Annotated in this window: 42 protein-coding genes and 1 tRNA gene; 29 read left to right on the top strand and 14 right to left on the bottom strand. The window is 55.9% G+C overall.

Translation table 11 applies throughout. The features are described 5' to 3' along the window. Together H7A81_RS05020 and H7A81_RS05015 are read right to left on the bottom strand one after the other, a co-directional pair. Window positions 1-432 (bottom strand): TRAP transporter small permease (locus H7A81_RS05020; protein ID WP_182056917.1); only part of this gene is annotated, 432 nt, incomplete at its 3' end. Between the two features lie 49 nt (window positions 433-481). Beyond that, window positions 482-1,456 carry a TRAP transporter substrate-binding protein gene (locus tag H7A81_RS05015; RefSeq protein ID WP_097118131.1) on the bottom strand — a complete coding sequence of 325 codons (975 nt, stop codon included), beginning with the start codon at window positions 1,454-1,456 and terminating at the stop codon, window positions 482-484. Window positions 1,457-1,809: 353 nt separating this feature from the next. Here H7A81_RS05015 and exbB point away from each other — a divergent pair, with 353 nt between their 5' ends. From exbB to H7A81_RS05000, 3 genes are all read left to right on the top strand, one after another. Continuing rightward, window positions 1,810-2,538: a tol-pal system-associated acyl-CoA thioesterase gene (gene exbB, locus H7A81_RS05010; protein ID WP_182056919.1), complete on the top strand. Its 729-nt coding sequence runs from the start codon at window positions 1,810-1,812 to the stop codon at window positions 2,536-2,538. A 5-nt stretch (window positions 2,539-2,543) separates the two neighbouring features. Then, window positions 2,544-2,966 carry a TonB system transport protein ExbD gene (gene exbD / locus H7A81_RS05005; RefSeq protein ID WP_034828432.1) on the top strand — a complete coding sequence of 141 codons (423 nt, stop codon included), beginning with the start codon at window positions 2,544-2,546 and terminating at the stop codon, window positions 2,964-2,966. Window positions 2,967-3,148: 182 nt separating this feature from the next. Beyond that, window positions 3,149-4,471: an MFS transporter gene (locus tag H7A81_RS05000; RefSeq protein WP_034828434.1), complete on the top strand. Its 1,323-nt coding sequence runs from the start codon at window positions 3,149-3,151 to the stop codon at window positions 4,469-4,471. A gap of 163 nt (window positions 4,472-4,634) precedes the next feature. Here the strand turns inward: H7A81_RS05000 and H7A81_RS04995 are convergent, their stop codons facing one another. From H7A81_RS04995 to H7A81_RS04975, 5 genes are read right to left on the bottom strand one after another with little or no spacing between them, the layout of a single operon-like run. After that, entirely contained in the window at window positions 4,635-5,600 is a 966-nt protein-coding gene (locus H7A81_RS04995) for a spore coat protein U domain-containing protein (protein ID WP_182056916.1), read from the bottom strand. Beyond that, window positions 5,597-8,035, bottom strand: a complete 2,439-nt coding sequence (locus H7A81_RS04990; RefSeq protein WP_182056915.1) for a fimbria/pilus outer membrane usher protein — start codon at window positions 8,033-8,035, stop codon at window positions 5,597-5,599. The genes H7A81_RS04995 and H7A81_RS04990 overlap by 4 nt, the downstream gene beginning before the upstream one ends. Next, on the bottom strand, window positions 8,032-8,730 hold the full coding sequence (locus tag H7A81_RS04985) for a molecular chaperone (protein ID WP_182056918.1): 699 nt from the start codon (window positions 8,728-8,730) through the stop codon (window positions 8,032-8,034). The genes H7A81_RS04990 and H7A81_RS04985 overlap by 4 nt, the downstream gene beginning before the upstream one ends. 25 nt (window positions 8,731-8,755) lie before the next feature. After that, window positions 8,756-9,271 carry a spore coat U domain-containing protein gene (locus H7A81_RS04980; RefSeq protein ID WP_182056914.1) on the bottom strand — a complete coding sequence of 172 codons (516 nt, stop codon included), beginning with the start codon at window positions 9,269-9,271 and terminating at the stop codon, window positions 8,756-8,758. A 22-nt stretch (window positions 9,272-9,293) separates the two neighbouring features. After that, a complete protein-coding gene (locus tag H7A81_RS04975) occupies window positions 9,294-9,863 on the bottom strand; it encodes a spore coat protein U domain-containing protein (RefSeq protein WP_045814784.1) in 570 nt (189 codons plus the stop codon). A gap of 546 nt (window positions 9,864-10,409) precedes the next feature. Between H7A81_RS04975 and H7A81_RS04970 the strand changes: the two genes are divergently transcribed. From H7A81_RS04970 to H7A81_RS04960, 3 genes are all read left to right on the top strand, one after another. Continuing rightward, window positions 10,410-12,512, top strand: a complete 2,103-nt coding sequence (locus H7A81_RS04970; RefSeq protein WP_182056913.1) for a bifunctional diguanylate cyclase/phosphodiesterase — start codon at window positions 10,410-10,412, stop codon at window positions 12,510-12,512. 159 nt (window positions 12,513-12,671) lie between these two features. Then, window positions 12,672-14,762, top strand: a complete 2,091-nt coding sequence (locus tag H7A81_RS04965; protein WP_182056912.1) for a bifunctional diguanylate cyclase/phosphodiesterase — start codon at window positions 12,672-12,674, stop codon at window positions 14,760-14,762. A gap of 108 nt (window positions 14,763-14,870) precedes the next feature. Continuing rightward, the gene (locus H7A81_RS04960; protein WP_182056911.1) at window positions 14,871-16,286 is read left to right on the top strand and encodes a PLP-dependent aminotransferase family protein; all 1,416 of its coding nucleotides are present in this window, start codon (window positions 14,871-14,873) and stop codon (window positions 16,284-16,286) included. A 166-nt stretch (window positions 16,287-16,452) separates the two neighbouring features. On the opposite strand, the gene H7A81_RS04955 is transcribed toward H7A81_RS04960, so the two are convergent. Further along, on the bottom strand, window positions 16,453-16,935 hold the full coding sequence (locus H7A81_RS04955) for a YlaC family protein (protein ID WP_034828452.1): 483 nt from the start codon (window positions 16,933-16,935) through the stop codon (window positions 16,453-16,455). A 253-nt stretch (window positions 16,936-17,188) separates the two neighbouring features. Between H7A81_RS04955 and H7A81_RS04950 the strand changes: the two genes are divergently transcribed. The 11 genes from H7A81_RS04950 (at window position 17,189) to H7A81_RS04900 (ending at window position 31,837) form a co-directional block, all read left to right on the top strand. After that, window positions 17,189-17,803: a cupin domain-containing protein gene (locus H7A81_RS04950; protein ID WP_182056910.1), complete on the top strand. Its 615-nt coding sequence runs from the start codon at window positions 17,189-17,191 to the stop codon at window positions 17,801-17,803. A 125-nt stretch (window positions 17,804-17,928) separates the two neighbouring features. Then, a complete protein-coding gene (locus H7A81_RS04945; protein ID WP_166933480.1) occupies window positions 17,929-19,368 on the top strand; it encodes a circularly permuted type 2 ATP-grasp protein in 1,440 nt (479 codons plus the stop codon). After that, complete coding sequence (locus H7A81_RS04940; RefSeq protein ID WP_038644735.1) at window positions 19,362-20,291, top strand: alpha-E domain-containing protein; 930 nt, start codon at window positions 19,362-19,364, stop codon at window positions 20,289-20,291. The genes H7A81_RS04945 and H7A81_RS04940 overlap by 7 nt, the downstream gene beginning before the upstream one ends. Beyond that, window positions 20,288-21,088: a transglutaminase family protein gene (locus H7A81_RS04935; RefSeq protein WP_182056909.1), complete on the top strand. Its 801-nt coding sequence runs from the start codon at window positions 20,288-20,290 to the stop codon at window positions 21,086-21,088. The genes H7A81_RS04940 and H7A81_RS04935 overlap by 4 nt, the downstream gene beginning before the upstream one ends. A 21-nt stretch (window positions 21,089-21,109) precedes the next feature. After that, window positions 21,110-21,814, top strand: a complete 705-nt coding sequence (locus tag H7A81_RS04930; RefSeq protein WP_038644739.1) for a proteasome-type protease — start codon at window positions 21,110-21,112, stop codon at window positions 21,812-21,814. Between the two features lie 239 nt (window positions 21,815-22,053). Next, window positions 22,054-23,772: a lysophospholipid acyltransferase family protein gene (locus H7A81_RS04925; protein WP_034828463.1), complete on the top strand. Its 1,719-nt coding sequence runs from the start codon at window positions 22,054-22,056 to the stop codon at window positions 23,770-23,772. 122 nt (window positions 23,773-23,894) lie between these two features. Then, complete coding sequence (locus H7A81_RS04920) at window positions 23,895-24,962, top strand: ABC transporter ATP-binding protein (protein ID WP_182056908.1); 1,068 nt, start codon at window positions 23,895-23,897, stop codon at window positions 24,960-24,962. 48 nt (window positions 24,963-25,010) lie between these two features. Next, window positions 25,011-25,976, top strand: coding sequence for an ABC transporter substrate-binding protein (locus H7A81_RS04915; RefSeq protein WP_370529936.1), 966 nt, complete (start codon window positions 25,011-25,013; stop codon window positions 25,974-25,976). Between the two features lie 2 nt (window positions 25,977-25,978). After that, window positions 25,979-27,721, top strand: a complete 1,743-nt coding sequence (locus tag H7A81_RS04910; protein WP_182056906.1) for an iron ABC transporter permease — start codon at window positions 25,979-25,981, stop codon at window positions 27,719-27,721. After that, window positions 27,709-28,827 carry an MBL fold metallo-hydrolase gene (locus tag H7A81_RS04905; protein ID WP_182056905.1) on the top strand — a complete coding sequence of 373 codons (1,119 nt, stop codon included), beginning with the start codon at window positions 27,709-27,711 and terminating at the stop codon, window positions 28,825-28,827. Before H7A81_RS04910 ends, H7A81_RS04905 begins: the two co-directional genes overlap by 13 nt. 166 nt (window positions 28,828-28,993) lie before the next feature. Next, entirely contained in the window at window positions 28,994-31,837 is a 2,844-nt protein-coding gene (locus H7A81_RS04900; protein WP_182056904.1) for a bifunctional diguanylate cyclase/phosphodiesterase, read from the top strand. 170 nt (window positions 31,838-32,007) lie between these two features. Here H7A81_RS04900 and ftnA read toward each other — a convergent pair whose 3' ends face one another. Further along, entirely contained in the window at window positions 32,008-32,517 is a 510-nt protein-coding gene (ftnA, locus tag H7A81_RS04895) for a non-heme ferritin (RefSeq protein ID WP_166933494.1), read from the bottom strand. A 238-nt stretch (window positions 32,518-32,755) separates the two neighbouring features. Between ftnA and H7A81_RS04890 the strand changes: the two genes are divergently transcribed. From H7A81_RS04890 to mrdA, 11 genes are all read left to right on the top strand, one after another. After that, on the top strand, window positions 32,756-33,859 hold the full coding sequence (locus H7A81_RS04890; protein WP_034828476.1) for a M20 peptidase aminoacylase family protein: 1,104 nt from the start codon (window positions 32,756-32,758) through the stop codon (window positions 33,857-33,859). A gap of 344 nt (window positions 33,860-34,203) precedes the next feature. Then, a complete protein-coding gene (gene prfC, locus H7A81_RS04885; RefSeq protein WP_182056903.1) occupies window positions 34,204-35,793 on the top strand; it encodes a peptide chain release factor 3 in 1,590 nt (529 codons plus the stop codon). 259 nt (window positions 35,794-36,052) lie between these two features. Further along, complete coding sequence (osmY, locus tag H7A81_RS04880) at window positions 36,053-36,640, top strand: molecular chaperone OsmY (RefSeq protein WP_182056902.1); 588 nt, start codon at window positions 36,053-36,055, stop codon at window positions 36,638-36,640. A gap of 94 nt (window positions 36,641-36,734) precedes the next feature. Beyond that, window positions 36,735-36,896, top strand: coding sequence for a DUF1328 domain-containing protein (locus tag H7A81_RS04875; RefSeq protein WP_007893192.1), 162 nt, complete (start codon window positions 36,735-36,737; stop codon window positions 36,894-36,896). Window positions 36,897-37,074: 178 nt separating this feature from the next. Beyond that, entirely contained in the window at window positions 37,075-38,127 is a 1,053-nt protein-coding gene (locus H7A81_RS04870) for a patatin family protein (RefSeq protein ID WP_182056901.1), read from the top strand. Next, window positions 38,124-38,900, top strand: a complete 777-nt coding sequence (locus H7A81_RS04865) for a TatD family hydrolase (protein WP_182056900.1) — start codon at window positions 38,124-38,126, stop codon at window positions 38,898-38,900. Before H7A81_RS04870 ends, H7A81_RS04865 begins: the two co-directional genes overlap by 4 nt. 292 nt (window positions 38,901-39,192) lie before the next feature. Continuing rightward, window positions 39,193-39,972: a deoxyribose-phosphate aldolase gene (gene deoC, locus H7A81_RS04860; protein WP_038644761.1), complete on the top strand. Its 780-nt coding sequence runs from the start codon at window positions 39,193-39,195 to the stop codon at window positions 39,970-39,972. Between the two features lie 79 nt (window positions 39,973-40,051). Then, window positions 40,052-41,374, top strand: coding sequence for a thymidine phosphorylase (gene deoA, locus H7A81_RS04855; protein ID WP_182056899.1), 1,323 nt, complete (start codon window positions 40,052-40,054; stop codon window positions 41,372-41,374). A gap of 91 nt (window positions 41,375-41,465) precedes the next feature. Continuing rightward, window positions 41,466-42,689 carry a phosphopentomutase gene (gene deoB / locus H7A81_RS04850; protein WP_182056898.1) on the top strand — a complete coding sequence of 408 codons (1,224 nt, stop codon included), beginning with the start codon at window positions 41,466-41,468 and terminating at the stop codon, window positions 42,687-42,689. A 33-nt stretch (window positions 42,690-42,722) separates the two neighbouring features. After that, entirely contained in the window at window positions 42,723-43,436 is a 714-nt protein-coding gene (gene deoD / locus H7A81_RS04845; protein WP_034828492.1) for a purine-nucleoside phosphorylase, read from the top strand. 286 nt (window positions 43,437-43,722) lie between these two features. Then, window positions 43,723-45,600, top strand: coding sequence for a penicillin-binding protein 2 (gene mrdA / locus H7A81_RS04840; RefSeq protein WP_166933504.1), 1,878 nt, complete (start codon window positions 43,723-43,725; stop codon window positions 45,598-45,600). A gap of 101 nt (window positions 45,601-45,701) precedes the next feature. On the opposite strand, the gene H7A81_RS04835 is transcribed toward mrdA, so the two are convergent. From H7A81_RS04835 to H7A81_RS04815, 5 genes are all read right to left on the bottom strand, one after another. Further along, window positions 45,702-46,412 (bottom strand): GGDEF domain-containing protein, encoded by a 711-nt coding sequence (locus H7A81_RS04835; RefSeq protein WP_080748190.1) that lies wholly within the window; start codon window positions 46,410-46,412, stop codon window positions 45,702-45,704. Continuing rightward, entirely contained in the window at window positions 46,409-46,795 is a 387-nt protein-coding gene (locus H7A81_RS04830; RefSeq protein ID WP_034828496.1) for a DUF1987 domain-containing protein, read from the bottom strand. The genes H7A81_RS04835 and H7A81_RS04830 overlap by 4 nt, the downstream gene beginning before the upstream one ends. A 7-nt stretch (window positions 46,796-46,802) precedes the next feature. Beyond that, entirely contained in the window at window positions 46,803-47,354 is a 552-nt protein-coding gene (locus tag H7A81_RS04825; RefSeq protein WP_097118104.1) for a SiaB family protein kinase, read from the bottom strand. 10 nt (window positions 47,355-47,364) lie between these two features. Continuing rightward, complete coding sequence (locus tag H7A81_RS04820) at window positions 47,365-48,588, bottom strand: SpoIIE family protein phosphatase (protein ID WP_182056897.1); 1,224 nt, start codon at window positions 48,586-48,588, stop codon at window positions 47,365-47,367. Between the two features lie 102 nt (window positions 48,589-48,690). Next, window positions 48,691-50,013, bottom strand: a complete 1,323-nt coding sequence (locus H7A81_RS04815; RefSeq protein WP_166933506.1) for a PAS domain-containing methyl-accepting chemotaxis protein — start codon at window positions 50,011-50,013, stop codon at window positions 48,691-48,693. Window positions 50,014-50,207: 194 nt separating this feature from the next. Here H7A81_RS04815 and H7A81_RS04810 point away from each other — a divergent pair. Beyond that, window positions 50,208-50,283: transfer RNA gene (locus H7A81_RS04810), tRNA-Phe, on the top strand. The last annotated feature ends 24 nt before the right edge of the window (window positions 50,284-50,307 follow it).

The raw sequence follows: 50,307 nt of genomic DNA, 5'->3' as shown, positions 1-50,307 counted from the left end.
CAGCGTAAACAGCGCGCCGATGGGAATGGGCAGATACATCTCTCCATACGTCACGGCAGGCAAGGCCGCCAGCGGTTGAATCCACATGGCCTCACACAAGCTGTAGCTGGCCTGCAGCAGGATGAGACACACCACGATCAGCAGTAGGTTACACAGCCGTTGCGCCCATTTTTGCCCGGTTTCGGAAAGGCGATCGGTCACCATCGACACACAAATGTGTGTGCCTGCCCGCAATCCCACGGGCGCACCAATAAAGGTAAAGATGATCATGCAGACGATAGCGACCGGCTCCGGCCATGAGAGGGCACCATTAAGCACATAGCGCGCGAAAATACCGATGGGTATCACCGTGACCATGATCAACAGGGCTACCGCCGCGATGCCCATGCACAACAGATAGAGCCCATCCATCAAACGGGAATATGCATTCATGCTTCGTTACCTGAGCAAGGCGCCACGCGGTCGCGCGGCGCTGAGAGGGTTATTTCACATCCGCAATCTGTTTCATCAGATCCTGATAATTGCCGCCAAACTGGTCGCGCACCGGTTGCGTGGCTTTCATAAAGTAATCGCGGTTGGTGTCCTGGAATGTCACGCCGCCGGCTTTCATTTTCTCCACTGACTGGGCGGTGTAAGTGGCCCACAACTGGCGCTCTTCATCCTGCGCTTCCTTGCCGAGTTTCTTCAGCAGCGCCTGATCTTCTGCGGAAAGCCGTCCCCACGAGGCTTTAGAGAACAGGATCATCTCCGGCTGAATAAAGTGGCCGCTCAGGGTGTAGTACTTCGCCACGGGCAGATAGTTGTGGGCGACAAACGTCGGTGGATTGTTCTCTGTGCCATCGACCACGCCAGTTTGCATGGCGCTAAACACTTCGCTGACGCCCATTGCCACAGGATTGGCACCCATCGCTTTCAGCGTGGCCAGTGAAATGGCACTGTTCTGCACGCGAATTTTCATCCCCTGCAAATCTTCGGGTTTGGTGATGGGTTTTTTGGTGATCATGTTGCGTGTGCCCGCGTCGGTCCAGCCGAGGAACACCATGCGCGTGCGGGGATCGTTATCGAATTTCTCGACAATCTGTTTGCCGACATCGCCATCCAGCACCTTGTGCATGTGGTCTTCATCGCGGAACACATAGGGCAGGGTTAGCACACTGGTTTCAGGGGCGATAGTGGTCACCGGGGCCAGCGAGACGCGAATCATGTCAATCGCGCCGAGCTGAACCTGCTGCAGCGTTTGATCCTCATCGCCCAGCACGCCGCCAGCGTAGACCTTCAACTCTAATCGTCCTTGTGTCGCTTCTTTTAACTTATCGCCCATATGCTGCAGCGCGACCACGGTGGGATAACCTGCGGGCTGTACTTCCGCGACTTTTAGCACTTTGGCGTGAGCACCACTCGCCAGCAGCATAACCAGAGAAGAGATTGCAATCGTGAGTCGTTTTTTAGATGTCATTATTATTGCTCCAGCTTGATGATCATTAGCGGTGTCAGGCACACCACAATCGGGAAGGGCTGGCTCAGAATAGTGAAATTGCGCTGGCGAAAAAGTGGTCAAATGTTGATTGGATGAAATACATCACATTTTAAAACGATGTTTTAATAAATTTTCAGTTTAGGTCACATTTGTAAAACATCAGCCAGCGCATCCATAAAAACCACATAGATTGTTGGAAATTGAAGCATTAATCGTTTGTAAATAGTAATGAGAACTACTATCACTTCGGTCAATTTTTTTGCTATGATCCGCGCTTCAATCGTGAACTGTGCAACAGAAGTTGGAGACGCAGCGTGGTAGCCAGTGATTTGATGCAAACGGACCTCTCCGTTTGGGGCATGTATCAGCATGCCGATATCGTGGTAAAAGTGGTGATGATTGGCCTGTTACTGGCCTCGGTTGTCACCTGGGCGATTTTCTTCGGCAAGTTTGCTGAGCTGAGCGGGGCGAAACGTCGCCTGAAACGCGAACAGCAGGCGCTGGGCGAAGCGCGTTCGCTTAATGATGCTTACCGCGCCGCTGAAAGCTTTAAAAGTCACAGCCACAGTGCAGTGTTGCTGAATGATGCGCAGAACGAGCTGGAACTCTCTGCAGGTACCGAAGACCTTGATGGTATTAAGGAACGTACCAGCTTCCGCCTTGATCGTCGCGTTGCGGCATTCAGCCGTCATGCCGGTCGCGGTAACGGCTTCCTCGCTACCATCGGTTCTGTTGCACCCTTCATCGGTCTGTTTGGTACCGTTTGGGGCATCATGAACAGCTTTATCGGTATCGCTAAAACCCAGACCACCAACCTCGCTGTTGTGGCGCCGGGCATCGCAGAAGCGTTGCTGGCGACCGCGATTGGTCTGGTTGCTGCTATTCCTGCTGTGGTTATCTACAACGTCTTCGCGCGCATGATTGCCAGCTACAAAGCCTCATTGGGTGATGTTGCGGCGCAGGTGATGCTGCTGCAGAGCCGCGATCTGGATCTCGGCAATGTGGACACCGCGAAAGAAGCGACCCGTCCGACGGCGGCACAGAAACTGCGCGTAGGATAAGTATTATGGCGATGCGTTTAAACGATGACTCGGTAGGCGATGGCGAAATGCATGAAATCAACGTGACGCCGTTTATCGACGTTATGCTGGTTCTGCTGATCATCTTTATGGTCGCCGCGCCATTAGCCACGGTGGATGTGCGCGTTAATCTGCCTGCGTCCACCAGCGCACCGCAACCGCGTCCGGAAAAACCGGTTTATCTTTCTATTAAGGAAGATAAGCAGATCTATATCGGCAACGATGCGGTCACCAAAGAGACGCTGGTGAATGCGCTGACGGCGCAGACCGAAGGCAAGAAAGACACCACCATCTTCTTCCAGGCGGATAAGTCTGTGGATTATGAAACCCTGATGAGCGTGATGGATCAGTTACGCGAAGCGGGTTATCTGAAGATTGGTTTGATGGGCATGGAGACGGTGAAGAAATAAATCACCCCATCTTATCGCTCACAAGGGCCGCTATCGATAGCGGCCCTTTTTATTTGCTCCCGCCGTCAATGTTAATTTCTTGTTACTTTTGGTCTCACTTTTGTAAACTGCAATGGTGAAGCCGATCACATCTATTCCTGGCGCAACCCGCTACAACGGAAGAAAAACCCAGGAAGGACAATATGAGCGCGAGTCAATCTTTACAAAAGCCATCGCAAGGCGGGGCCAAAACCATCTTTAGCGTTACCAGCGGTAACTTTCTTGAGATGTACGATTTTATGGTGTTTGGCTATTACGCTACGGCGATCGCCAAAACCTTTTTCCCCGGAGATGATCCCTTTGCTTCATTGATGCTCACGCTGATGACCTTTGGTGCGGGCTTCCTGATGCGTCCACTTGGCGCGATTATTCTCGGTGCCTACATCGACCATCACGGACGCCGTAAAGGACTGTTGCTGACGTTGGGCTTGATGGCGTTGGGTACGCTTACCATCGCCCTGGTGCCGGGCTATGCCACCCTGGGTGCCGCCGCACCGATTCTGATTCTGCTGGGTCGTTTGCTGCAGGGCTTCTCTGCGGGCGTGGAGTTGGGCGGTGTTTCGGTTTATTTGTCTGAAGTGGCGCCAAAAGGACGCAAAGGATTCTATGTCAGCTGGCAGTCCGGTAGTCAGCAGGTCGCGGTGATCTTCGCTGCGCTGCTTGGCCTCGGTCTTAATCATCTGCTGGCGAAGGAAGCGGTCACCGAGTGGGGCTGGCGTATTCCGTTCGTTGTCGGTTGTATGATTGTGCCGTTCCTGTTCTGGATCCGTCGCATGCTGGAAGAAACCGAAGCGTTCAGCAAACGTAAACAACATCCTTCCATGGGACAGATCATGCGCTCGGTCGGTGAGAACTGGGCATTGGTGCTGGCGGGTATGCTGATGGTGGTGACCACCACGGTGATGTTCTACATGATCACCGCCTTCACCCCGACCTTCGGTAAAACCGTGCTGATGATGAGCGATGAGCAGAGTTTTATGGTGACGCTTTTTGTCGGCATCTCTAACCTGATCTGGCTGCCGGTGATGGGTTCGCTGTCGGATCGCATAGGACGTCGTCCGCTGCTGATCACCTTTACTATCCTGATGATTCTCACCACCTGGCCGGTGCTGCACTGGCTGGTGGGATCGCCCACCTTTGCGCATCTGGTGGAAGCGGAATTGTGGTTATCGTTCCTGTATGCCAGCTATAACGGTGCGATGGTGGTCTATCTGGCGGAAATTATGCCGGCTGAAGTGCGCGCCACCGGCTTCTCACTGGCGTATAGCCTGGCGACCGCGCTGTTTGGTGGCTTCACGCCAGCGGTTTCAAGCTACCTGATCCATGCCACGGGTGATAAAGCGATGCCCGGCGTGTGGTTGTCATTCGCGGCGGTGTGCGGATTGATCGGCACGCTGCTGATTGGCCGCATGGTGAAACAGTATCAGGCGCGCCATGGCGGCACGCCGGTGGGAGCTTCACTGTAACGCCCTGGCTGACAGCGGGCCTCATGTCAGCCTGTTAAGAAACTATTCGAATAAAGCAGCCCCTTGTTGAAGGGGCTGCTTTTTTGTTTATACAGATGTGTGGGTATGGTGCAGTGAAACGCAATCATCGGGCCTACAAACGACATCGTCGACCATGCCCTGCCTAAAACGACAGATCCACCACCACACTATCCGTATAACTTCCCGCCGCTGGCGTATTCTGCGTCGTCAGAATCTGCGCTGTATAGGTGAAGTTGCGCGTCACCAGATCCGCGTTCAGGGAGGTGGCGCTGGCGCTACTCCAGCGGTCGGTGCCAGTGGGTCCCCAGCGTGTCGTGGTGGTGGTGCCTTTATAAATGTCATAAGCCAGCCGGTTGGTACCGCTCGCCATCTGGCGCGTGGTGCCGCTGTAGTAGCTGCCATTGCTCAACCCCACAGTGAAGGTGCTGCCTTTAGAACACACCACGTTGATGGTCTGCTGCACCGTGGAGAAACTCCCCACCAGCGGTGCGCTGCCAAAACTCACATTAGGCGCGGTGATGGTGGTGCAGTCGTTGGTCACAACCAGGTTAACGGTAATCGGCATCGCGGTGCCGGTACTGGTTTGCACTGTTCCTACGCATAAACCTGCAACGTTCAAACCCGCGCACACCGTATAACTCACCGTTATGGTTATCGTTGTGGTGTAAGTGCCGGCTGCAATCACCTGTCCCGTCAGGGTGCGGAAATAGAGCGGAATATTAAAGTTAAGGCTGTTCCCCAGCCCAAGCAGTAAAGCCGAGCTCCAGCGATAGCTGCCGCCCTGCTGCAATTCCGTGGCGCAGGCGCTGTCGATGCACATTTGAATGGGAATGCTGTCGGTACCGGTGCTGGAACTCTTCAACACCGCCCGCGTGCCGCTGAGATAGGTCGCAGTGGTGAAGGCGTATGTGACGTTATCGGTGCCCAATAGCGAAAGCGTGCCGGAACCGCAGTTGACGTTGGTGGTGCTGGAAGTGTTCTGCACGGTAGAGCCAACCGCGAAGGTGGTCACGGAGCCGAAGGTCGCCGTTGGGGCCGATAACCCACAAAGCGCATAGCTGGTGCCCGGTAAGATAAACAGCGCCAGCAGCAAAAAAATCTTTCTCATGGTGAAATTCCTGACTGTGAATTATTGGCCGTGCTGACCGCCGAACCCGGCGACGGCGGCGGCAGATCGCACGTCAGCGGACCGTAGGTCTCCAGCGCTTTTGGCTGGCCGTCCGCAATGGTCAGCGTGGTATCACAACTGCGCCCATCAGGCGTCACGACATGAATCGGGTTTTCTGCGCTCAGATTCTCCATCCAGACAATGCCATCCCATCCGATATATTCCGTACCCTGATTCGGGCGCAACACCTGGCTGGAGATCGGCAACGGTTGCCCCTGTTTATCCTGTAGCACCACGCTGGCGGCACGCAGGCGCTCCACCGGGAAGTTCAGCAGGTAACCGCTTTTCCGTTTCACCGCGAAACGCTGTTCCACCTTCGGTGCGGTACGATCGGCAGGTAAATCCAGGGTATCGATATCGTATTTTGCGCCGTAGTAACTGCTGATCGATGGCACCAGCAAATAGCCCTGATTATCGGTGCGTCCCATTGCCTGGTTTTCATAGCGCACCGTGACATCCGGGTAATCGGTTTTCACCACCACAAATGCATCATTGATGTCGTTGGCGGCAAACACGCGGTTATCCATCAGCACCAGCGAACCGGTGAAATCGGCCCACTGCGTGGTGTTATCGTTATCGCCGTAGAACCCGGCAGAGGTGTCGATTTTGTTATTGCGATAGCGCAGGCTTGCCTGGCGGTAATCACCGCTGTCGCCACCCTGATTGGCCCAGGCCGCATCATACGCAAAGCCACCATCGGTCGGCATGGCGCGTGACACGTAGAGGCGCTGATTGTTGTTGCCCTGCTGATCGCGCTCGTAGCTCACCGAAGCACTGCTCTGCTCGCCGAATGGGATCACCAAAGAGATGGCACCGCTCCAGTCGCCCTGTTCCTGATCGCGGCTGGCGGAGATATACAGGCTGCTGTTACCCCACAGGTTTTTACTCCAGGACAGGTTCCATAAACGGGTGCGATCGCCCGATCCGCCGGCAATATCAAAGTAGGCCAGGCCCAGACTGCCGTATTGATTGAGTGACACGCTGGCGGTGTACTGCGCACTGCGTCGCGCCAGTGAGTAGCTGGTGTTGGCGCTGTCGCCCCGGCTGCCGACCAGCGCCAGATTGCCGTAATCGGCGGTGCGTAATACATGCTGGGTGCCGAGGCTAAACCAGCTGTTGTTATATTGATAACCCCAGCTGTATTGCGTGCCGGGTTTACCTTCCATCTGACTTTGTGCCAGCGCACCATTGACCACGCCCCAGCTGCCGAGCTTCACCAATCCCCCAGCGCCGCCGGTGGCCACGCTGTCACTGCCTTCCGCATGGCTCTCCAGCGTCAGCCAGTCGGTTAACCCATAACGATAAGAACCGCTGGCTGCTGCTGCGCCATAGTCAAAGTTCTCCAGTCCGTAGTTTTCACGAATAGCACCGGCCGAGAAGGAGTAATCCGACAAACCCTGTCGCAGCAGGCTGCTGGAGACATAAAACGGCAGCGTGGTAGTGACCTGGCGCCCCACGGCATCGGTGGTGGTGATCACCGCATCGCCCGCGCCATTGACGAACGGCACATTGGTCAGCGACCACGGACCCGGCTGCACATTGGCTTGCGTGCTGCGATAACCGTTAATAAACAGATCGACGGAAGAGGGCACTGCGGCCTGGCCGGAAAACGCCGGTAGCGGGTAAGTGACCAAATCCGGCCGCACGCTGAAATCACGCGCAATCTGCACGCCACCCAGACGCACGCTGTTACTCCAGCTCAGCGCATCGGTGACCAGATCCCCGGCGCGCCAGCTAATTGCATCGTTCTCATCTTCATTGCTGAACCAGGTATCGTAGCGAATGTATCCCTCTTGCTGACCGCTGACACCGCCTTCCAGTTGTTGGGTATACACGCCATTAGTGGAGAATTGCCCGACCGGACCAAATACGCGCAGCTCATTCCAGCTCGACAGGCGGGAACCGGCATTATCGGTACGCGTGGCGTAAAAGTCGTAATTGAGCAGCGCACCGTTACTGGCTCGCCCCGGATAGCGAGGGCCGCGCTGATCTTTACCGATCACCTGGCCGGGCAGCCAGGCGGGCGGAACGGTGAGCAACAGGCGCTGACGGCGCTCGTCATATTCTGCTTTCACCTCCGCAAGTTGATTCACATCGATTTGCTCGCCCTGGAGTTTCTCCGCAGGGATACCGGCACGCTGTAAATCGCCACTGAGCAGCCAAAAGTCGCCGTTTTTACGCTCCACCGGCACGATATCGCCGCGCGCGTTCTGATTCACCACCAGCTCCAGCATGTACTGCTGACCGCTGGCGTTGTTCTCCAGCGCAGGGGGCGGTGGTAGCTCGGAAAAGGTCTCCGCGCTACTGATTTGAGGTAACAGGCATAGCACGCTAGCCACTGCCAACGTGCAGGGATGCAGCGAAAACGTCATCAACGCGCGGCCGCGCTGCTCCAGTGCCCTTTATTCACTTCTGCGGACAGCTCACCGCTCACGCTGCTGGTTAATGGCCAGCGGTTACTGCTGTTTGCCAGTACGTAGCCAAACAGGCCATTGCCCAGGCGGCGACCACCGATGGTGACGTTACTCAGCCGCGCATGGCCATTGCCACGGTTGGTGAGTTCCAGCCAGCGTTTGCCACCACTGTCCACCTGTTGCCAGCTGAGTTGCGGCTTCGCACTGTCGCTGGTGACGCCGTTACCATAAACAAACAGCGGAACCGAATAGCGCATCTGGAAGGTTAATCCCGCCTGATTTTCGCCGGGCGTGCGTGGCGTAGGGATTTCATCCAGCACCACGCGGTAGGACATTTCGCGTCCCGCTTCCGGCACGCCCTGCTTAATGAGTCGCACCAGTTGTTTCTGACCCGGTTCGAGGCGCACCATCGGCGGGCTGGCGACCACTTGCTGCTGAGTTTGATACTGTTCCTGACCGCCCACTTGCAGCCAGCTAAAGATGCGCACCTGCATCATGGTGGTGGCATTCCCACGGTTTTCCAGCCAAAGCTCACTGGCTTTATCATCGGGATTGATGGTGGGATCGATGGGCCAAATCATCAGCGAATTGGCAGCGTGGGCAGCAGGCATTAGTGCCATGATAAACAACAGTAACAGGGCGCGCAGGTTCATGATTATTCATCCTTCTTTATCACTTCCGTCACCAGCTAAGCGTAACGGTTAAGGTGTCGGTATAAGTGCCGGCGCGCGTGGGGCCGGGCAGCGTTAACAGGCCATAAATCGGCAAAGTAATGTTATTGGCGTTGCTGTAACTCAGCGCCACGGCACTGTTCACCGGAATCGCCGTGGTGTGCGCCGCATTGGTATAGAGGTAATAGGGCACGGTATTGGTATTGCCCGAGACCTTAAGATTGCGGGTGGAGGTGTAGTTGGAGCCGCCATTAATGCTCATGCTGACGGCAGTGCCTGGCGTGCAGGCAAGGGTGATGGTGGTGCTTTGCACATAGCTGGCGCTCACGCTGCTGGACGATACGCCAGATTGCGTACCGAAATTAAGCGTGCCAAAGACCCCGGTATTGGTACCGGAGACAACACAGCCTGCCACTACTGATGCAGAGACCTGAAAGGCTGCGGTTGGCAACCCCCAGGCAGAGACGCTCCCTATCAGCAGGGCGAGGCCGCCTGCACTGTGCACCCAACGCTGCACTACGGCCACCCTGATTACCCTACAACTGACCTCAGTAGTTCACCGCAACGTTAATGGTGTCGGTATAAGTCCCTGCCGGAATCAGTGGGTTAAACCCGCCGCCCACCACACGACCATAAATGGCGTAGTTAGTGCCTAAGGTCGGGTCCGTGGTGCCGCTGGCGGCAATGTTGGTGTTATTGGCGATGGCGGTGGTGAATGCCGCATCGCTATACAGGGTATAGGCAATGCCTTGGGTGTTATTGGAACCGAGGATCAGATAGCGAGGCTGTCCGCTGACGGTGCCGTAAATGGTCGCCGGTGCAGCATTACTGCTGGTGACCTGCACGTTGAAAGTCTGGCCGGTGGTGCAGCGAACATAAATACCGTTGCCCGATGCGCCGACCAGCGTGGCATTCAGGGTATCGAAGGTTGCGGCGCTGCTACCAAAGTTCAGGGTACCGAAGTTGACGCCTGTGGTGGCAGACTGACCATTCACCAGACAACCGGTGGTCAGGGTCAGGGTCGCATTAATGGTTCCCGTTGTGGTGGCGGCAAAAGCCGCATGAGGGGCGAGCACTACGCTCAGGCTGGACGCCAAAAGAAAAAGCTTGAGTTTCATAATCATTCCTTACTGATTATCCAAGGTCAGTGCTTTTTCACCTGGTGATTTATTTATGTAACGAATCCGAAGTCAAACAAGAGCCACGATCGGCTTTACTGCGTAAGTGCCCGACATCTAGGAATATTCTTAGGTGGTGGGTTTATGATTTATATCAGTTTTCTTTACTATAGATCAGCAAATCAACACTGGGAGCGTTGCGCTTAGATTTTTCATTAATCAATTCACACTTATCGCCGATAACGTAGTAATCGCAAGGGGTGACAACCGGTTAAAAAAACTAAACAGCGAGTGATTTAACCCTCTACCGCGATTAACCGTTCAATGCTATGTTCGTGCATTAATCAGATATTATTAATTTTTCTGACTGCGACTGAAGATGAAAAACCAAAAACATAGCGCGGTGTTTCCAGAATTGTCTGGATCGGCTCCCCCCTCTGCCTCACTGCGTGCGGTCATTACTCACCCTTAATCAATGTTTCGACCTTTTGATCATTTTTGACGATACAGCTCCTGCTCAGCAGCGGGCTGAGTTTAGGAGCGCACATGCTGCTAGTTACCTGGGATAGCGTTCTGGTCACGGTTTCATTGATCGTGGCCTTCATTGCTGCGTTTACCGCACTGGATACGGCTGGACGCGTCGCGGTTTCACGCGGCTGCCTGGCGAAAATGTGGCTGATTGGCGGTGGCACCGCGATGGGCATTGGCATCTGGGCGATGCACTTCATTGGCATGCTGGCGATGATGATGCCGATGACCATGCGTTATGACATTACCCTCACCACGGTTTCCCTGCTGGTGGCGATCCTCTCTGCCATCTTCGCCTTCGCCCAGGGTGTTCAGGGCAGCCATCTGACCCCGCGTCGGCTGATAAGTGGCACCCTGATACTCGGCAGCGGCGTGGTGGCGATGCATTACATCGGCATGAATGCCCTGATGATTGAACCGGCGATTCGCTGGGACATGCCATTGGTCGCGCTCTCCGTGGTGATTGCCTATGCCGCCTCGGGGGCGGCACTGTGGCTGGCGTTTCATCTGCGCCAGGGCGAGAGCGTGTGGATTATGCGTGTCTGTGCCGCGCTGGTGATGGGTATTGCCATCGCCGGGATGCACTACACCGGCATGGCGGCGGCGGAGTACAGCATGCCGAGCACCATGCAGCAGCATCATGGCATCAGTGAGGATGGACTGGCGGTGTGGGTGACCATTATCACGCTGTCCATTCTTGGCCTCACGCTGTTAGTTTCCATGCTGGATGCCCAGCTGCGCGCCGCGCGTCTGGCGGCCAAGCTCAAGCGTGCCAATAGCGAACTGCGCCAGCTGGCGATGCATGACAATCTCACCTCGCTCCCTAACCGCGTGTTATTGGAGCAGCAGCTGACGGCACAGATCAAGCAAGCCACCTTACAGGATGAAAGCTTTGCACTGATGTTTATGGATCTCGACGGCTTCAAAGCCGTCAACGATACCTGGGGCCATCACGTGGGCGATCGCCTGCTTATTGCGGTCGCCGAACGTCTGCGCGTGCAGTTGGGCGAGGGCGTGCTGCTGGCGCGACTGGGTGGCGATGAGTTTGTGCTGCTGTGTCCACAATACAATGATTTGCAAGCCTCGGCGCTGGCGCAGCAGCTGGTAAATGCGATTGATGCGCCGTTTGAACTGGATCGTTATTCACTGCGGGTGTCGTTGAGTATTGGCATCGTGGTGTTCCCGCATCACGGTCGTAGTCAGCAGGAAATGATGTTCAACGCCGACTCCGCCATGTATCACACCAAACACAGCGGCCGAAACGGCTGGTGTCTGTTTGAACCGATGATGAGCGCCGTGGCACAGCATCAGCTGGCGCTGGCGAATGACCTGTGGAATGCGCTGGAATACCAGGAAATGTGCCTGTTTTATCAGCCAAAATTCCGCGCAGGCGGCACGGTGCTCATGGGCTTCGAAGCGCTGCTGCGCTGGCAACATCCGCGTCGCGGATTACTGATGCCGGATATGTTCCTGCCGCGTGCGGAGAAAACCGGGCAAATCGTGGCGCTGGGCAATTGGGTGATCAACGAAGCGTGCCGTCAGTTAAAACAGTGGCACGATGAAGGCAACCGCGACTGGAGCGTGTCAGTTAACCTTTCGGCGTTGCAATTCCATCAGCGCGATCTCATCGACAGCTTGCGTCATGCACTGTTGCGCTATCAGCTGCCGGAGGGGGCGCTGATGCTGGAGATTACCGAGAATATCGCGATGCGCGACCCGCAGTTCAGCCAGCAGCGCATTGCAGAATTGCATCAGCTCGGCGTGAAAGTGGCGATCGATAACTTCGGTATCGGCTATGCCAATTTACTGCATCTGAAACATCTGGAAGCCACCGAACTGAAAATCGACCGCGCCTTTATTAACAGCCTGCGTGCCGACAGCGAGGACGCCACCGTTGTGAGCGCGATGCTGACACTGGCACAAAGTCTCAATCTGCGCATGGTGGCCGAAGGGGTAGAAACCGAGGAACAGCAGCGTCTGCTGACCGGGCTCGGTTTTGACACGCTGCAGGGCTATCTGCTGGGCAAGCCAACACCGGCGGAGCGTATCGGTGAATTTACCGCTGTGTTTAATGCACCGCCGCTGTTTGCTGAGCACCCGCTGCCCTTAACCAGCGCCTGATAAATCATTTTTATTTTCTTCCGCATCGGAAGGTTTCATCGTTCAAAGACTCAAATCGGCAGTGTTCCTGCCGATAAAACACACAATAAAACCTATAGCCTTGACTTTTTTTCATAACACCACAGCTGATTGATAACGGCTTTAACTTGGGAAATCACTATGTTAGTGACTTCGTACGATTCGTTTACTGTCATCGTTTCCATTCTGGTGGCGATGCTGGCCTCGTTTACCGCGCTGGATATGGCGGGACGTGTGGCTTCTTCAACTGGCAAGGTGGCGCTGGTTTGGTTATTAGGCGGTGGATTCGCCATGGGCGTGGGCATCTGGGCGATGCATTTCATCGGCATGCTGTCGATGAGCCTGGATATGGTTATGAGCTACGATCCGCTGCTGACGGCGACGTCGATGGCAGTGGCAATCCTGGCATCAATTTTTGCCTTGTGGCTGGTGTGCTCATCGCATGATTTATCCTGGCGGCGCTTAACGGGCGGGGCCTTGGTGCTCGGTTCCGGCGTGGTCGCCATGCACTACATGGGCATGGCCGCGCTGATGTTTGCGCCGGGCATCGTCTGGAATTGGGGCTGGGTTGCCGCTTCAGTGGTGATTGCGCTGGTGGCATCGGGCGCGGCACTGTGGCTCGCCTTTAACCTGCGCGAAGGACATGGTCGTGTGACCATTCTGCGTCTCGGTGCTTCGGTGGTGATGGGCTGCGCCATCGCTGGCATGCACTACACCGGTATGGCCGCTGCCAGCTTCCCGATGATGAGTCATGCCACGCACATGGGCGTTAACAGCAACTGGCTGGCGATTGTGGTCACCGTGGTGACGCTGGCGATCCTCGGCATTACGTTGCTGGTTTCGATGCTGGATGCACGCCTGCAAGCGCGCACCTCCATCCTTGCGCACTCGCTGGCGGAAGCCAATCGCGAGCTGGCGCAACTGGCCCTGCACGATAACCTGACACGCCTGCCAAACCGTATTTTGCTGGAAGATCGTCTGGAGCAATCCATCAACAAAGCCAATCGCGAGAAGTCGCAGTTTGCGCTGATGTTTATGGATCTGGATGGCTTCAAAGCGGTCAATGACGCCTTTGGTCACCATGTGGGTGACAACCTGCTGATTGCCGTGGCCGAGCGCATGATCAGTCAGATGAAAGGGCACTACACCCTGGCACGCATGGGTGGCGACGAGTTCGTGCTGCTGATCGAAATCGATGAGCCCAATGACGCCGCAGCGGTAGCGGATGCGTTGGTAAAAGCGGTCGATCGTCCGTTTGATATTTCACGCTATGAGCTGGTGGTGTCACTGAGTATTGGCATCGCGGTCTATCCAGGCGACGGCAAAGATGAGCGTGAATTGATGTTTAACGCCGATGCCGCGATGTATCACACCAAGAACAACGGCCGTAACGGTTACAACTTCTTCCAGCCGTCGATGAACACTCTGGCGCAGTCGCAGTTACAGCTCAATAACGACCTGTGGCAAGCGCTGGATAATGAAGAGTTACGTCTGTTCTACCAGCCAAAATATTGTGCGCCGAGCGGCCCGATTATTGGATTTGAAGCGTTGCTACGCTGGGAACATCCGACACGCGGTTTGCTGGCACCGGACAAATTCCTGCCGATTGCCGAGAAGACCGGCATGATCATCAACATCGGCAACTGGGTGATCAACGAAGCCTGCCGTCAATTGCACTGCTGGCATCTGCAGGGCCATCCACACTGGTCGGTGGCGGTGAATCTCTCCGCGCTGCAGTTTGAGCAGAGCAACCTGGTGGAAACCGTGACGCAGGCGCTGGCGAAGCATCAGATCCCTGCCGAGTTGCTGACGCTGGAAGTGACGGAAACCACCGCGATGCGCGATCCGGAAGAGAGTGTACGTATTCTGACGCAACTGACAGATATGGGCGTGAAAGCCTCGATCGATGATTTCGGCACGGGTTACTCCAGCCTGCTGTATCTCAAACGTTTGCCCGCCAGTGAGTTGAAGATCGACCGCGCCTTCGTCAATGAACTGCAGGCGAAATCTGAAGATGCCACCATTGTCTCTGCCATTGTGGCACTGGCGCAGTCGCTGGATCTCAAAGTGGTGGCGGAAGGAGTGGAAACGCAGGATCAACAAGCGTTCCTCACCGGCCTGGGTTGCGATACCTTGCAGGGTTATTTGCTGGGCAAACCGGTGCCGCCAGAACGCATCCACGAACTGCCGAATTTTGTCGAAAACGAGCAGCAGCTGGTGCAGTTGCCGTAAGGGTATTTGTGCGGTGATGGCCTCATCCCAACCATCCCCTCTCGCGCTTGCGGGAAGGGGCCAGGGTGAGGGAAAATAGCCGAACTCATTTCCCATATCGGAGCCAGGGTGGCGAAATATCAGCAGTTGGTGGATCAACTTCGGACGCAGATCGAAGCGCGCATCTGGCCGCCGGGCGAAAAGCTGCCGTCATTACGTCAGCAGGCGGAGCAGAGCGGCCTTAGCCTGATGACGGTGATGCACGCCTATGAAGTGCTGGAAAGCCAGGGCTGGATCCTGTCAAAACCGCAATCCGGATACTACGTTGCGCCACGAGCTGCCGAAAGCCGCCCACGTTTGCCGACACAGGCGATTGCCAAAACCGAGCAGGCGGACACCAACAGTTTCGTGTTTGATGTGCTGCAAGCCACGCGTGACCCTGGCATCATGCCGTTTGGCTCTGCCTTTCCCGATCCCGAACTCTTTCCGCAGCGTCAGCTGATGCGCTCGCTGGTTAAGGTCTCACACAATCTGAAACCCAGCGATGCCCTGAATAACCTGCCGCCCGGCAACGAAGCGCTGCGGAAAATTCTGGCGCAACGTTATGCCCAGCAGGGCATCACCTTGTCGCCGGACGATATCGTCATCACCAACGGCGCGATGGAAGCGCTCAACCTCAGCCTGCAAGCGGTGACCGAACCCGGTGATTGGGTGGTGATTGAAAATCCTTCTTTCTACGGTGCCTTGCAGGTGATTGAGCGGCTGAAACTGAATGCGATTGCCATCGCCAGCGATGTTGAGCAGGGCATCGATCTCGACGAGCTGGAGCAGGCATTGCAACGCTGGCCGGTCAAAGCCTGCTGGCTGATGACTAACCGACAAAACCCGCTGGGCTTTACCCTGAGCGCTGAACGAAAACAACAGTTGGTCACTCTGCTGGCACGCTACCAGGTCGCGATGATTGAGGATGACGTTTACAGCGATCTCTACAGCGGCCACGACAAGCCCTTGCCCGCCAAAGCTTTTGATCGCGAGGGGAATGTGCTGCACTGCGGCAGTTTTTCCAAGAATCTGGTAGCGGGATTTCGCGTGGGTTGGGTGGCTGCCGGGCGCTATGCTCAGCACGTACAGCGTATTCAGCTCATGAGCACGCTCTCTACCAGCGCGCCGATGCAGCTGGCATTAGCCGACTTCCTCAGCACCCGTAGTTACGACACGCACTTAAAGAAGTTGCGCCAGACGCTGGCAAAACGTAAGCAGCTGGCGCAGCAGGCTTTACGTCGTGTGCTGCCTGTTGACGCGCAGATCAGTGATACGCCAGGCGGCTATTTCTTGTGGATTGCGCTGCCGCAGCAGATCAACACCACGCAGCTGTATCATCTGGCGTTAAAAGAGGGCATCAGTATCGCGCCCGGTCAGCTGTTCTCGGGCAGTGAAGGGTTCAGCCACTGTTTCCGCTTCAACACCGCCTGGCCGTGGGATGCGCGCGCCGAGGCGGCGGTGGAGACGTTAGGGAAATTGATTGCTCAGTTGGCGTCGGCTTAACGGCTCTGCCGCAAAATGTTGGTCCCCGAGACGACTGACCACAAAGGATTACCAATGTGGTCAGTCTGGATTCGATGTGCCGTTTGTACCTGCAGGGCAACCTGACAACATCGCGTCAGATTTTTGGAGCCTGTGCTGCCTTGCATCTCGTGCAAGGCGATATTCATCAGATAGTTGCTGCCTGCTTATTGCCCCATGTCAGGTAATAAACATCATAAAAATCCACTTCGCCTTTTTGCTTCATCAGGCGATCGATGCCGCTGCGCACGCGGTCGGGCGTGCCGGGATTTTCCACGATCTTATCCAGCGCCTGCTGAGACACCGGTTGCACGTAATACCACTCACCGTTGTAGCACACGCGCAGGTCTAGCGTGTCGATATCCTCAAAGCGGTATTTGGGGTTGATATCCATCAGCATCAGGAAGCTCATCACCAATACAAAGGCGGTGGCGAACCAGAACGCGGGCCAGCCGAGCATCTCAGTGGAGAAGATCAGCGCCACGCACAGCGCGTAGCACAGGTACATGATCGCCCACAGCCCCGGATGGGTTTTGAGGAATGAAAAGCTAAAGCGTGGCAGATTATCGCGCTGGCCTTCACGGTTCAGCGTGGCGATTTCATCGAGCAGAATTTGTTTGATCGCTTCCATAGTTCACCTCTAAATGTTACTGCCTGCCAGTAAATCACATAACAGTGAAGCGAATCAGATACAGAATTGAGGTGTTTTTTTATAACAGTTTATTGGCGGCTTTTCCGGTCCCACAAAATGTTAAATATGTTGCCAACTAATTTGGCTTTAGTAAGGTAAATCATTCTTTTATGTGAATTTTGTTGGCGGGTGCACATTGCAATGCCGTCGGGGTTTGCCACAATTAAGTAACGTGGCTTCCCGGAGAAAGAGTATGACTGCCAACACTTCCAGCCTGCTGTTACTGATGTCTTTCGCCGCCGGTACCTTTTCAGCAGGTTCATCAAATAATCCGCAGCATTTGATGCTGTCGCAGCCCTCGGGCGGTGTGCCTAACAATCTGCTGCCGCTGATCATCTGGCCAGGCATTGCGCCTGACTATGATGAGGAGCTGCAAAGCAACAGCGCCGAATGGTTTGAAAAAACTTTCACTGCTAGCGGCTGGCCGGCCGCGTGGCGCGCGCCGATCTTCCCTTACACCCATTACCATCCCAACACCCATGAAATTCTGGGCGTCGCGTCGGGCTGGGCGGAAGTGCTGTTTGGCGGCGATAGCGGCCGCATGGTGACGCTACGTGAGGGTGATGCGGTGCTGATCCCCGCCGGTGTCGGCCATAAACAGGTGTTCGCCTCAGACGATTTTTTCGCCGTTGGCGCCTATCCTGAAGGAATGTCCCCGGAAACCGTGCGTGATGAACCTTCTCGTTTACGCGCGGCGAAAGATCAGATCGCGCGCGTACCTTTACCGCATCGCGATCCTTTCACGGGGGGCGATGGAGCGATGACGGATATCTGGCTGCCAATTGCGCAGCAGTTAATGCACCAGTAAGGTGCAATCTGAGTGTTATTCGGCGCTGCTCCGCTATCGGGGCGCGTGTGCCGTTTGGGGCGTGAGCCTCTGGCACACTTTGTGCAGGAGAGGATCCAGGTCCTCTGACAAGCGCCGGGTAAATCATGAAAGAAAGCTACCAGATAGCGTCACACTTCTATGATGAGATGTTATTGAGCAACGGCGAACACCGTGCGCACTATCAGCATTACTGGGAGTGGTTACAACAGGCGGACAAAGAGGCGGTGGCGCGTAAGCGCGAAGAAGCGGAACTGTTGTTTCATCGTGTGGGCATCACCTTCAATGTCTATGGTGACGATGGCGGCGCAGAACGGCTCATCCCGTTCGACAGCGTACCGCGTATTATTCCGGCGGGTGAATGGGCGATGCTCGATCGCGGCATCCGCCAGCGCGTGCAGGCGCTGAATGCCTTCCTGCATGATATCTACCATCAACAACACATCCTCAAGGCGGGGATCGTGCCTGCCGAGCAGGTGCTGGTAAACGATCAATATCAGCCCTGCATGCAAGGTGTCGATCTGCACCGCAACATCTATGCGCACATTACCGGTGTCGATATGGTGCGCAACAACGACGGCGAGTACTACGTACTGGAGGACAATCTGCGTACGCCTTCTGGTGTCTCCTACATGCTGGAGAACCGCAAGATGATGATGCGCCTCTACCCGGAACTGTTCGTCGAGCAGCATATTGCCCCGGTAGAACGCTATCCTTCACACCTGCTGCAAACCCTGCGCGAAAGCTCACCGGTCAACGATCCGGTGGTAGTGGTGCTGACGCCGGGCCGCTTCAACAGCGCCTACTTCGAACACAGTTTCCTTGCGCAGCAGATGGGCGTTGAGCTGGTGGAAAGTGCCGATCTGTTTGTCAAAGACGGTGCGGTGATGATGCGCACCACCGCCGGGCCGTGCAAAGTTGATGTGATCTATCGCCGTGTTGATGATGCGTTCCTCGATCCGCTGGCGTTCCGTCCCGATTCGATGCTCGGCGTGCCGGGCCTGCTGTCGGTGTATCGATCCGGTAACGTGGTGTTGGCCAATGCCATTGGCACTGGCGTTGCCGATGACAAATCGATCTATCCCTACGTGCCCGACATGATCCGCTTCTATCTGGATGAAGATCCGATCCTCAACAACGTGCCGACCTGGCAGTGCCGCAAGCCGCAGGATCTGACTTACGTCCTCGCCAATCTCAGCAAAATGGTGGTGAAAGAGGTACACGGCGCTGGCGGTTACGGCATGTTGATTGGTCCGGTGGCCAGCCAGCAGGAGCTGAGTGATTTTCGCGATCGTTTGAAAGCACGCCCGGAAAACTATATCGCGCAGGACACGCTGTCGCTCTCCACCTGTCCGACGTTTATCGACAACGGCCTGGCGCCGCGTCATATCGATTTGCGTCCCTTTGCCTTATGTGGTGCGGATATTCGTTTAGTGCCGGGTGGCTTAACCCGCGTGGCGCTGACCGAAGGTTCGCTGGTGGTGAACTCATCGCAGGGCGGTGGCACCAAGGACACCTGGGTTCTGGAGGATGACGCATCATGCTAAGCCGCACGGCCAGTGGCCTCTATTGGATGGCGCGCTATCTGGAGCGCGCAGAACAACTTGCCCGGGTGCTGGATGTCACCAACCGGCTTTCGCTGATGCCGGTGCGTAACAGCCAAACCGATGAGCTGTTGTTGCCGCTCAATCTCACCGGCACGCGCCAGCTGTTTGAAACCCTCAACGGGCGTTTCACCATGCCGCAGCTGTTTAACTTTTTCGCTCTTGATGATCGTAACCCCAGCAGCATTTTTAGCTGCTGGCAGGAGGCGTGGAACAATGCGCACGCGGTGCGCGGCAGTCTGTCGTCTGAAGTGTGGGAGAGCATCAACTCGACGTGGATTGAGATGCGTAACATGCGGCGACGCGGCATCACCAGCGCCAACGCTGACAGCTTTTTTGACTGGGTTAAAGAGCGTTCGCACCTGTTTCGTGGCGCGATGTTCGGCACCTTGCTGCGCGGCGATGCAATGTGCTTTATCCGCATCGGCACCCTAATGGAGCGCAGTGACGGCACCGCGCGTTTGTTGAGCGTCAACCAGCAACTGCTGGAGCAGAATCCCGACTCGGTGCGTGAATATTATTGCCTCGATACCCTGCTGCGAGCGGTGTCGGCGCGTGAAGCCTATAACGCGATCTTTAAGCAGCAGCTGATGCCGGATCTGGTGAATGAGATGCTGATCCTGCGTAACGAAAGTCCGCGATCGCTGCACTCCTGCATCGAGGAGATCGCCAACCAGTTAGAACAGATCGGCAGCAGCGGTGAGGATCGTCCACGCTATCTGGTGACGGTGCTGTTGGCCGAAATGCGCTTCAGCACCTGGGAAAGTCTGACGCGTGACGGGTTGTACAGCTGGCTTAATCACTTTCTCTCGCAGACCAATGCACTGGCAGAAAGCATCAATCAGACCTATCTGGAGGCGAAATGAGACTGAATATCGAGCACAAAACCTGGTATGCCTATGAGCATCAGGTCAAACTCAGCACCCAGTATCTGCGCCTGACGCCGCAGAACTCGGTGCACCAGCAGATTCTGTCATGGGATCTCGATTTACCGTGCGAAGCCACGCGCACCCTGGATGCTTACGGCAACGTGTTGCATGTGCTGACGCTGGATATGCCACATCAGCAACTGGAGATTGCCGCGCGCGGGGTGGTGGAAATTCTGGATGAAGGGGAGTATTCCCCCGACCCTGAATCGATCCTTTCGCCATTGGTGTTTCTGCGTGCCACGCCATTAACCTTGCCCGATGCGGCGATACGCGATTTCGCACAGCGCTACTGGCGCGCGGAAAAACCGCTCGCCAGCCTGGAAAAACTGATGGATGAGCTGCTGTTAAAAATGCCGTACCAGCCTGGCAGCACCCAGGTGAGTGATACCGCCGCGAAAGTATTTGCGGCGGGCAGCGGCGTTTGCCAGGATCACAGCCATGTGTTTCTGGCTTGTTGTCGCAGTCTCGGGATCCCGGCGCGCTATGTCAGCGGCTATCTTTATACGGACAATGTAGAACACGTTGCTACTCACGCCTGGGTTGAAGCCTGGCTGGATGGCAGTTGGCACAGCTTTGATATCACCAACAATACGCGCAGTACGCGCCAGCATTTACGTCTGGCGGTGGGTGTGGATTATCTCGATGCTTGTCCGGTGCGCGGTATGCGGCTGGGTGGCGGCGGTGAGGATATGCTGGCGATGGCCGCGGTGCAGCAGGTGCATGCGCAGCAGTGATATTTTTTTGCAGGCGTGACTATGACTTATTGTGTGGCAATGCGTTTATCGTCAGGGATGATTTTTGTATCGGATTCACGCACCAACGCGGGCGTCGATCATATTTCCTCGTTCCGTAAATTACACGTGTTTCAGGTGGATGATGAACGCACGCTGGTGCTGCAAAGCGCCGGTAATCTGGCGACCACGCAGAGCGTGATGAGTTTGCTACGGCGTAATAACCACGACAGCGATCAGCCCAATCTGCTGAATGGGCGCTCGCTGTATGACATTGCGCTGCTGGTGGGGGAAACCCTGCGTGAAGTGATCAAACGTGATGGCGAAGAGTTTGGTGGCACGCTGCTATTAGGGGGACAGATTCGTGGTGAAGAGCCGCGCCTGTTCCAGATCTATCCGCAGGGCAACTTCATTGAAGCCAGTGTGGATACGCCTTATTTCCAGATTGGTGAAAGCAAGTACGGCAAGCCGATTATTGATCGCGTATTGCGTTATGAAACCCCGCTCAGCCAGGCGATGCAGTGTGCGCTGATTTCCATGGACTCGACGCTGGCGAGTAATATTTCGGTGGGCCTGCCGCTGGATGTGATGGTGTATCACACCGACAGCTTCAAAGATAACGAACAGCATCATATTACCGAACAGCACCCTTACTTTTCGCAGATTCGTCAGTTGTGGAGCAAAGGCTTGTTGAGCGTGTTCTCACAATTGCCGCCGTTAAAACTTTAACCGCTCACGCACGATGAATCGGGCGGTGCCACACCATCGATAAGTGGTTGTCTTTTCAGGGGCGGCTTCTGCCGCTCGCTGGCTCGACAATCCTCTATACGGTTCGCTAGCGGTGCCATTACTGGCTAACGCCCTGCGTTTCCCCCGTTATTTCCGTTTCGCTTTCTCACTGGTCATAAATCTGAAAACAAGCCTGTTTAACTTCGGTGCCATAAACCTCTGCGCACAAAAGGTGAATGATGTTTTCTGTTGATCAGCTTCTCGATACTTACTGGCCAGGCCATCACCCCGCGAACTGGCAAAAAAGCCTGTTGAAATGGGCGGTTCGCGAACATGAATTCCAATCTTTTGCTGACCGTTATCGCCACCTGAAAGGGGTGGATATGGTCGAGCAAGTGCTGGAGCACCTGGATGTGCGCTGTGAATTAAGTGAACGCGATTTGGAGCAGATCCCGACCAGCGGTCCGGTGGTGATTGTCGCCAACCATCCGCTCGGTGCGCTGGACGGACTGGCGCTGCTGGCGGCCGTGTCTCAGGTGCGTCGTGATGTGAAAATCGTGGCAAACCGCATGCTGATGATGCTCGAGCCGATCAACAATCTGATGTTGCCGGTGGATAACATGGGCAACCGCACCAGTCGCGAACAGCTGACGCGCATGCAGCAGCATCTCGACAATCAGGGCGCACTGATTATCTTCCCGGCGGGTGAAGTGTCGCGCCTTTCGAGCCGTGGTGTGCGGGATAACCGCTGGCATCACAGCTTCCTGCGCCTGGCCGCCCGTGCTCGTGCGCCGATTGTTCCGGCACACGTCGTCGGACGTAATAGCCTTGCGTTCTATGCCGCCGCCAAAATCGCCTCACCGCTGGCGCTGCTGATGCTGGTGCGCGAGATGTTCCGCCAGCGTGGATCGCGCATCAAGCTGCACATTGGCGAGCAGATCCCGTTTGCCAACTGGCACGATGGCCACACGCCGGGCAAAGAGCTGGCGAAACGGCTGCGCAAGCACTTATATCGCATTGGTCAGGGCCGTCGTGGTCTGTTCCAGACTGAAGCGGCGATTGCGCGCCCGGAAGATCGTGCCGAACTGAAAAAAGCGCTGATGGAGAGTGAGCGTCTCGGCTCGCTGCCGGATGGCAAACAGATTTACCTGTGGCGTCGTAACGGCGCGACCTGGGTGCCGCTGCTGCGTGAACTCGGACGCCTGCGTGAAATCGCCTTCCGCGCCGTGGGCGAGGGCAGCGGTCGCCGTCGTGACCTCGATAAATACGATGACGATTACTATCACCTGATTCTGTGGGATGACGATGCGCTGGAGATTGTGGGCGCTTATCGCTTTATTCCGGGTGCCGAGCAGCTGGAGCGTCGTGGTCTGGAAGGCATCTACAGCGACAGCCTGTTCCACTACGACGAGCGCATGCTGCCGATCATCAATCAGGGCCTGGAGCTGGGTCGCAGCTTTATCCAGCCTGCCTACTGGGGCAAACGCGGCCTGGATTATCTGTGGATGGGCATTGGTGCCTATATCGCCAAATACCCGGAGACCCGTTACCTGTTCGGTCCGGTATCGATCTCCGGCGGTATGCCTCTGGCGGCGCGCGATCTGCTGGTGGCGTTCTACCGCATGTACTTCCCGACTGAATTGCCGCTGGCAAAATCGCGCCGTCCTTATCCGGCCTCGCTGCCGGAGGTGCTGGCGCAGTTTACCGGTGATAACTATGCGGAAGACTTGCGTCGTCTGAAGCATCTGCTGGCGAACCTCGGCACCGCGATTCCCACGCTCTACAAGCAGTACTCGGAAGTGTGTGAACCGGGCGGCGTGCAGTTTATCGATTTCGGCAGCGATCCTGATTTCAACAACTGTATCGATGGGCTGGTGCTGGTGGATCTGTCACGCGTGAAGCCATCACGTTATGAGCGCTACATCGGCATGCATCTGCAGGCTGAAAGCGTCGAATAAGTAGCAGGGAGGCTTTAGGGCCTCCCGTTTTGTTTGAGCACGGAAACGTCAAATCGATGTCACGGGATCGTCATCTGATTGTCGTAGGGTCTTAGCCGGACTGTCAGATAAAGGCCAGAAACATGGCAACGATCACACTTCGCGGGTTAAGCAAAGCCTTTGCTGCCCAGCCGGTACTTCAGGATATCTCGCTGCAGATTGCGCAGGGAGAGTTCATCGCCGTTCTGGGTCCTTCGGGCTGCGGCAAAACCACCTTATTACGTCTGCTGGCGGGCTTTGAAACCGCTGATGCCGGTGAAATCCACGTCGGCGAGCGCTGCTTTGCTGCGCCGGGCGTGCACCTGCCACCGGAAGATCGCCAGCTCGGCGTGGTGTTCCAGAGCTATGCGCTGTGGCCACATATGACGGTGGCGGAAAACGTCGCCTACAGCCTGAAAGTCAACGGCGTGGCGCGCCATGAGCGTGACAGCCGTACTCAACAAGCGCTGGAGCTGGTGGGATTAGAAAACTTTGCCTCGCGCCGTCCCGCCGATCTTTCCGGTGGACAGCGTCAGCGTGTGGCGTTAGCCCGCTGTCTGGTCGCTAAACCGACGCTGGTGCTGCTCGATGAGCCATTGGCCAACCTTGATGTGCACCTGCGCGCTACCATGGAAGAGGAGTTTCGACGCTTCCATCGCCACAGCCACGCAACCTTGCTCTACATCACCCACGATCAGCACGAAGCGATGGCGCTGGCCGACCGCATTGTCGTGATGGACAGCGGCCGCGTGATGCAGTTTGCCACGCCGCAAACCCTGTGGCGTGAACCGGCGAATGCAATGGTGGCGGGATTTATTGATGACGGCAAAGTGCTGCCGGTCAGCGATATCGAACCTACCGGCGAGGGCAAAGCGCTCGCCACGCTGTGCGGTCTGCGCGTCACCTTGCGCTGTGCGGCCGAACAACGCCCGATGCCCCACGGCAAAGCCAGTTTTCACGCTATAGATTTCCGCCTCGCTGAGCCGGATGAACCGCAGTTTGCGGCACGCGTACAGCGGGTGATCTATCGCGGCAGCCATTACCAGATTGATGTTGCTCCCATCGAGGCACCAGACCACAGCATCACGCTGCAGCTGGCCGATGCCGCTTTACCCGTTGTTGACGCGACCCTTGGTGTGGCGCTGCGCGACGGTTGGATTCTTCCTTCATAACGTTCAAACCTTAGGGAAATTGCTATGCGCACGTCTTTTAACGCTTTGATGTTAGCCAGTGGATTAGTGTTTGCCGCCGTCAGCCACGCCGATGATGCCCCGTCCGGCAAGCTGGTGATTTACACCTCACAGGCACCGGAAATCGCGCAGCAAACCGTGGACGCGTTCAAAGCCGCGTACCCGAAAGTCGAAGTGGAGTGGACGCGTAACGGCACCACACAGCTGATGAACGTATTGCAGACCGAGATGATGAGCGGTGGCGCTAAGCCAGATGTTCTGCTGATTGCCGATGCGATCAACCTCGGTGCCCTGAAAAATCAGAATCAGCTCTACAGCTACAAAGATGCGCCACTGAGCCACATCAATCCGTCGTTCTACGACAAAGACAAAACCTTCTTTGGCACCAAAATCATCGCCACGGTGATTGCTTACAACACCCAGCACGCGCAGCCGATTGATAGCTGGAACGCGCTGGCGGTAGAGGCCAATAAAGGTCAGATCGCCATGCCAAGCCCGCTTTACTCCGGCGCGGCGCTGTACAAGCTGCACACCGATATCAACACGCCAACCATCGGCTGGAATTTCTACAAGAAGCTGGCAGCGATTGGTGTGGCTCCGCAGGGCGGCAACGGCCCGGCGCTGAAAGCGGTGGCCAGCGGACTGGATAAGTACGGCATCATCACGGATGCTGACGTGATTCTGGCGAAGAAAAAAGGCTCGCCAGTCGATCTGGTGTACCCGAAAGAGGGCGTCTCTTACGTGACGGAGCCGGTAGCGATCATGAAGTCGGTGCACAACCTGCCCGCCGCCAAAGCCTTCGTAAACTTTATGCTGTCTGAGCAAGGCCAGAAGCTGGTGGTCGAGCAGGGTAACCGTCCGGTGGACGATCGTGTTTCTGCACCGGCGGGCTTCACGCCCATCAATAAAATCAAGCTGCTGACCCCTGACGTGGCGAAAGCTATCAAGGAAGATGCCACGGTGCGCGATCAGTTCACCGCAATGTTTGGCGGCTAAGCATGAGCGTGGTGAGCAACGAATGGCGTAACGCGACGCGTGGCGGTCAACGCTGGCGTCTCAACAGTGAAAAGCTGATCCTGGCACTGATGGTGCTGCTGATTGGCTTGCTGTCGGTGGCGCCGCTGCTGCGACTGGTGTGGACGGCGATTGCCCCTCAGGGCGTGCCGGATATGGCTCGGTTAACGCGCCTGATAGCCAGCGACCGCGTGCTGATTGCCAGTGGCAATACGTTGCTCATCGCTTTTAGCTCGACCCTGATTTCAGTGCTGCTCGGCACCGCCGCTGCCTGGCTGGTGGCGCTGGGCGATTTGCGCGCCAAAACCGCCTGGGTGTTTGCCTTTATCCTGCCGCTAATGATTCCGCCGCAGGTCACGGCGCTGGCGTGGCTGCAGGCGCTGGCACCGTCCAGCCCGTTAGCGCTGCTGTTTGGTTCGCTCGGCTTGCCATGGTTTGCGCCCGGCGAACAGCCACTCTATTCGCTGAGCGGCATCGTGCTGCTGCTCGGTACACACAACGCGCCACTGGTGTTTCTCACCGTGCGCGCGGGTTTACGTCGCTTACCGGCCGATTTAGTCGAAGCGGCGCAGATCAGCGGCGCCTCCAGGATGCGCGTGCTGTTCACCATCATTCTGCCGCTGGCGCGTCCGGCGATCTTTGCCGGGGCCGCGCTGACCTTTGTCGCCGCTGCCGGTAACTTCGGTATTCAGGCGATGCTGGGTATTCCCGCCCGCGTGCCGACGCTGATCACGCTGGTCTATCAGCAGCTCAACGGCATTGGTCCGAGTGCCTTACCCAATACCGCCGTTTACGCGCTGCTGATTGCCGTGATTACGCTGGCGGGCATGGCGGCCAGCGCCTGGCTCGGTGGTCGCCATGATGTGCGCGTCAACGGTGCGCCGCGCCTGTGGCAGCAACCGCTAGGGCGCGGGCGCGTGGCGATTGAAGGTACCGCCTGGCTGTGGATGGTGCTGACGCTGCTGCTGCCGGTCAGTGCGCTGCTGATTACCGCGCTCACCAGCGGTTATGGTCAGGCGCTCACCTGGCAGACGCTGACGCTGGAAAACTTCCGCAGCGCGCTGTGGGGTTATCCGGCGGTGCGCCACGCCTTTATGACCAGCCTCGGATTGACCTCGCTGGCGGCGATGATTCTGACCTCCACCGCGCTGTTTCTGGCCTATTTCCTCAGCTGGCGACGGACCAAACTGGTGCGCGGCCTGTGGCTGGCCAGTGAACTCACCTATGCCTTGCCGGGCATTGTCACCGGTGTCGCCGCGATGCTGTTCTTTCTACGCCCGCTGCCGATAATCAATGTGTCGCTGTATGGCACGGTGTGGATCATCCTCGCCGCGTATCTGGCGAACTTCCTTGCGCTGGTGCTGCGTCCGACGCTGGCGGGCTTCGCGCAACTGGAACCGGCGCTCGATGAGGCGGCACGCTTGTGCGGTGCCAGCTTTATGCGCCGCATGCGCGATATTTTACTGCCGCTGGCTGCGCCTTCTGCGCTGGCGGGCACGGTGCTGGTGTTCCTCACCGCACTCAATGAAATCCAGGTTTCGGTATTGCTGGTCACCTCGCAAACCCAGACCATCGGACCCACCATCGTGTTCCTTGACGAAGGGGGCTCCGCCTCGCTGGCGGCCGCGGTAGGCTGCCTGATGATTCTGGTCGTCTGTTTGCTGATGGGACTGGCAACGCGGCTGGCGCGGCGTCTGCCGCAAGGGGTTTTACCATGGCAAGCTTAACGGTTATCAGCGGTGTGGGCGGCAAGCTGCCCGCGGCCTTTTTGGTTGAGATGGAAGGCTATCGCCTGCTGTGGGATCTCGGGGCCGGTCCGCAACCCGGCGTGCGCCCGGATATTCGCGCCATTGGCCGGGTTGATGCGTTGTGTTTGACCCATTCGCACATTGATCACGCCGCCTCGCTCGACTGCTGGGCGCAAATCGGCTCACCGCCGGTGTACGCCACCGAGCAAACCTGGTTGCAGTTGGCTAACGTCGCGGTGCCGATGTATGCGCGACGTTTGTTACCGCTACGCGGGCAAACGGCCATCGGCCCGTTGCATCTGTTTACCGGCCGCAGTGGCCATTCGCCGGGTTCGGTATGGTTCCATCTGCCGATTGCCGGTGGCATCACCTATATGGGCGACTGGAGCCGCGAAGCGCTGCTGTTGCCGTTTGACTGCCCGCCGTCGGCAAAACTATTAATCACGGATGCTTCTTACGGCGACCGCACGCAGCGGTTGTGCGAACAAATGGATGCACTGGCGATGGCCGCCACCCACGGCGCGGTGGTTGCCGTGCCAGAACATGGTCGCGGCCCGGAAGTGGCTTTACAGCTCACCGCACGGGGGCTGGCGGTTCAGCTCTGCCCGCAAATTCGCAGTGAGGTCGCGCAACTGCTGGCGATGGACAAACTGCCCGCCACCACGGCGCTGGGATTGGTGCGCTTGTTGAAACAGCCGCAGCCGGAACAATGGCGGCCTGCAGATGTCATTGTGGCGGCCGATGCGGTGGCCGACAGCGGCTTAGCCGCGCAGCTCAGTGCTCAGCCAGGCTTTAAGCTGATTTTCAGCAGTCACGTTGCGCCCGGCACACGCGCTGCGCGACTGCTGGCCGAGCAGCAGGCACGCTGGCTGCCGTGGAACGTCCATCCGCCGCTTGACGATCAGCTATGGTTAATTGAGAAAACCGCTGCCCAGCGCGTGATCCCGGCCTTTATTGCGGCGGCAGAGTGCCCGATTTTAGCGACACGCGCGCCATTATGCTGGCAAGCGCATCTCCCCCTGCAATGCCATCTGGATAGTCCGCGTTTTCCCCAGGAGCAGCGTCAACGTAGCAGAATATATTGAGTATCCCGCTGAATGTTTTTTCGCCATTGCCGATAACCTGACTACCAACTTTTGTCTGTGGACGATTAACGCTTGTCAGCGCTGCGCTTTTGCGTTTAAGTCTCCACGGTAATTAAGATTTTTCTTAAGAAGCAATTAATACCAGGCCAGCAATAGGCGAACAACAATGAATAATAACTCTGACGTCATGTACCGGCTGCTGGTGCAGAGCGTGGTGGATTATGCCATTTACATGCTCAAACCCGATGGCACCGTCGCCAACTGGAATGCAGGAGCGCAACGCGCCAAAGGTTATACGCCGGACGAAATCGTCGGCAAAAATTTTGCGCTGTTCTATAGCGAAGAAGATCGTAAAAACGGGGCGCCGCAGCGCGGGCTTTCAATAGCGACAGCGGTGGGGCGCTTCGAAACCGAAGGCTGGCGTTATCGTAAAGATGGCAGCGCCTTCTGGGCACATGTGGTGATTGATGCGATTCGCGACGACTTCGGCGAACTGCTGGGCTTTGCCAAAATCACCCGCGACTGCACGGTTCAGCAAGAACAGCAGCGCAAACAGCAGGAACAGGAGCAACGTTTCCGTTTATTAGTTGAAGGCGTAACGGACTACGCCATCTACATGCTTGATCTCGACGGTAACGTCGAAAACTGGAATGCCGGCGCGCAGCGTGCCAAAGGTTATGTGGCCGAAGAGATTGTTGGTCAGAACTTCTCACGCTTCTACAGTGCGCAGGACCGCAAAAATCATATCCCAGAGAAAAACCTCAGCACCGCTTTCAAAACCGGGCGCTTTGAGGATGAAGGCTGGCGCTATCGCAAAGATGGCAGCGCGTTCTGGGCACATGTGATCATCGATGCGATTCGTGATGATGCGGGCAAGCTGATTGGCTACGCCAAAATCACCCGTGACTGCACCGAGCAGCGCGAGCTGCAACGCAAACAGCAGGAATACGAGAAAACCTTCCGACTGCTGGTGGAAGGTGTGACCGATTATGCCATCTATATGCTGGATCTGCAGGGCCGCGTAGTGAACTGGAACGCCGGGGCACAGCGTGCCAAAGGCTATCTTTCCGATGAGATTGTCGGCCAGCATTTTTCAGTGTTTTACGGTTCTCAGGAGCGCATCGCCAACACGCCGGAAGCCAACCTGGGTATCGCGCTGAAAACCGGTCGCTTCGAAGATGAAGGCTGGCGCTATCGTAAAGATGGCTCGGCGTTCTGGGCGCATGTGGTGATCGATGCTATCCACAATGAAGATGGCAAGATGATCGGCTTCGCCAAAATCACGCGTGATGTCACCGAGCGTCGTGAGAATGAACAGCAACTGCTGCGCGCGCGGGATCTGGCGCAGGCGCAGAGCGCTAAGATGTCTGAGCTGTCGGGTTTCCTCGATACCATCATCGCTAACATTCCGTCTTGCGTGATTGTGGAAGACGCCATCAGCCGCGAAATTTTGATGGTCAATGACAAAGCCGAGCAGCTGTTTGGCGTCAGTAAATCTTTGATTATGCACAAGCGTCCGCACGAGTGTATGTCGGCGGAGCTGAGCGACTATTTCAACAGCCTGGCGGATATCGCGCTGCGCAGCGAAGGCATCCATTCACGCGAGCAGCTGCTGCTGACCGCAGGCGGTGATCGTATTCTGCAAACCCGCGCCACCACCATCAGTGGCAAAGATATGCGTCAGAACTACGTGATGCTGATTGTTGAGGACGTTACCGATCAGCGTGAAGCCGATGCGCGTATTCACCATATGGCGCACCACGATAATCTCACCAGCCTGCCAAACCGTATTCTGTTCCGGCAGAAGCTGAGTGAAGCGCTGCGCCAGGATAATCAACACCATGCGCTGAGCGCCACGCTGTGTCTCGATCTCGATAACTTCAAGAACGTTAACGATGCGCTGGGCCATCAGATTGGTGACGATCTGCTGCGCGTGGTGGCAAAACGCTTGCGCAGTGCGCTGCGCGACCATGACACGCTGGCGCGTATTGGCGGCGATGAGTTTGCTATCGTGCTGCCGAATATCAATAACGCGCAGGAAGCGGCGGTGGTGGCTCAGCGCCTGATCGAAGCGATCCGTCCGCCTATTAATGTTGAAGGGCACAATCTTTCCGTTGGGTTGAGCGTGGGCATTGCGTTGACGTCACAGGTCACCAACACGCCTGAGCACATGCTGCGCTGTGCGGATATGGCGTTATACGAAGCCAAACGCAACGGACGTAACCGCTTTGAACACTTCACCATGGAAATGGATGATGTGGCGCGCAGTCGCCGCGTGATTGAAAACGATCTGCGTGAGGCCATCACCGGACGTCAGCTCAAGCTCTACTATCAGCCGATCACCAATGAGGACGAAATCATTGGTTATGAGGCGCTGATGCGCTGGCACCATCCGGTTAAGGGTTTGATCATGCCAAATGATTTCATCCCGATTGCCGAAGAGACCGGACTGATCCACATGCTGGGCGCTTATGCGCTGTATGAAGCCTGCCGCGAGGCACAGAGTTGGGGCACCGAGCAGTCGGTGTCGGTGAACCTGTCGCCGCTGCAGTTTAAGAACAGCTCGCTGGTGTCGGTGGTGGAAGGCGCGTTGCGTGAATCCGGGCTGGCCCCGCATCGCCTCGAAGTGGAGATCACTGAATCGGTGCTGCTGGACGACACGCTGGGTAACATCCGCACCCTGCAAAGCCTGAAGTCGATTGGCGTGCAGATTGCACTGGATGATTTCGGTACCGGCTATTCATCGCTGAGTTATCTGCGATCCTTCCCGTTCGACAAGATCAAAATCGACAAGTCGTTTATCAACGATATGGGTGACAGTCGCGAAGCGCTGGCGATTATCCGGGCGATCACCGGCATGAGCCGCAGTCTGGATATTCAGATCACTGCCGAAGGGGTGGAGAGCAGCGAGCAATTCGCCAAGCTGCGTGAAGAGGGTTGTACCTTATTCCAGGGCTATTTCTTTGGCCGCCCGCAGCCTTCAGAACTGCGTCTGAAAGAGCTGGAGTAAGCGGTCGCCATGTATGGCGATGCGACAACGTAGGTGGTGCATTGATGCGCTCCTTGTTGAGTCTATGTTCCTGATCGTTTGTACGCTCGTCGCCATCTAAGCGTACGATTTCAGCATAAAAAACGCCCGGCATTGCCGGGCGTTGTGTTTTCAGCTGTGTGTCGTCTTTATTATGACTGGCCGTGGCCTTCGACGTTCATGCGGCCCAGGTCTTTGTCCACCAGGAACAAGCCTTCGCCTTTGTTGCCCACCATCGCCAGTTTATCCAGTACGGTTTTGAACAGCTTCTCTTCTTCGTGCTGCTCAGCCACATACCACTGCAGGAAGTTGAAGGTTGAGTAGTCCTGAGACATCAACGCGGTGTGTACCAGGTCGTTGATGCGCTGCGTGATCAGCTGCTCATGCTTCAGCGCTTCTTCCAGCACGTCATTCAGTGAGTTCCAGCTAACGGCAGGGGCGGCAATGCTGCCCAGCACCGGCAGAGAACCGGCATCGCTAACGTAATCGAACAGGCGCTGCATGTGCTCCATCTCTTCGCGAGAATGCATCTTCAGGAAAGAGGCAGCACCTTCAAAACCTTTGTCGCTGCACCATGCGCTCATCTGCAGATACAGGTTGGCAGAGAAGAATTCGAGGTTCAGTTGATCGTTCAGGCGAGAGGTCATTTCAGCAGTTAACATGGCTGAGTCCTTTTTAATTTGTCAGGTGAAGTACGGTGAATTATGCATCAATCTATACTTTTTTGTGAAGGCTTTTTCGACAAAAATTTGAAATTATCTTATTGATTGTAAATGGAATTATTTCATTTATTGAATGCGAAGAGTTCTCAGTTTTGACTCATTTTCATTCACGCTGGATTGATTATAGCCGTACATCGGCGGATGCTATGATGAGCCTTTACTTGTCAGGAGCTTAGCGGTGTCGAACGTATTAGATCATTACCATTACCTGCATGAAATCCCGGAACTGGGATTCGAAGAATTCAAAACTTCCGCCTATATCGCCGACCAGCTTGAGCAGGCTGGCATCAGGGTGACGCGCGGCATCAATCACACCACCGGCATCGTGGCGGAAATTGATAGCGGCGTGCCGGGCCCAGTACTGGCGCTTCGTGCAGATATGGATGCACTCGGCCACATCATTAACGGCGTCGCCTGTGCACGCCATACCTGCGGCCACGATGGGCACTCTTCGGTGGTGCTGACGGCGGCACAGGAGTTGCTGAAAGAGGGTGCGATCAAGCGCGGCAAGCTTAAGCTGCTGTTCCAGCCTGCGGAAGAACTCGGTGCGGGTGCGTTATCGATGATTGAGGGCGGTGCGCTGGAGGATGTCGAGATGATCCTCGGTTTCCATGTGCGTCCACTGGAAGAGTGCCATGTCGGGCAAGCCACGCCAGCCGTGCTCTATTCGGCGTGCAGCACGCTGGAAGCGACGATCAAAGGTGTGCCTGCGCATGCCGCGCGCCCACATTTGGGCGTGAATGCGCTGGATGCCGCAGTACAAGCGGTGCAGGCGGTGAACAGTATCCATCTGGCACCGGGTCTGACATGGAGCGTGAAAGCCACGCGCTTCTTGTGTGATGCCGGTGTCACCAACTCGGTGCCGGATGAGGCGCGCGTGGTGTGGGATCTGCGTTCGCAGGAGAACGCACCGATGGAGGTGCTGAAACAGAAAGTGACGCAAGCGATTCAGCACAGCGTGGCTGCATTGGGTGCGAGCGCTGAAGTGGTGGTACTGAAAGAGATGCCCGCCGCAGAAATCCACGAGGAAGCCACGGCAGTGATCCGGGCAGCGATCGTCGATGTACTGGGGGAAGAAGGGCTGCTCGACACCAAATCCACGCCAGGCAGTGAAGACTTCTTCTACTACCCGGTGAAAAGACCGCAGGTGAAAGCCGGTTTCTGGGGGCTGGGTACCAATCTGGTGCCGGGCCTGCATCATCCTGATATGCGTTTTGAACTGAGTTCGCTGGAGATTGGGGTGAAGATCTTTAAGGCGGCAGTGGTGCGCGTGTTGGGTTAGTCGTGTGTCGTTTCCCACCCCCCAGCCTCTCCCGCAAATGGGCGAGGCTGTAACCCTGAATGAAAGCCTCGCTCAAGCAGTCTCTTCTTCTCGCCTGCAGGAAAGCGGCAGGGCGAGGGTGTACACAGGTTCCATCCCACGATTTCCCCGCCTGCTGAAATATTGTATGCTATGCCGCCTTAATGCTGACTGGATAACCGGACTGCCGCCAATGTAGATCGCGCACATCTTGCTGTGAACTGACGCCACTGCGTCACCATTGGTTCCGTTATCCCCCGGCTTTGCCCGGAACGATTTATTCGCAGCGCGCCGCCCGCGCGTTGCCCTTGAAGAAGAATTCACACATGTCTATTGCTTCCTTTTTAGATGAAGTGGCGCGCCGCCGTACGTTTGCGATCATCTCGCACCCGGATGCCGGTAAAACCACCATTACCGAAAAAGTGCTGCTGTTCGGGCAGGCGATCCAAACTGCCGGTACCGTCAAAGGCCGCGGCTCCAGCCAGCATGCTAAATCTGACTGGATGGAGATGGAGAAACAACGTGGTATCTCCATCACCACCTCGGTGATGCAATTCCCGTATCGCGACAGTCTGGTGAACCTGCTGGATACCCCAGGGCACGAAGACTTCTCTGAAGATACCTACCGTACGCTGACGGCGGTTGACTGCTGTTTGATGGTGATCGATGCCGCGAAAGGTGTTGAAGATCGTACCCGTAAGCTGATGGAAGTGACCCGTCTGCGCGATACGCCGATCATCACCTTTATGAACAAACTTGACCGTGATATCCGCGATCCGATGGAACTGCTGGATGAAGTTGAGAGCGAGCTGAAGATTGCCTGCGCGCCAATCACCTGGCCGATTGGCTGCGGTAAGCTGTTCAAGGGCGTGTATCACCTCTACAAAGATGAAACTTACCTGTATCAAACCGGTAAGGGCCATACCATTCAGGATGTGCGCATTGTCAAAGGTCTGGCGAACCCGGATCTCGACGCGGCAGTGGGTGAAGACCTGGCACAGCAACTGCGTGATGAGCTGGAACTGGTGCAGGGCGCGTCCCACGAGTTCGATCAGGAGCTGTTCCTGAGCGGTGAAATTACCCCGGTGTTCTTCGGCACCGCACTGGGTAACTTCGGCGTCGATCATATGCTCGATGGCTTAGTGGCCTGGGCACCGACGCCGATGTCACGTAAAACCGATGCGCGTCTGGTGGAATCCAGCGAGGAGAAATTCAGCGGCTTCGTGTTTAAGATCCAGGCGAATATGGATCCGAAACACCGTGACCGTGTTGCCTTCATGCGTGTGGTTTCTGGCAAGTACGAGAAAGGCATGAAGTTGCGCCAGGTGCGCACTGGCAAAGACGTGGTGATTTCGGATGCGTTGACCTTTATGGCCGGCGACCGTTCGCACGTAGAAGAAGCTTTCCCTGGCGATATCATCGGCTTGCACAACCACGGCACCATTCAGATCGGCGACACCTTTACCCAGGGTGAAACCATGAAGTTCACCGGTATTCCGAACTTCGCCCCGGAGCTGTTCCGTCGTATTCGTCTGCGCGATCCACTGAAGCAGAAACAGCTGCTGAAAGGTCTGGTTCAACTGTCGGAAGAGGGGGCGGTGCAGGTGTTCCGCCCGGTGCACAACAACGATCTGATCGTGGGTGCGGTCGGTGTGCTGCAGTTTGAAGTGGTTGTGGCGCGTCTGAAAAGCGAATACAACGTTGAAGCGATTTATGAAGCCATCAACGTCGCGACTGCCCGCTGGGTTGAGTGCAACGATGCGAAGAAATTCGACGATTTCCAGCGCAAAAACGAAGTGAACCTGGCGCTGGATGGCGGTGATAACCTCACTTACATCGCCCCGACCATGGTGAATCTCAACATCACGCAGGAACGCTATCCTGACGTGACGTTCCGCAAAACGCGCGAACATTAATCCCGCCTCACAACCAGGGTCAGTGATTTTCACTGGCCCTGTTTTTATCCTACAGACTGTTCCTATTTACGCTGCGTTTATCGCTTTTTGGCGAGATATCAACCACAAAAGCCAGCAAAACCTGTAATCCCTACTATGATTATCCTGTCGGACGAGAAAAGAGACCTCTGGTTTCATTACGTCCATCAATGCAGCAACGCCGTTTGTTGCTGGCGCATTCGCAGTTGCGAGTGAGTTAACTGATAGAAGGATGATATCGATGAATAAGACTAAGATTGCCAAAACCCTGATTGCTGCTCTGGCCTCTACTGCCCTGATGGGCGGCGTGGCGTTTGCTGCGGATACCAGCAGCACGGGTTCTAAAATCGATAGTTCTATGAAAAAAGTCGATGGTTTTATGGATGACAGCGGCATCACCGCCAAGGCCAAAGCGGCACTGGTGGATGATGAAGCGATTAAAAGTACGGATATCTCAGTGAAAACGCATCAGGGCGTGGTCACGCTGAGCGGCTTTGTCGCTTCGCAGGATCAGGCGGAAAAAGCCGTGGCGCTGGTGCAAAAAGTTGAGGGTGTGAAATCCGTCAGTGACAAACTGCACGTTAAAGACAGCAAAGAGACCACACTGAAAGGTTATGCGGGGGATACCGCAACCACCAGTGAAATCAAAGCTAAGCTTTTAGCAGATGACATTGTGCCATCGCGCAACGTGAAGGTGGAAACCACCGATGGCGTGGTGCAGTTATCAGGAGAAGTGGCGGACCAGTCACAGTCCGATCGTGCTGAGAAAATCGCCAAAGCCATTGAAGGCGTCAAAAGCGTGAAGAATGACCTGAAGGTGAAATCTTAACGCGAGCGAGCGGCACTGCTTCGGTGCTGTTTCGTAATAAAAACAATGTTGTATGAATAAGCAGTTCGATTTTCACTACGGTAAGGAGAGGCTTATGTTTCGTTGGGGTATTATCTTTCTGGTCATCGCTCTGATTGCTGCAGCGTTAGGTTTCGGCGGTCTGGCGGGTACGGCAGCATGGGCAGCTAAAATTGTCTTCATTGTCGGTATTATTCTGTTCCTCGTAAGCCTGTTTACCGGGCGTAAACGACCCTGACCGATTGCGTTAACACAACGCTAACCCGCGAGTCACTAAAGCGGAGACCAGTCATTTGCGGCATAATAGGCAGCCGCACCGATTGCACGATGCAATAGGTCAGGGAATGACAATGACTGGTTCTCCGGGATGCTGCCGTCAGCGGCTCCCTCAGAGCAGGAAAACTGAGGGACATCCATTGGGAATACGCATCCCGGTGTCACTGGACACCTTTGAGCCCCTGGCGCTCACCCCATTTAAATCCAAAAAAATTGCCCTGGTCTGTGAAGGCGGCGGTCAACGCGGCATCTTCACCGCAGGCGTCCTTGATGAGTTTCAGCGCGCCGATTTTAACCCGTTTCAATTGATGCTGGGCACCTCCGCGGGAGCACAAAACCTGTCTGCGTTTGTTTGCGCCCAACTGGGTTACGCGCGCCGCGTCATCACGCGTTATACCACCAGCAAACTGTTTTTTGATCCGTTGCGCTTTGTGCGCGGTGGCCATCTGATCGATCTCGACTGGCTGATCGACATCACCAAACAAGAATTTCCCTTGTCGCTCAGCAATGCCGAAGGACTGTTTGCCAAAGGCAGCGAGTTCTATATGTGCGCCTGTCGCGGTGACGATTACCGCGCCGAATATTTCAACCCTACCAGCCTGAACTGGCATGACGTGATCAAAGCTTCCAGCGCCATTCCGGGGTTCTATCGCAGCGGCGTACTGATGGATGGGGTGAACTATCTGGATGGCGGCATTAGCGATGCCATTCCGGTGCGTGAAGCGGCACGACGCGGTGCCGATACCATTGTGGTGATCCGCACCGTGCCATCACAAATGTCTTACACGCCCAAATGGTTCAAACGCATGGAGCGCTGGCTGGGTGACAGCGCACTGCAGCCGATGATCAACATCCTGCATCACCATGAAGAGAGCTATCGTGAGATTCAGCAGTTTATCGAACAGCCGCCAGACGACCTGCGCATCATTGAAATTTACCCGCCGAAACCGCTGGCGAGTATGGCGCTGGGTAGCCGTTTGGCTTCACTGAATCAGGATTACCATTTAGGACGCCGCAGCGGCCGCTATTTCCTCGCGACGCTAGGTCAATGGCTGAGCGATGCCGAACCGTTCCTGCGCCAGACTACCGTGACACCACCGGCCGCCGTGGCGAATGCACCAGACAATCGCGCCGTGCATACGCCGCCGCTGGCGGATAATGATGCCGATTTTGATGCAGGATCGCTGGCATGAGATTTATCGACACCCACTGTCATTTCGATTTCCCGCCTTTTGTCGATGACGCCGCAGGCAGCATCGCCCGTGCGGCGCAGTCGGGTGTGGAACGCATTATTGTACCGAGCGTCGATGCCAGCCGCTTTGCACTGGTCAGCCAGCTGGCGCAACAGCACGTGGCGCTGTATGCCGCATTAGGGCTGCATCCGATCAATATTGCCGAGCACCAGGATGCGCATCTGGATCAGCTGGAGCAGTGGCTGCAAACGCCGGATAGCAAGCGCGTGGCGATCGGCGAGATCGGCCTCGATCTCTATATGCAGGACGCGCAGTTTGATAAGCAGACGCGGTTACTCGATGCACAGCTCAAACTGGCGAAACAGTATGATTTGCCGGTGATCCTGCATTCGCGTCGCACCCACGATCAGCTGGCGCTGCATTTGCGTCGCCATGATTTACCGCGCCGTGGCGTGGTACACGGTTTTGCTGGCAGCCAGCAGCAGGCGGAACGTTTTATCCAGCTGGGCTATGCGATCGGCGTGGGCGGCACCATCACCTATGAACGCGCCAGTAAAACCCGCAACACGATTGCTAATCTGCCGCTCACCTCACTGTTACTGGAAACCGATGCTCCTGATATGCCGTTGCAGGGTTATCAGGGGCAGCCCAACCGTCCTGAGCGCGCGCGTAACGTGTTTGATGTGCTGTGTCAGTTGCGCAGTGAATCGCCCGATAGCATTGCCGATATGCTGTGGCAGAACAGCCTGCGCGTGTTTGCCCTGCCTGCCTGACCTCCTCCCGACACAATCTGGATTTCCCGCGGTTTTGGCGGGTATTGGCTACAGTAATAAAATCGGCATTACCCTTTTCTGCCCTTTTTTGTGATAATATTCACAACCTGTATTGCGCCTGAAAACGGGTGTGCTGGCGGTTATTTGTGACTTAAATCACTAAATAATTGTATTCATATGACGAATTTTCTTTTTTCATGTGACATGAAGCGCAATTCATTCAGGTGTGGTTTGTTAGAATTATCACATTATCCGGTGGGCGTCGTCTGCCGGTCACCTTTTGGAGAGCATCATGACCGATCTTAAAGCGGCCGCACAACGCGCCCTGCAACTGATGGATTTGACCACCCTGAACGACGATGACACCGATGAGAAGGTGATCGCGCTGTGTCATCAGGCGAAGTCGCCAGCCGGTAACACTGCGGCCATTTGCATCTATCCACGTTTCATCCCTGCGGCACGTAAAGCACTGCGCGAGCAGGGCACGCCTGATATTCGCATCGCCACGGTCACCAACTTCCCGCACGGCAACGATGACGTTGAGATCGCGCTGGCAGAAACCCGTGCGGCGATTGCATACGGTGCAGACGAAGTGGACGTGGTCTTCCCGTATCGCGCGCTGATTGCCGGCAATCGCGACATCGGTTTTGCGCTGGTGAAAGCCTGTAAAGAAGCCTGCGCCGCTGCCAACGTGCTGCTGAAAGTGATCATCGAAACCGGTGAACTGAAAGAAGAAGCGCTGATTCGCGCCGCTTCTGAAATCGCTATCGATGCCGGTGCGGATTTCATCAAAACCTCAACCGGTAAAGTGCCGGTTAACGCCACGCCAGAAGTGGCGGCGATCATGATGCAGGTGATTCACGATAAAGGCGTGCAGCAGCAGGTGGGCTTCAAGCCTGCGGGCGGCGTGCGCACGGCGGAAGATGCCGCGATCTATCTGAAGCTGGCGGATGACATTCTGGGCGAAGGCTGGGCGGATGCGCGCCACTTCCGCTTTGGCGCTTCAAGCCTGCTGGCGAGCCTGCTGAATACGCTGGGCCACGCGACAGCGACCAGCAAAGCGGGCTACTGATCCCAGCCTCAGGGTCGCCATCAATGGCGACCCAAATAATGTTTGGTGCATTTCACAGCAATCTCCCGGGGAGGCAACCTTGTTCCTGCCACAAGAAATTATTCGAAAAAAACGCGACGGCCAGCCACTGAGCGAAGCGGAGATCCGTTTCTTTATCAATGGCGTGCGCGACAACAGCGTATCAGAAGGTCAGATTGCCGCGCTGGCAATGACCATCTACTTCCACGATATGAATCTTGAAGAGCGCGTGGCGCTGACCATGGCGATGCGCGATTCCGGCTCGGTGCTCAACTGGAAGTCGTTGAACCTCAACGGCCCGATTGTTGATAAGCACTCCACCGGCGGCGTGGGCGATGTGACTTCGCTGATGCTCGGCCCGATGGTGGCAGCATGTGGTGGTTATGTCCCGATGATCTCCGGGCGCGGCCTCGGCCACACCGGCGGCACGCTGGATAAGCTGGAGGCCATCCCCGGTTTCGATATCTTCCCGATCGACGATCGTTTCCGCCAGATCATCAAAGATGTCGGTATCGCGATTATCGGCCAGACCAACTCACTGGCCCCCGCCGATAAACGTTTCTACGCCACGCGTGATATCACCGCTACCGTTGACTCGATCCCGCTAATCACCGCCTCGATCCTTGCCAAAAAACTGGCGGAAGGACTGGATGCGCTGGTGATGGATGTGAAAGTCGGCTCCGGTGCTTTTATGCCGACCTTTGAAGCTTCGGAAAATCTGGCGCAGGCGATTGTTGGCGTGGCGAACGGCGCGGGCTGCAAAACCACCGCGCTGCTCACTGACATGAATCAGGTGCTGGCATCCACCGCCGGTAATGCGCTGGAAGTGCGCGAAGCAGTACAGTTCCTCACTGGCGAGGCGCGCAACCCGCGCTTGCTGGAAGTGACGATGGCGCTGTGCTCGGAAATGTTGATCTCCGGCAAGCTGGCCGACAACGACGCCGAAGCACGACAGAAATTGCAGAACGTGCTGGATAACGGTCAAGCGGCGGAAGTGTTCGCGCGCATGGTGGCGGCGCAGAATGGTCCGGTGGATTTCATCGAGCGGATGGACAGCTATCTGCCTGCACCGACCCTGAGCAAAGCGGTGTATGCCGATCGCGACGGGATTGTCAGCGCCATGGATACCCGTGCGCTGGGCATGGCGGTGGTGTCGCTGGGTGGGGGGCGTCAGCGTGCCAGCGACAGCATTGATTACAGCGTGGGCTTAAGTGAGATGACCACGCTCGGCACGCAGGTTGATGCACAGCGCCCGCTGGCGGTGATTCATGCCGCGTCGGAAGCGCAGTGGCAGCAGGCTGCGGAAGCGGTCAAAGCAGCTATCACGTTGAGTGATAGCGCGCCAGCGGAAACGCCGGTGGTCTATCGCCGCGTCAGCGAGTAACGCTTCTTCGTGCCAGGCAGCGGCCATTCGGGTATACTGATCTGATCGCTTTTTTTTGACTTGTCATCGCGCCATTGCGCAGGAGACTTGCATGAAACGTGCTTTTATTATGGTTCTCGACTCCTTCGGGATCGGCTCCAGTAAAGACGCCGATAAATTCGGTGATGAAGGATCGGATACGCTCGGCCATATCGCCGAAGCGTGCTTCGAAGGCCGCGCCAATGAAGGTCGCGAAGGCCCGCTGCATCTGCCTAACCTGACCGCGCTCGGTCTGGGTAAAGCCGCTGAACTCTCTACCGGCCGCTTCCCGCCGGGCCTCGACGCCAATGCTGAAATCATGGGTGCCTACGCTTACGCCAGCGAGCTGTCATCCGGTAAAGACACGCCGTCAGGCCACTGGGAAATCGCCGGCGTGCCGGTACTGTTTGACTGGGGCTACTTCAGCGACAAAGAGAACAGCTTCCCGCAGGAGCTGCTCGACGTGCTGGTAAAACGCGCCGATTTGCCGGGTTATCTTGGTAACTGCCATTCGTCCGGTACGGTGATCCTCGACCAACTGGGTGAAGAGCACATGAAGACCGGCAAGCCGATTTTCTACACCTCGGCGGACTCGGTATTCCAGATTGCCTGTCACGAAGAGACCTTTGGTCTGGATCGTCTGTACGAACTGTGCGAAATCGCGCGTGAAGAACTGACCAACGGTGGCTACAACATCGGCCGTGTAATTGCGCGTCCGTTTGTCGGCGACAAAGCGGGCAACTTTGAGCGTACCGGTAACCGTCACGATCTCGCCGTGGAACCCCCTGCGCCAACCATGCTGAAAAAGCTGGTGGACGAGAAGGGCGGCGAAGTGATCTCCGTGGGTAAAATTGCGGATATCTACGCCGAGCAGGGCATCACCCAGAAAGTGAAAGCTACCGGGCTGGATGCACTGTTTAACGCCACCATCGAGCAGATGAAAAAGGCGCCGGACAATTCCATCGTCTTCACCAACTTCGTTGATTTTGACTCCACCTGGGGCCATCGTCGCGATATCGCCGGATATGCGGGGGGTTTAGAGTTCTTCGACCGTCGTTTGCCGGAGCTGATGGCGCTGGTGAAAGAGGGTGATATTCTGATCCTCACCGCCGACCACGGTTGTGACCCAAGCTGGAAGGGCACCGAGCACACGCGCGAGCACATCCCGATTTTGATTTACGGTCCAAAAGTGAAGCCGGGATCGCTGGGTTATCGCGATACCTTTGCGGATATCGGCCAGACCATTGCGAAGTATTTTGGCCTGTCCAGCATGGACTACGGCAAAAGCCTGCTGTAAAACAGCCCACCAATTTTAAAAAGGAAAATAACCATGGCAACGCCTCATATTAATGCAGAAATGGGTGACTTCGCGGACGTGGTGCTGATGCCGGGCGATCCGCTGCGCGCTAAGCACATCGCAGAAACCTTCCTGGAAGATGCGGTTGAAGTGAACAACGTGCGCGGCATGCTGGGTTACACCGGGACGTACAAAGGCCGTAAGATTTCGGTCATGGGCCACGGTATGGGTATTCCATCCTGCTCGATCTACACCAAAGAGCTGATCACCGATTTCGGCGTGAAGAAAATCATCCGTGTCGGTTCCTGCGGCGCGGTGCGTGCCGATGTGAAACTGCGTGACGTGGTGATTGGTCTGGGTGCTTGCACCGATTCCAAAGTGAACCGTATGCGTTTCAAGGATCACGACTTCGCGGCGATTGCGGACTTCGACATGGTGCGTAACGCGGTTGATGCCGCCAAAGCGCTGGGTGTGGACGCACGCGTTGGCAATATCTTCTCTGCTGACCTGTTCTACACGCCAGATCCGCAGATGTTCGATGTGATGGAGAAATACGGCATTCTGGGCGTGGAAATGGAAGCCGCGGGTATCTACGGTGTGGCAGCGGAGTTCGGGGCGAAAGCGCTGACCATCTGCACCGTGTCGGATCATATCCGCACGCACGAGCAGACCACGGCGGCTGAGCGCCAGACCACCTTCAACGATATGATCAAGATCGCGCTGGAGTCGGTGCTGCTGGGGGATTAATCCCGTCTGTTTTGTTCGGTGCGCTTCAACGCGCACCTGACGAAACCCACCCGCGCACAGGGTCGTCATGGGTGGCGACCTTGTTCTTCTTCGCGCGAAATGAATCCTGCCATTTATCACCACCTCGTTACTCACCGCTCGGAATCATCGATACCACACAGGGTGACCTGAACCTCTCCTCGTAAACATCTGACACACTTTTACCCAGGCTTGTGCATCTTCGTGCTGGCTCTAAAGCCATCTCTGCTTATCATTAGCGTGATAACAAAGAGACTAAGCCCCCCTGATGAATTTCCGTAATTTCGAAGCTGAAGAAAAACTGTTTGTCCGCCGTGCGCTTGTCGCTTTTGCTCTGGTCGTCATCTGTTTCATTATCCTTGGCGTTAACCTGTATCGTCTGCAGGTGGATCAGCACAGCTATTACCAGACGCGGTCCAACGAAAACGACATCAAAATGATCCCCATCGCGCCAACGCGAGGGTTGATCTACGATCGCAACGGTATTCCGCTGGTGCGTAACGTCACCTGGTACGACATCCTCGTGACGCCTTACAAAATCGACAATATGCAGGAAACGCTGAAGCAGCTGACGCCCATTGTCGACCTGACGCCGGAAGAAATTGAAACCTTCGAGCACGAACTCAAACAGAACAGCCGCTATAAGCCGGTCGAGTTAAAAGCAGAACTCACCGATGAGCAGGTGGCGCGCTTCTCCGTCAATCAGTTCCGTTTCACCGGCGTGGCCATCGACACTTATGAGGACCGTGAGTATCCCTATGGCGCCGATTTAGCTCATGTGGTGGGCTATGTTTCCAAGATCAACGATAACGATTTCAAACGCCTGAATGCCGAAGGCGTCGGCGAAAACTATGCTGCTGACCACAACATCGGTAAGCAGGGCATTGAAGGCTATTACGAGTCCATTTTGCACGGCAAAACCGGTTATCAGGAAGTGGAAGTGGATAACCACGGTCGCATTGTGCGCGTGCTGAAAGAAGTGCCGCCGGTTGCCGGCCAGAACGTCTATCTGACGCTGGATTTGCATCTGCAGCAGTACGTTGAGAGCCAGCTCGCCGGCCAGCGTGCGGCGGCGCTGATTGAAGATCCGCGCGATGGCAGCGTGCTGGCAATGGTATCTGCGCCGAGCTATGACCCTAATCCGTTTGTAAAAGGCATCAGCTACAAAGCCTACAAAACGTTGCTGCAGGACAAAAATCTGCCGCTAATCAACCGTGTCACGCAAGGCCTGTATCCACCGGCCTCGACAGTTAAACCCTATATGGCGATGTCCGCGCTGCTGACCAAGGTGATCACCCCAAGCTTTACTATTTTTGGCGCGCCGACCTGGACCCTGCCAGGCACCGATCGTAAATATCGTGACTGGAAAAAGTCGGGGCATGGCACGCTGGATGTCACCAAGGCGATTGAGGAGTCGGCGGACAGCTTCTTCTATCAGGTGGCGTTTATGATGGGCATCGATCGTATTCACACCATGCTGAGCCAATTTGGCTACGGCAAACCCACCGGCATCGATCTCAATGAAGAGTATTCAGGATTGCTGCCAAGTCGTGAGTGGAAGCAGAAAGTGCATAAACACGCGTGGTATCAGGGTGATACGGTGTCGGTGGGAATTGGGCAGGGTTACTGGATTGCGACGCCGATTCAGATGGTGAAAGCGCTGGTGGCACTGCTCAATAATGGCCGGGTGATTAATCCGCACCTGCTGGAAAAATCGCAGCGTGGTAAGGAACAACAGCTTTATCAACCTAAATTGCCGCAACCGCAAATTGGCGATCCAAAATCCCCGTATTGGTCGCTGGTGCGTCATGCGATGTTCGGCATGGCCAATGCACCGAACGGCACCGGTTATAAGTATTTCCACACTGCGCCTTACGGCATTGCGGCGAAGTCGGGGACGTCTCAGGTGTTCAGTCTGAAGCAGAACCAAGTCTACAACGCGAAAATGATCCCGACGCGCCTGCGTGACCACATCTTCTATACCGCGTTCGCACCGTTTAATGATCCGAAAGTCGCAGTGGCGTTGATTCTGGAAAACGGGGGAAGTGAAGGGGTGACGGCAGCACCGTTGATGCGCAATATTCTCGATCACATCTTCCTGCCGCCACCGTCTGAGCCGCCGGTAGAAACGGCGCAGAAAAATTAATTTGCGCGAGATCGCACCCAACGTCGCGGTGCGATTTATCGCGCGATCCTGAGCGGTAATGCTGATCTCTGCGCTATAAATGCTGTCGTGACAAGGCTCTTCTAGCGGAAGAAAACCCGGTTGCGACCGTGGTTTTTCGCATCATATAGCGCGGCATCAGCATTGTTATACAGGGTTTCGAAATCAGAACCCGGTTTGCCGTAGCTCACGCCGAGGCTGGCCGTCACTAACTGACCCGGCAGCACCGCCAGTGGCGAGGCGTTCAGGGAGGCGTGAATCGCGCCCGCGACAATCACCGCGTCCGACAAACGGTAGTGCGGCAGCAGCACGGTAAACTCTTCACCGCCAATACGGCCAATGCTGGCATCTTCTGGACAGTGCGTCTGAATACGCGACACCAGACCGCAAATCACCTTATCACCCATCGGATGTCCGAACTCATCGTTGATCTTCTTGAAGTGGTCGATATCGAGAATGATCAGCGCCGCCGGGCCATTGCTCAACGTATTCGTAATACGCTGAATGATGGCACCGCGGTTCCAGACAGCAGTGAGTGGGTCGTGGCTGGCTTTGTATTCCAGCTCCTGAGCCAGTTGATGCAGCTGCTCATTGACGCGGTTCAGCTCGCGTTCAGCACGGTCACTGCGCGAGATCATGCGATAGGTCTCGCGCATCAGGCGCTGATAGTGGCGATTAACGTTCAGCAACGCATTACGATAATCATCTGCACTGAGCGAGGTCTGAGCCGCAACATCCTGAGCGCGCGTTAGCACCTCGCTCTCTTCGCGAAACAGCTCATTCAGGTCCATCATGAGGCCATTTCCGCTCGCAGATTCACCTGCAGATCGGTAAAGTCCAGCGCCAGTTCCTGGCCGAACTCTTCAGACACATCATCTTCTTCATCAAAGAACCAGTTGAGTTCAACCTTCTGGCCTTTCTGCGCCAGCTGATTGAACAGATCAAACAGGCTGAACAGCATTTTGGTGCTGGAACTGTTGAAATAGCGCAGGGCGATATTGGCTTCGATCTGGCCGCTTTGTGCGGGCTGCCAGCTTTCCAGCGCATCCAGCAACGGACGGTAGAAGGCGGCGGCGTTTTCCGGCCAGGATTCTCCGCGCAGGGAAAACTGACCGCTTTCGAAGTCAAAATTGACCTCGGGAGTGCTTTCTGTGGCAGCAATAACAAGGTTTTGCATAAACAATTCAATCCTGGTGAATGGTGGCTTTGAGCCAAAACGTGGCGTAACCACTGGACTCCAGCGGACGCAGTTCATACTCCAGCGGTTCACTGACATCACGGGCAAGTGTCAGTAATCCTATGTTGGCCCCTTTGCTTGTGGCAGGGCTCTCAGCTCGCAGACCTACGCGGTATGCTTGTTTGATCTCTTCATTGCTCATGGTACGCAGCAAATCCAGCCAGTAACGCAGCTGCTCACAGGCGACTTCATCGACCTGATTGCTGCTTTCCAGCACGTAGGTGTCGCCATCTACGCGCAGCGTAACGGTGCCGAAGCGAAAATCCTGCTCGGCGTGGTTCATGACGCGGCTATCCTGCGAATAACGCAGGATATTCTGTACGATTTCAACAAAGCTGGAGAACAAGCGGCGGCGCACTTTCACCGGCGCCTGCTGGTTCTCCAGAAAGACCTTAATCACCTCGCCCATGGCGGTGATGTTCTGCGGCGAGAAGAAGCCAGTATAGTGCAGTGCAACGCTTTCTGGCGGTACGCGGCTAAGGGTTGAACCTGAGTTCATAAGGTGCTCATTAATAACGGAAGCCAAACCAGGTGACGTCATCGCGTCGCGGCTGGTTGCCTTGCCAGTTGAGAAATTCCCGCTCAAAGGTCGCTGACAACTCGTCCATCGGCAGGGTTTGATATTGTGTTACCAGCGTCTGAATGCGCTTTTTGCCAAACATAATATGGCGTTCACCGCCGGGCTGATCGGTTACGCCATCGGTCATCACCAACAACATATCGCCGGGATGCAGCGTGCGTTGATGTTCCGGCCAGATGTAATCCTGCGGCGTATCGGTGTAACCCACACCGACGCGATCGGCCTTGAGCGATTCCGCTTCGCCTGTGGCCGGATGTAACAGCGCATGCATGCGTGCGCTGGCCCAGCTGAGTTGATGTTGGTGAGTATCAAGGCGTAGCGCGATAGCATCACAGCCGTCATTGGAGAGCGACGTTTGCTGCGTGGCATTGAGCTGCCCAAGGGTTTGTTTAATATGACGATTCAGTGATTGCAGCAGATCGGACGGTGCCCGACGGTTTTTCTGCAGCGCGTTTTCCAGCGCGGATTGCAGGATCACCGTCATAAAGGCACCCGGAATGCCATGGCCGGTGCAGTCGGCAATCAATGCCAGCCAGCCGTGTTCATCCTGATGGAATGCATAATAGTCGCCGCCCACGCCATCGCGCGGCTGCCAGTGCAGGCACCAGTCATTGAGCTGCTGGGCCATTTGCTGTTTTGAGCGATCAAGCATCGCGTCCTGAATCACGCGCGCATAATCGATACTCTGCAAAATTTGTTGATGCTGTTGCGCCTGCAAATCGGAGACGGTGCGGATCAAATCGATCCCCAAACCGATGCCGATATAGCGGCCTTGTTCGGTCAAAATAAATCCGTCGGTGACCGATTTATCACCGGTTGCCACCACCTGATGCGCCACCTGATCCAACTCGGTATCGGCATCAATCACCAGCGGCTCTTTGTCCATAAAAGCGATGCAGCTTTTGCGGTCATAGAGTTCGCGGAAGAACGGGCGCGTCATCTGTGACAGGAAGATATGGCGGTTGATCATGCCAAACGGCGTACCGTTCTCGATCACTGGCAAACCGATCAAATCTTTGTGTTCAGTAAACAGAGCCATGACCGCTGTGTTGTCCATGGCTGGACTGACAAACGGCACCTCAATGCACAGCGAACGCGCACGGGAACGGCTCGACAGGGAGTTTAATCCTGCGCGTAAATCAGGCAGCTGCATAAGAATTATTCTGGCATTGATTAGGATTTATCCTAGATTACTGCACTGCCATGACAGTTTTATGTCACAGCCGTGCAATAGAAGAAGAGAAAGCAGGAAAAATTACTCTTCTTTCAAGGCCTCAGCCACATGACTGATGGCGCGCACCACTTCGCTGGAGCTGCCGCGAATCTCAGAGATCACGCCACCCGCTTCTTTGGCTAACACGACGCCATGATCGGCACGTTTCAGGTTCGATTCGATGCCTTTTAACGCTTTTTCGGCGAGAGTGTGGTTGTGCTGAACCATATTCTCGATCTCGGTAGTCGCGCGGTTGATGTTTGCCGCCAGCGTGCGCACCTCGTTAGCCACCACAGCAAAGCTGCGACCGTGCTGACCCGCTCGGGCGGCTTCCACCGCGGCGTTGAGTGCCAGCAGGTTAGTCTGATCGGCAATGCGGCGAATGCTCTCGACAATCGCACCAATGCGGTCTGAGGATTCGCTGAGGTTACTGATATCGCCGGAAATACCGTGCAGTTCGCCCGCCAGTTCATTGATGGTTTGCACACTGTTTTCAATCACCGTGGCCCCGAGGCGCGTGCTTTCGCTGGTTTGCAGCGCCGTTTGATACGCCTGTTGTGCCGCCTCGCGCTCCAGATGGTTCTTCTCCACCTGCGCGGTAACATCGGTGGCGAATTTCACCACTTTGTACAGTTCGCCCGCTTCGTTGAACACCGGGTTATAAGTGGCACGCAGCCACACGGTGCGTCCCAGCTTGTTAACGCGCTCAAACTGGCCGGAGATAAATTCGCCCTGATTCAGCTTGTGCCAGAAGCGGCGATACTCTTCACTGTTGCGCATCTGCGGCGGGCAGAACTGACTGTGATGGACGCCAATCACCTCATCGCTGCGATAACCCATGGTTTTGAGGAAATTGTCATTGGTCATCAGCACTTCGCCTTTGAGGTTGAAGGCGATGACCGCCATCGAACGCTCAATGGCGGTGGTCATGGCGCGCTGCTCTTGCGCATCAATAATCCGTGCGGTGATATCACTCGCCAGCTTAACGATTTTAATTACCCGACCGCTGCGATCCTGCACCGGCACATAGTTAGCTTCCAGCCAGATGGGACGGCTGTGCTTGGCAACGCGCAGGAATTTATCGCTGAAGCCTTCGCCCCGGTTGAGGCGGCGCCAGAAATCGCGATACTGCGGGGATTGGACTAAATCAGCCGTACAGAACATGCTGTGATGCTGGCCGGCAATCTCCTTCAGCGTGTATCCCATGCGCTCCAGAAACAGTTCATTGGCGGTGAGAATGTGGCCTTCCGGCGTAAACTCAACCATTGCAATCGCCTCCTGCAACGAACTGAGCGTGGCGCTGCTGCGAGCGCGCTTCTGCCACGCCAGGCGTGACATTATTCCCGATGTAATAGTGCTAAACATGGTGGACCTTATAATTGGAATTTGTCGTCACATCGGTTATCGGCGGACGCGGTTAAAAATTCACCACTAAAGTTGGTAGTTGCAGAAATTTTTTACCGGATGGTCTAAAGGTTGCTGTAAAAGCCAGCAGTCAGCGGATTTTTGCTGAAAAGCGTTTGACGGTGCGGCCTGAGTAGGGTTTAATGCGCCCCGTTGCCCGGATAGCTCAGTCGGTAGAGCAGGGGATTGAAAATCCCCGTGTCCGTGGTTCGATTCCGCGTCCGGGCACCAACATTCTGAAAACCCAGCCTTTAT

The sequence above is a fragment of the Pantoea sp. ME81 genome (assembly GCF_903970985.1).
GTDB lineage: Bacteria > Pseudomonadota > Gammaproteobacteria > Enterobacterales > Enterobacteriaceae > Pantoea > Pantoea communis.
Note: the sequence above shows the minus strand (reverse complement) of the source record. Positions and strands in the feature narration are given on the sequence as shown.

Bases quoted from the DNA above. Each gene is read 5' to 3' on its own strand.
- H7A81_RS04825 (WP_097118104.1), bottom strand. From the start codon at position 47,354: ATGAACTCAGGTTCAACCCTTAGCCGCGTACCGCCAGAAAGCGTTGCA.
- ftnA (WP_166933494.1), bottom strand. From the start codon at position 32,517: ATGTTAACTGCTGAAATGACCTCTCGCCTGAACGATCAACTGAACCTC.
- deoB (WP_182056898.1), top strand. From the start codon at position 41,466: ATGAAACGTGCTTTTATTATGGTTCTCGACTCCTTCGGGATCGGCTCC.
- H7A81_RS04900 (WP_182056904.1), top strand. From the start codon at position 28,994: ATGAATAATAACTCTGACGTCATGTACCGGCTGCTGGTGCAGAGCGTG.
- H7A81_RS04970 (WP_182056913.1), top strand. From the start codon at position 10,410: ATGCTGCTAGTTACCTGGGATAGCGTTCTGGTCACGGTTTCATTGATC.
- H7A81_RS04955 (WP_034828452.1), bottom strand. From the start codon at position 16,935: ATGGAAGCGATCAAACAAATTCTGCTCGATGAAATCGCCACGCTGAAC.
- H7A81_RS04830 (WP_034828496.1), bottom strand. From the start codon at position 46,795: ATGCAAAACCTTGTTATTGCTGCCACAGAAAGCACTCCCGAGGTCAAT.
- H7A81_RS04905 (WP_182056905.1), top strand. From the start codon at position 27,709: ATGGCAAGCTTAACGGTTATCAGCGGTGTGGGCGGCAAGCTGCCCGCG.
- H7A81_RS04975 (WP_045814784.1), bottom strand. From the start codon at position 9,863: ATGAAACTCAAGCTTTTTCTTTTGGCGTCCAGCCTGAGCGTAGTGCTC.
- deoC (WP_038644761.1), top strand. From the start codon at position 39,193: ATGACCGATCTTAAAGCGGCCGCACAACGCGCCCTGCAACTGATGGAT.
- exbB (WP_182056919.1), top strand. From the start codon at position 1,810: ATGCAAACGGACCTCTCCGTTTGGGGCATGTATCAGCATGCCGATATC.
- H7A81_RS04940 (WP_038644735.1), top strand. From the start codon at position 19,362: ATGCTAAGCCGCACGGCCAGTGGCCTCTATTGGATGGCGCGCTATCTG.
- H7A81_RS04935 (WP_182056909.1), top strand. From the start codon at position 20,288: ATGAGACTGAATATCGAGCACAAAACCTGGTATGCCTATGAGCATCAG.
- H7A81_RS04915 (WP_370529936.1), top strand. From the start codon at position 25,011: ATGTTAGCCAGTGGATTAGTGTTTGCCGCCGTCAGCCACGCCGATGAT.
- H7A81_RS04820 (WP_182056897.1), bottom strand. From the start codon at position 48,588: ATGCAGCTGCCTGATTTACGCGCAGGATTAAACTCCCTGTCGAGCCGT.
- H7A81_RS04920 (WP_182056908.1), top strand. From the start codon at position 23,895: ATGGCAACGATCACACTTCGCGGGTTAAGCAAAGCCTTTGCTGCCCAG.
- H7A81_RS05000 (WP_034828434.1), top strand. From the start codon at position 3,149: ATGAGCGCGAGTCAATCTTTACAAAAGCCATCGCAAGGCGGGGCCAAA.
- H7A81_RS04865 (WP_182056900.1), top strand. From the start codon at position 38,124: ATGAGATTTATCGACACCCACTGTCATTTCGATTTCCCGCCTTTTGTC.
- H7A81_RS04875 (WP_007893192.1), top strand. From the start codon at position 36,735: ATGTTTCGTTGGGGTATTATCTTTCTGGTCATCGCTCTGATTGCTGCA.
- exbD (WP_034828432.1), top strand. From the start codon at position 2,544: ATGGCGATGCGTTTAAACGATGACTCGGTAGGCGATGGCGAAATGCAT.
- H7A81_RS04815 (WP_166933506.1), bottom strand. From the start codon at position 50,013: ATGTTTAGCACTATTACATCGGGAATAATGTCACGCCTGGCGTGGCAG.
- H7A81_RS04995 (WP_182056916.1), bottom strand. From the start codon at position 5,600: ATGAGAAAGATTTTTTTGCTGCTGGCGCTGTTTATCTTACCGGGCACC.
- mrdA (WP_166933504.1), top strand. From the start codon at position 43,723: ATGAATTTCCGTAATTTCGAAGCTGAAGAAAAACTGTTTGTCCGCCGT.
- H7A81_RS04945 (WP_166933480.1), top strand. From the start codon at position 17,929: ATGAAAGAAAGCTACCAGATAGCGTCACACTTCTATGATGAGATGTTA.
- prfC (WP_182056903.1), top strand. From the start codon at position 34,204: ATGTCTATTGCTTCCTTTTTAGATGAAGTGGCGCGCCGCCGTACGTTT.
- H7A81_RS04925 (WP_034828463.1), top strand. From the start codon at position 22,054: ATGTTTTCTGTTGATCAGCTTCTCGATACTTACTGGCCAGGCCATCAC.
- H7A81_RS04930 (WP_038644739.1), top strand. From the start codon at position 21,110: ATGACTTATTGTGTGGCAATGCGTTTATCGTCAGGGATGATTTTTGTA.
- H7A81_RS04835 (WP_080748190.1), bottom strand. From the start codon at position 46,412: ATGATGGACCTGAATGAGCTGTTTCGCGAAGAGAGCGAGGTGCTAACG.
- deoD (WP_034828492.1), top strand. From the start codon at position 42,723: ATGGCAACGCCTCATATTAATGCAGAAATGGGTGACTTCGCGGACGTG.
- H7A81_RS05015 (WP_097118131.1), bottom strand. From the start codon at position 1,456: ATGACATCTAAAAAACGACTCACGATTGCAATCTCTTCTCTGGTTATG.
- H7A81_RS04910 (WP_182056906.1), top strand. From the start codon at position 25,979: ATGAGCGTGGTGAGCAACGAATGGCGTAACGCGACGCGTGGCGGTCAA.
- H7A81_RS04965 (WP_182056912.1), top strand. From the start codon at position 12,672: ATGTTAGTGACTTCGTACGATTCGTTTACTGTCATCGTTTCCATTCTG.
- H7A81_RS04950 (WP_182056910.1), top strand. From the start codon at position 17,189: ATGACTGCCAACACTTCCAGCCTGCTGTTACTGATGTCTTTCGCCGCC.
- osmY (WP_182056902.1), top strand. From the start codon at position 36,053: ATGAATAAGACTAAGATTGCCAAAACCCTGATTGCTGCTCTGGCCTCT.